Origin of the sequence: Pseudoalteromonas sp. EB27 (genome assembly GCF_001974875.1) — a bacterium.
Lineage (GTDB): Bacteria > Pseudomonadota > Gammaproteobacteria > Enterobacterales > Alteromonadaceae > Pseudoalteromonas.
On sequence record NZ_MTQD01000007.1, the window covers coordinates 173,014 to 219,032 of the forward strand.

At 38.1% G+C, this 46,019-nt stretch carries 49 protein-coding genes (1 of these 49 running past the window's edge); 14 read left to right on the top strand and 35 right to left on the bottom strand.

Translation table 11 applies throughout. The features are described 5' to 3' along the window. Positions 1–653, bottom strand: the 5' portion of a protein-coding gene (locus BW142_RS09820) for a flavohemoglobin expression-modulating QEGLA motif protein (RefSeq protein WP_008169642.1). It extends 628 nt beyond the left edge of the window; 653 of the gene's 1,281 nt are visible here — the first part of the coding sequence; it begins with the start codon at positions 651–653; its stop codon lies beyond the left edge, outside the window. Positions 654–798: 145 nt separating this feature from the next. Here BW142_RS09820 and BW142_RS09825 point away from each other — a divergent pair, with 145 nt between their 5' ends. The 7 genes from BW142_RS09825 to BW142_RS09855 all read left to right on the top strand — a co-directional run bounded on the left by BW142_RS09825 (position 799) and on the right by BW142_RS09855 (position 7,580). Further along, on the top strand, positions 799–1,056 hold the full coding sequence (locus BW142_RS09825; RefSeq protein ID WP_008169639.1) for a DUF3081 domain-containing protein: 258 nt from the start codon (positions 799–801) through the stop codon (positions 1,054–1,056). Next, complete coding sequence (locus BW142_RS09830; protein WP_076924760.1) at positions 1,056–1,361, top strand: hypothetical protein; 306 nt, start codon at positions 1,056–1,058, stop codon at positions 1,359–1,361. The genes BW142_RS09825 and BW142_RS09830 overlap by 1 nt, the downstream gene beginning before the upstream one ends. A 409-nt stretch (positions 1,362–1,770) precedes the next feature. Continuing rightward, entirely contained in the window at positions 1,771–2,346 is a 576-nt protein-coding gene (gene betI / locus BW142_RS09835) for a transcriptional regulator BetI (protein ID WP_024603276.1), read from the top strand. Position 2,347: 1 nt separating this feature from the next. Further along, a complete protein-coding gene (gene betB, locus BW142_RS09840; RefSeq protein WP_024604518.1) occupies positions 2,348–3,811 on the top strand; it encodes a betaine-aldehyde dehydrogenase in 1,464 nt (487 codons plus the stop codon). An 11-nt stretch (positions 3,812–3,822) separates the two neighbouring features. Then, entirely contained in the window at positions 3,823–5,490 is a 1,668-nt protein-coding gene (gene betA, locus BW142_RS09845) for a choline dehydrogenase (protein WP_076924761.1), read from the top strand. Between the two features lie 158 nt (positions 5,491–5,648). After that, positions 5,649–6,866, top strand: coding sequence for a BCCT family transporter (locus BW142_RS09850; protein ID WP_024599928.1), 1,218 nt, complete (start codon positions 5,649–5,651; stop codon positions 6,864–6,866). A gap of 9 nt (positions 6,867–6,875) precedes the next feature. Beyond that, positions 6,876–7,580: a TorF family putative porin gene (locus BW142_RS09855; protein ID WP_076924762.1), complete on the top strand. Its 705-nt coding sequence runs from the start codon at positions 6,876–6,878 to the stop codon at positions 7,578–7,580. Positions 7,581–7,642: 62 nt separating this feature from the next. On the opposite strand, the gene BW142_RS09860 is transcribed toward BW142_RS09855, so the two are convergent. The 3 genes from BW142_RS09860 to fdxA form a co-directional block, all read right to left on the bottom strand. Beyond that, positions 7,643–9,553: a bifunctional diguanylate cyclase/phosphodiesterase gene (locus tag BW142_RS09860; protein WP_076924763.1), complete on the bottom strand. Its 1,911-nt coding sequence runs from the start codon at positions 9,551–9,553 to the stop codon at positions 7,643–7,645. A gap of 420 nt (positions 9,554–9,973) precedes the next feature. After that, entirely contained in the window at positions 9,974–12,217 is a 2,244-nt protein-coding gene (locus tag BW142_RS09865) for a carbohydrate binding family 9 domain-containing protein (protein WP_076924764.1), read from the bottom strand. Between the two features lie 135 nt (positions 12,218–12,352). Further along, entirely contained in the window at positions 12,353–12,676 is a 324-nt protein-coding gene (fdxA, locus tag BW142_RS09870) for a ferredoxin FdxA (protein ID WP_024599924.1), read from the bottom strand. Positions 12,677–12,870: 194 nt separating this feature from the next. On the opposite strand from fdxA, the gene BW142_RS09875 reads away from it, so the two are divergent. Both BW142_RS09875 and BW142_RS09880 read left to right on the top strand, forming a co-directional pair. After that, complete coding sequence (locus tag BW142_RS09875) at positions 12,871–14,478, top strand: NAD(P)/FAD-dependent oxidoreductase (RefSeq protein ID WP_076924765.1); 1,608 nt, start codon at positions 12,871–12,873, stop codon at positions 14,476–14,478. A gap of 95 nt (positions 14,479–14,573) precedes the next feature. Continuing rightward, positions 14,574–16,073, top strand: a complete 1,500-nt coding sequence (locus BW142_RS09880) for an amidase family protein (RefSeq protein ID WP_083707571.1) — start codon at positions 14,574–14,576, stop codon at positions 16,071–16,073. A gap of 30 nt (positions 16,074–16,103) precedes the next feature. Here BW142_RS09880 and BW142_RS09885 read toward each other — a convergent pair whose 3' ends face one another. From BW142_RS09885 to dapA, 21 genes are all read right to left on the bottom strand, one after another. Beyond that, a complete protein-coding gene (locus tag BW142_RS09885; protein WP_002958629.1) occupies positions 16,104–17,408 on the bottom strand; it encodes a DEAD/DEAH box helicase in 1,305 nt (434 codons plus the stop codon). A gap of 90 nt (positions 17,409–17,498) precedes the next feature. Then, positions 17,499–18,728 (bottom strand): beta-ketoacyl-ACP synthase, encoded by a 1,230-nt coding sequence (locus BW142_RS09890; protein WP_076924789.1) that lies wholly within the window; start codon positions 18,726–18,728, stop codon positions 17,499–17,501. After that, entirely contained in the window at positions 18,728–19,453 is a 726-nt protein-coding gene (gene fabG / locus BW142_RS09895) for a 3-oxoacyl-ACP reductase FabG (protein ID WP_076924766.1), read from the bottom strand. The genes BW142_RS09890 and fabG overlap by 1 nt, the downstream gene beginning before the upstream one ends. Further along, positions 19,450–19,905, bottom strand: a complete 456-nt coding sequence (locus BW142_RS09900; RefSeq protein ID WP_024606155.1) for a hotdog family protein — start codon at positions 19,903–19,905, stop codon at positions 19,450–19,452. Before BW142_RS09900 ends, fabG begins: the two co-directional genes overlap by 4 nt. Next, positions 19,898–21,067 carry a beta-ketoacyl-ACP synthase gene (locus BW142_RS09905; RefSeq protein ID WP_076924767.1) on the bottom strand — a complete coding sequence of 390 codons (1,170 nt, stop codon included), beginning with the start codon at positions 21,065–21,067 and terminating at the stop codon, positions 19,898–19,900. The genes BW142_RS09900 and BW142_RS09905 overlap by 8 nt, the downstream gene beginning before the upstream one ends. Then, positions 21,064–21,624, bottom strand: coding sequence for a DUF3261 domain-containing protein (locus BW142_RS09910; RefSeq protein ID WP_076924768.1), 561 nt, complete (start codon positions 21,622–21,624; stop codon positions 21,064–21,066). Before BW142_RS09910 ends, BW142_RS09905 begins: the two co-directional genes overlap by 4 nt. After that, positions 21,612–22,850, bottom strand: a complete 1,239-nt coding sequence (locus tag BW142_RS09915) for an NAD(P)/FAD-dependent oxidoreductase (protein WP_076924769.1) — start codon at positions 22,848–22,850, stop codon at positions 21,612–21,614. The genes BW142_RS09910 and BW142_RS09915 overlap by 13 nt, the downstream gene beginning before the upstream one ends. 4 nt (positions 22,851–22,854) lie before the next feature. Beyond that, positions 22,855–25,092 carry a transporter gene (locus BW142_RS09920; RefSeq protein ID WP_076924770.1) on the bottom strand — a complete coding sequence of 746 codons (2,238 nt, stop codon included), beginning with the start codon at positions 25,090–25,092 and terminating at the stop codon, positions 22,855–22,857. Positions 25,093–25,138: 46 nt separating this feature from the next. Further along, complete coding sequence (locus BW142_RS09925) at positions 25,139–25,648, bottom strand: outer membrane lipoprotein carrier protein LolA (RefSeq protein WP_076924771.1); 510 nt, start codon at positions 25,646–25,648, stop codon at positions 25,139–25,141. 23 nt (positions 25,649–25,671) lie between these two features. Beyond that, positions 25,672–26,100 carry an acyl-CoA thioesterase gene (locus BW142_RS09930; RefSeq protein WP_007580812.1) on the bottom strand — a complete coding sequence of 143 codons (429 nt, stop codon included), beginning with the start codon at positions 26,098–26,100 and terminating at the stop codon, positions 25,672–25,674. After that, positions 26,093–27,637 (bottom strand): aromatic amino acid ammonia-lyase, encoded by a 1,545-nt coding sequence (locus BW142_RS09935; RefSeq protein ID WP_076924772.1) that lies wholly within the window; start codon positions 27,635–27,637, stop codon positions 26,093–26,095. Before BW142_RS09935 ends, BW142_RS09930 begins: the two co-directional genes overlap by 8 nt. Beyond that, the gene (locus tag BW142_RS09940) at positions 27,630–28,598 is read right to left on the bottom strand and encodes an acyltransferase (protein WP_076924773.1); all 969 of its coding nucleotides are present in this window, start codon (positions 28,596–28,598) and stop codon (positions 27,630–27,632) included. Before BW142_RS09940 ends, BW142_RS09935 begins: the two co-directional genes overlap by 8 nt. Continuing rightward, a complete protein-coding gene (locus BW142_RS09945) occupies positions 28,588–29,337 on the bottom strand; it encodes a glycosyltransferase family 2 protein (protein WP_076924774.1) in 750 nt (249 codons plus the stop codon). Before BW142_RS09945 ends, BW142_RS09940 begins: the two co-directional genes overlap by 11 nt. Beyond that, on the bottom strand, positions 29,330–29,695 hold the full coding sequence (locus BW142_RS09950; RefSeq protein ID WP_083707572.1) for a thioester dehydrase: 366 nt from the start codon (positions 29,693–29,695) through the stop codon (positions 29,330–29,332). Before BW142_RS09950 ends, BW142_RS09945 begins: the two co-directional genes overlap by 8 nt. After that, entirely contained in the window at positions 29,679–31,043 is a 1,365-nt protein-coding gene (locus BW142_RS09955; protein WP_076924776.1) for an AMP-binding protein, read from the bottom strand. The genes BW142_RS09950 and BW142_RS09955 overlap by 17 nt, the downstream gene beginning before the upstream one ends. Beyond that, entirely contained in the window at positions 31,036–31,602 is a 567-nt protein-coding gene (locus BW142_RS09960) for a hypothetical protein (protein ID WP_024606145.1), read from the bottom strand. Before BW142_RS09960 ends, BW142_RS09955 begins: the two co-directional genes overlap by 8 nt. Positions 31,603–31,606: 4 nt before the next feature. Beyond that, a complete protein-coding gene (locus BW142_RS09965) occupies positions 31,607–31,852 on the bottom strand; it encodes an acyl carrier protein (protein ID WP_002958648.1) in 246 nt (81 codons plus the stop codon). A 21-nt stretch (positions 31,853–31,873) separates the two neighbouring features. After that, positions 31,874–32,131 (bottom strand): phosphopantetheine-binding protein, encoded by a 258-nt coding sequence (locus tag BW142_RS09970; RefSeq protein ID WP_002958649.1) that lies wholly within the window; start codon positions 32,129–32,131, stop codon positions 31,874–31,876. Continuing rightward, positions 32,128–32,910: a lysophospholipid acyltransferase family protein gene (locus tag BW142_RS09975; protein WP_076924777.1), complete on the bottom strand. Its 783-nt coding sequence runs from the start codon at positions 32,908–32,910 to the stop codon at positions 32,128–32,130. Before BW142_RS09975 ends, BW142_RS09970 begins: the two co-directional genes overlap by 4 nt. Next, on the bottom strand, positions 32,903–33,616 hold the full coding sequence (locus BW142_RS09980) for a beta-ketoacyl synthase chain length factor (protein ID WP_171972323.1): 714 nt from the start codon (positions 33,614–33,616) through the stop codon (positions 32,903–32,905). The genes BW142_RS09975 and BW142_RS09980 overlap by 8 nt, the downstream gene beginning before the upstream one ends. Before the next feature lie 118 nt (positions 33,617–33,734). Further along, a complete protein-coding gene (gene dapA / locus BW142_RS09985; RefSeq protein WP_024599906.1) occupies positions 33,735–34,652 on the bottom strand; it encodes a 4-hydroxy-tetrahydrodipicolinate synthase in 918 nt (305 codons plus the stop codon). A gap of 171 nt (positions 34,653–34,823) precedes the next feature. Between dapA and BW142_RS09990 the strand changes: the two genes are divergently transcribed. Beyond that, the gene (locus BW142_RS09990) at positions 34,824–35,477 is read left to right on the top strand and encodes a DUF6058 family natural product biosynthesis protein (RefSeq protein WP_024599905.1); all 654 of its coding nucleotides are present in this window, start codon (positions 34,824–34,826) and stop codon (positions 35,475–35,477) included. 9 nt (positions 35,478–35,486) lie between these two features. Here BW142_RS09990 and BW142_RS09995 read toward each other — a convergent pair whose 3' ends face one another. The 6 genes from BW142_RS09995 to BW142_RS10020 form a co-directional block, all read right to left on the bottom strand. After that, positions 35,487–36,251 carry a 2-keto-4-pentenoate hydratase gene (locus BW142_RS09995; RefSeq protein WP_076924778.1) on the bottom strand — a complete coding sequence of 255 codons (765 nt, stop codon included), beginning with the start codon at positions 36,249–36,251 and terminating at the stop codon, positions 35,487–35,489. Positions 36,252–36,389: 138 nt separating this feature from the next. Further along, positions 36,390–36,794, bottom strand: coding sequence for a hypothetical protein (locus BW142_RS10000; protein ID WP_076924779.1), 405 nt, complete (start codon positions 36,792–36,794; stop codon positions 36,390–36,392). Between the two features lie 456 nt (positions 36,795–37,250). Next, positions 37,251–37,595, bottom strand: coding sequence for a hypothetical protein (locus tag BW142_RS10005; RefSeq protein WP_076924780.1), 345 nt, complete (start codon positions 37,593–37,595; stop codon positions 37,251–37,253). A gap of 440 nt (positions 37,596–38,035) precedes the next feature. After that, positions 38,036–38,323: a putative quinol monooxygenase gene (locus BW142_RS10010; RefSeq protein ID WP_002958660.1), complete on the bottom strand. Its 288-nt coding sequence runs from the start codon at positions 38,321–38,323 to the stop codon at positions 38,036–38,038. Positions 38,324–38,402: 79 nt separating this feature from the next. Beyond that, positions 38,403–39,218, bottom strand: a complete 816-nt coding sequence (gene dkgB, locus BW142_RS10015; protein ID WP_076924781.1) for a 2,5-didehydrogluconate reductase DkgB — start codon at positions 39,216–39,218, stop codon at positions 38,403–38,405. A 157-nt stretch (positions 39,219–39,375) separates the two neighbouring features. After that, positions 39,376–40,548: an MFS transporter gene (locus BW142_RS10020; protein WP_076924782.1), complete on the bottom strand. Its 1,173-nt coding sequence runs from the start codon at positions 40,546–40,548 to the stop codon at positions 39,376–39,378. Positions 40,549–40,664: 116 nt separating this feature from the next. Between BW142_RS10020 and BW142_RS10025 the strand changes: the two genes are divergently transcribed. After that, the gene (locus BW142_RS10025) at positions 40,665–41,552 is read left to right on the top strand and encodes a LysR substrate-binding domain-containing protein (RefSeq protein WP_076924783.1); all 888 of its coding nucleotides are present in this window, start codon (positions 40,665–40,667) and stop codon (positions 41,550–41,552) included. 107 nt (positions 41,553–41,659) lie between these two features. Continuing rightward, complete coding sequence (locus tag BW142_RS10030; protein ID WP_076924784.1) at positions 41,660–42,700, top strand: metal-dependent hydrolase; 1,041 nt, start codon at positions 41,660–41,662, stop codon at positions 42,698–42,700. Between the two features lie 74 nt (positions 42,701–42,774). Here the strand turns inward: BW142_RS10030 and BW142_RS10035 are convergent, their stop codons facing one another. Continuing rightward, positions 42,775–43,737, bottom strand: coding sequence for a sensor domain-containing diguanylate cyclase (locus BW142_RS10035; protein WP_076924785.1), 963 nt, complete (start codon positions 43,735–43,737; stop codon positions 42,775–42,777). A 327-nt stretch (positions 43,738–44,064) separates the two neighbouring features. Further along, a complete protein-coding gene (locus BW142_RS10040) occupies positions 44,065–44,334 on the bottom strand; it encodes a hypothetical protein (RefSeq protein ID WP_007580861.1) in 270 nt (89 codons plus the stop codon). Positions 44,335–44,575: 241 nt separating this feature from the next. On the opposite strand from BW142_RS10040, the gene BW142_RS10045 reads away from it, so the two are divergent. After that, positions 44,576–44,842 carry a type B 50S ribosomal protein L31 gene (locus BW142_RS10045; RefSeq protein WP_024591730.1) on the top strand — a complete coding sequence of 89 codons (267 nt, stop codon included), beginning with the start codon at positions 44,576–44,578 and terminating at the stop codon, positions 44,840–44,842. Beyond that, positions 44,839–44,973 (top strand): type B 50S ribosomal protein L36, encoded by a 135-nt coding sequence (gene ykgO / locus BW142_RS10050; protein WP_002958669.1) that lies wholly within the window; start codon positions 44,839–44,841, stop codon positions 44,971–44,973. The genes BW142_RS10045 and ykgO overlap by 4 nt, the downstream gene beginning before the upstream one ends. 62 nt (positions 44,974–45,035) lie before the next feature. Here ykgO and BW142_RS10055 read toward each other — a convergent pair whose 3' ends face one another. After that, complete coding sequence (locus tag BW142_RS10055; RefSeq protein ID WP_008170108.1) at positions 45,036–45,422, bottom strand: OsmC family protein; 387 nt, start codon at positions 45,420–45,422, stop codon at positions 45,036–45,038. 84 nt (positions 45,423–45,506) lie between these two features. After that, positions 45,507–45,896, bottom strand: coding sequence for a cytochrome b562 (locus BW142_RS10060; protein WP_024599892.1), 390 nt, complete (start codon positions 45,894–45,896; stop codon positions 45,507–45,509). Between the last annotated feature and the right edge of the window lie 123 nt (positions 45,897–46,019).

Genomic DNA, 46,019 nt, shown 5'->3' on the forward strand with positions numbered 1-46,019 from the left:
AGTTCCCGCTGAGAAAATTTAACATCTTGATTAAGCTTAATATTATTAGCACCGGCGGCTGCATCACTGACAATACCATCGCTAAGCATTACCTCTACGTTTATACCTGCCATACTAGCGTTTACTTGCTCAGACAAAATACGAACAGCATCAACAGCATCAATATTTTTAGGGTCGTCAGGCAGTATGTCGGCTATTAGTAAATTTTGCAGCGGTTTATCTAGCATATTAGCTAGCTCAGAGAGTGAGGGCTCACCGGCATGGAATAAGTCTTTAGGGTGACCAAATAACTCCACCGATAAGTCATGAAATTCTGGCGTACCTCGATATTCAAGCATACTTAATACCGTTTTATACTCAGTGCACATTTTTCCCATATATTGAGCAATCGGATTTAACTGCCCCAGTTGGTTAATAATGTTACGGTGCAAAGTAGAAAACGCTTGGCGTAACTCGCTAGGTACAAAACCAAGGTCGCGCTGTTGATAGTATGCACGATCGATAAGTGGGTTTTTTTGACATTTCTGTCTAAAAAACTCTTCTTTAGTTTGTTTATCCCAATTAATAGCATCAAGTATCCTAATAGGCGTTTGCAATGCAATTAATTGATCCGATAACTCACGAGTTTTTAGTAGTAACGCCTTGTCTATCATGGTGTAAGCTCAACAATAAATGAGTTTTGAGCATAATTTAAAAAAGCTAAATTACAAAGCAATATCACACTTTTTTAGCTATTGTTTTAAGATGATCGACCCTCATATCTGTATCGTATGAGTTATCAAATAAAAGGTATAAAACATGAAAAACGAACTCGACAATAAACAGATTTTAGCCGTGTATGAACGTATAATTCAAAAAGGTGAAATGACTGATGAAGGTAAGCATTATCAAGGCGTTACTGCTTATTCAGACGTAGATGGTTACACAGTATACCTACAAGGTAGCGGCGTAGAGCTGCGCTTTGGTTTTCATAATACTTACCACCTTGACTATGAACATGAAAAGCATAAAGACGACTTTTTGAAAAAATTATATAACATTGCAAACGAGAGCTAATGCACCCACGAAAACTCAGACACCGCCCTACAAGCAAGCTCAATACTACTTTTATAAACCAAGTAGTAGAAGAGCTTAGATCTGATCCAAGCAAAATCTCTATTATTCAAGACAATTTAGAACAGTACCGTGCTCAAACTCATTTAAAGCGTGGTTTTTTACTGGCTATAGAGCGCTTTGATTGGGTTTTTGAAGCAAGCAAAGATATTGATTTCATTTGCCAGCAAATTTTAGCTGATGACTATATTGGCAATAGACTAAGACGTTACCCTCTCCTTTTTAAAGGTGTTATTAATAATACCTAACCTTTCAAAACCAAGCGCTTTAAAACGATAAAACCATAAAGTTTACTCTCTATATAAATTTATTAGAGCACTAAGCAATTGCAGGTTTAGTGCGCTTTTGCATTAAAATAATACTATTAGTGCTCTAACTATTACTGCACTAACGATTTTCACATATTTTATTCATTTATTGCTGTAAACAAATCATTACTATTATTTGATCTCAAAAAACCCCTTGCAACACCATGTTTTATAAGAAATTAAATAAAATAAAATTTTATCTACTTTATCGCATTAGTTGCACTTTTATTAATGATTAATCTACATTTTGGCATCTAGATATTTACCTCAACCTTGAATTGTTAGAGCTATTACCTTAAGCTTATCTTTATTGAACGTTCAATTAATAAAAATTATGCCTAAAGTTGGAATGGAACCTGTCAGGCGTCAGCAGTTAATTGACGCAACTATAGAATCTGTTGCGACGAATGGATTACAAGGAACGACTATAAACAGCATTAGTAAAAATGCAGGTTTATCGTCGGGTATTATTAGTCATTATTTTGGTGGTAAGCAGGGGCTGATTGAAGCCACTGTTCGATACTTACTAACAAGCTTAAAACAAGACTTGATAGGCAAAGTAAATCATCAAACAAATGCGACTGAACGTTTAATGTTTATTATCGAAGCCAACTTTGCGCTTGTACAACAGCGTAATGATACAACCCGAACGTGGTTAAGTTTTTGGGCGCAATCGATGCATGATGAAGAATTACACCGACTACAAAATGTAAACAGTAAACGCTTGCAAAGTAATTTAGCATTTTCTTTTAAACAATTAATGCCTATTGAGCAAGCAAATCAAGCTGCAGAACTTAGCGCCGCAATGATCGATGGCCTATGGTTAAGAGCAGTACTGAGTAAATCAGACAATAATCAGTTTAAACACTGTGAAAAGTTAGCAAAAAGCTATGTACTTTCACTTATCAAGCAATATGGAGCCTAGCGTGACTACACCTGTCTATCAAAATTTTATTAACGGCCATTTTCTTGCAAACCAGAACGGCAAAACATTTGATGTAACAAACCCAGCAACGGGCGAGGTTATTTACGCAGTAGAAATTGCCGACGAATTTATTCAAAATGCAGCCATTGAGAGTGCAAAGCAAGGTTTTGCTCAGTGGTCAGCAATGACACCCATTGAACGTAGCCGCATTTTATTAAAAGCAGTGGCTATTTTACGCGAGCGCAACGATGAACTAGCACTTGTAGAAGTACTCGACACCGGTAAACCAATGCAAGAAGCAAATTGTGTTGATATTGAAACTGGCGCTGATGTAATTGAATACTTTGCAGGTCTTGCGCCAGCACAAGTAGGCCAACAACAAATGGTTGGTGATGACTTTTACTACACACGCAAAGAACCATTAGGTATTTGTGCGGGTATTGGCGCATGGAACTACCCACTACAAATTGCATGTTGGAAGTCGGGCCCTGCCCTTGCTGCTGGTAATGCATTTATATTCAAACCATCAGAAGAAACACCACTGGGCGCTCTTAAACTTGCAGAAGTATTTGTTGAAGCTGGCGTACCTGCAGGTGTGTTTAATGTGGTTCAAGGCGCGGGCGATGTAGGCCAGTGGCTAACGCAGCATAGCGAGATTGACAAAGTATCGTTCACGGGTGAAGTAGGCACAGGTAAAAAAGTAGTAGCAAGTGCTGCCGGTACTTTAAAAGATGTCACGATGGAGCTTGGTGGTAAATCTCCACTATTAGTATTCGATGACGCCAACATTGAGCAAGCGGTTAGCGCCGCTATGCTAGGTAATTTTTATACGCAAGGCGAAATTTGTACTAACTGTACACGTATTTACGTTCATAAAAATGTATATCAGCAATTTATTGATGAGCTTAAAGCGCGCACTGAGAAAAACATTATTGCTGGCGACCCACAAGATTTAAATACAAACTTTGGCGCACTTATTTCTAAAAAGCATCAAGAACTAGTAATGAGCTACGTTAATAAAGGCATAGAAGAAGGTGCAACGCTTTTAACTGGTGGTACAACGCTTTCACCAGAATCTGCACCTAATGGCTATTTTGTAGCACCGACTGTGTTTATTGATTGTAATGACGATATGACTATTGTTAAAGAAGAAATATTTGGCCCAGTAATGAGCGTGCTTGTTTTTGACGACGAAGACGATGTGATTGCACGCGCTAACGGTACACACCTAGGCTTAGCTGCTGGCGTATTTACGAGTGATATTAAACGTGCTCACCGCGTAATTCATAAGTTACAAGCCGGTATTTGTTGGATTAATGCATACGGTAACTCACCGGCTGAAATGCCAGTTGGCGGTTATAAGCAATCGGGTATTGGCCGTGAAAATGGTATACAAACGCTTGATCAATACACGCAAACTAAGTCTATTTATGTTGGTATGGCCGACATAGAAAGCCCATTTTAAGGCGCCCTACTATGAGTAATCATTACGACTATATTATTGTTGGCGCGGGTTCGGCGGGTTGTGTTTTAGCCAACCGTTTATCTGAAGATTCAAGTAACCGCGTGTTACTACTTGAAACTGGCGGTAGCGATAAAAGTATCTTTATAAAAATGCCAACCGCGTTATCTATTCCTATGAATAGTGACAAATACGCATGGCAGTTTCATACGCAGCCTGAGCCTCATTTAGATAACCGTGAAATGCATTGCCCACGAGGCAAAGTATTAGGCGGCTCGTCATCTATTAATGGCATGGTGTATGTACGTGGCCACGCAAAAGATTTTGACGAATGGCAGCAACACGGTGCAAACGGCTGGGATTACCAATCGTGTTTACCGTATTTTCAAAAGGCAGAAAGCTTTTACCTTGGTGAAAATACTTACCGTGGTGGCAAAGGCCCGCTTGGCGTTAATAACGGCAACGAAATGAAAAACCCGCTTTACCGCACCTTTATCAAAGCAGGTGTACAAGCCGGTTACGCTTCTACAGGTGATTATAACGCGTCGCAGCAAGAGGGTTTTGGCCCAATGCACATGACCGTAAAAGACGGCGTGCGCAGCTCTGCTTCGCGTGAGTATTTAGACCCTGTTAAATCGCGTAGTAATTTAACGATTATTACAGGTGCACTAGCACAACGCGTGATTTTAGATGGCAAGAAAGCTACTGGCATCGAATACAAAGTTAATGGCGACGTTAAAACTGCATATGCTGCAAAAGACGTTGTATTAAGTGCAGGCCCAATCGGCTCTCCACATATTTTACAACTCTCTGGTATTGGTGACACACAAGCGCTTGAAAAAGCAGGCGTTGAAGTACAGCATCATCTACCTGGTGTTGGTCAAAACTTACAAGATCATCTTGAGTTTTACTTTCAATACAAGTGTAAGCAACCTATCACGCTTAACGGCAAGCTAGGCATTGTTTCAAAAGGTTTGATTGGCGCGCGCTGGTTATTAACGCGTTCGGGTTTAGGTGCAACGAATCATTTTGAATCGTGTGCGTTTATTCGCTCAAAACCAGGTGTTGAATGGCCAGATATTCAGTATCACTTTTTACCAGCGGCTATGCGTTACGACGGTCGAAGCGCATTTGCAGGTCATGGTTTTCAAGTACATGTTGGTCATAACAAACCAAAAAGCCGTGGTAGTGTGACTATTGCTTCTGCAAATCCTGAGCAACCACCAACAATTTTATTTAATTACCTTGAGCATCAAGACGATATTGAAGGCTTTAGAGCATGCGTTCGCTTAACACGCGACATAATCGAGCAAAGTGCCTTTGATGAATACCGCGATGAAGAAATTCAACCAGGTAAACATATTCAAACAGATGAAGAAATAGATGCCTTTGTACGCCAAGCCGTAGAAAGTGCCTACCACCCTTCTTGCTCATGCAAAATGGGTGAAGATGATATGGCCGTTGTTAACTCAAATACGCAAGTACATGGTATTGAAGGATTACGTGTTGTTGACTCATCTATATTCCCAACGGTTCCTAACGGAAACTTGAATGCGCCTACTATTATGGTTGCCGAAAAAGCAGCTGACATAATTTTAGGTAAAGACCCATTACAGAAATCGGATGTGAATGTTGCCATAACAAAAAACTGGCAAGAAACACAACGTAGTACGGAGATCTAACTTTAGCCACATGCTCAGGTTTAGTCTCGTCGGGCTAAACCAATGCGTGCCTTGCAGTGGCACACGATGTAAATAGGTTACGTTGTGTTAATGCGAGAATAAAACAATAAAATACGGAGTGCTTATGAATTATTTTTATTCATTACTGGAGGGTAACAATGACTATTTGGCTTAATGCAGGGATCATTTTTACCTTACTTGCCATTATCACTATTTTAATTAAATGGGGTAATGTTCGCGTAGTAGGTGTAACACCAGTTCGAACCTTTACGTTTATAGCAATACTATTTACTTCTGGCCTTGATGTTGGCCTTATCATGTTTCCTTTAACTGAGTTTGCAGGTTATGCAGACATAAAAGCAAGCCCAGAATACGCGTTTGCAAATCCACTGGCTATTGAGTTTGGCTACTGGGGATTTTTGATCTGGGGGTTTTACTTTCTTACGTGCTTTTATTTCTGTGTAATAGAACCTAAAGTGAAATTTTTCGAAATTCCTTGGGTTAAATTTATCAATAACGTTGTAATTATTGGTACATGTGCATTTACCGCTTATTTATTGCTTACAAACCTACCATGGTATTTACCCGAATTAGGTGATGGAACAAGTATAGTTTCTGAGTTTTATTTAATTGTGTTTGCAGCTATCTGTTTTGCTGTGTACTCAAGTACTGATATTAAATATGTACGTATTTTAAGTATTTCTACTACGTGGTTATTTTTAGTATTAATCGCCTTTATGTGGGCTGGCGCATTTGTGATCGGTGATAGTCAAATGTCAGCATTTACAGATAACTTAGGCTCTATTGGTACTTACTTTGCTAATATTAATGAATTTGTTTTACCACTTAATGATTACCATGAATTTTACTTATTTTGGTGGTTCGCATGGAGCATAATGATTGGTCAATTTACATCACGCTTTGTTGGTGGACTTAAAACATACCAAGTATTGGCTGCAATGTTGATTTTCCCTTCTATTCCTATCGCAATTTGGTTTAGTGTACTTTATCACTACCACGAAGCGGGCATTCCAACTCAAGGTATTAAAAACTTTGCTATGGTATTTGTAGGTATTGTATTTGTAATTAACTCACTCGATTCGTTAGTGCGTTTATATACAGATAACCTAAACTTTACCGTAAAGCGTTTTGGAAAAATGAAATACATAGTCGGAAACATTGTTGCTTTATCACTACTTACACTATTGTTTAAATTGGAATTTTTACAAATTCAGTGGGTAGGTGCATTAGTTATTGGCTTGTTCTTTATCTGTGCTGCTTTTATTGGTTACAGTAAATTTAAAACAGTAACGAATATAGATAGCTCACCAAAAGCAAACGAAATTGATTACACAAAAATTGACACAGTACACTAGGGATAAATAATGAATAACAAACTAAAACAACTTGCAGTAGCACTACCATTTGCGCTTTTATCAACAACTGCAGCTGCTGATTGGTCAACAACAATCACTGCAGCGTCTGACTACACTTTTAATGGTGTAACACAAACAGATAGCGACCCAGCCATTCAAGGTAGCTTGGACTATGCCTTTGACAGCGGTGTTTACGCAGGTGTGTGGGCTTCAAATGTAGATTTTGGTGACGACACTGATTTTGAACTTGATGCCTATGTAGGTAAGTATGTGCAACTTGATGAGCAATTTAGCGTTGACTACGGTATTGCTTATTACACGTACCAAGGTAATAACAGCGATGGAAACTACGCTGAAGCTTACACAAAATTTGGTTACGTAAGTGAGTACGGACAAACTGAGCTTAACTTTTGGTACAGCTGGGATTACTTTGGAACAGGCGCCGGTCATGTAATTTCAATGGTTGCTCACACTTATGAACTAGCTCCAAACCACGCACTACGCGCAAGTTTTGATATTTCAAATTCACTTGATGGCGATAAGTTTCAGTGGGATGGCGCTAAGGGTGATAAATCATACCACCACTATCGCTTGGCATACCAAACAAGCTACGAAGGTTTTGGTATTGAAGTGGCTGCTGAAAACACAAGCTTAGATTACGATTATGCTGATGAGCGTATCGTACTTGCTGTTTCTCGCACATTTGATCTTTAATACAATTATTACTGATTAAACAAAAATGCCACTCTATTTAGAGTGGCATTTTTATTTATAAACTAACTAACAATATCCCAAGCACTTGTACCCGATGCTGAAAGGTTACTGGTGTTATTGCGTAATACTTTATTACCTACATTAGCTGATGACTCAGGTCGGCTTACTAAATAACCCTGAACAGAACTCACACCCATTTTTTTAACAAGTTCAAACTGCCCTATTTCTTCAACGCCTTCAGCCACAATTTTAAGACCTAACTTTTTCCCTAGATCACTAATTGTATTTAATATGTCGTTGTATTTTTGGCTCTTATTAGCTTGAGATATAAACGAGCGATCAATTTTAATAACATCTATTGGTAAATCAGCTAATGTACTTAACGAGCTAAAACCTGTACCGAAATCATCAATTGCAATGGTAATGCCCTCTTCTCTTAATCTACTTAAGTCTTTAATTATTTTAGGGCTGGCTTTAATAAATGTAGATTCAGTAATTTCAAGCATCAGAGACGTAGCTGGTAAGCCGGTTTTTTTGAGCTTCTTCATTACCCAATCATAAATATCACGATGCTTTAATTGAATGCCCGAAACATTAACTGATATTTTCACTTTGCGCATACCTGCATTGTGCCATGCGGCCATCTGTCTACACGATTCAAGCATAATCCAATCGCCAAGCTCTAATATTAAATTAGATTCCTCTGCTATTGGAATAAATTCTGAAGGGGGGATCATACCCTCAACTGGATGATCCCATCGGGTAAGCGCCTCAAAATAATCAATCATACAATCTTCAACATGTACAATCGGTTGAAAAGATAAGTAAAAATCTTTACACGCGACCGCTAAACGCAGCTCTTCAAGTAAATAATGGTAACGGCGCATTTTGTTACCCATTTCTGGTGAGTAAACTTTAAATATCCCCTTACCATCGCTTTTAGCCCTATACATAGCCACGTCAGCTAATTGCAAAAGAGCCTGCGGCGTTGATGCACTTTCTGGATAAGCCGCAATACCAATGCTGGCACTAATTTTTACTATTTTGTTACCTAGCACAAAGTCTTTTTCAAGCTCACTAAGCACGTGTTTAGCAATTTCAACAACTCTGTCGCTATCATCAAGTAACTCTATAAAAATGGAAAATTCATCTCCTCCCAACCTCGATAAGTTTTGTTCTAATTGGTTAGCACTATTTATATTACTTAATTTATGGTGGCGTAGAACATTGGCAAGGCGAGTAGCAACTTGAACTAATATTTCATCACCAAAACTATGACCAAATGAGTCGTTTACTTGTTTAAAGCCATCAAGGTCGATAAACAGGAGTGCGCATTTGAGATCTTCTTGGTTAGCATGATTAATTTGTCTGTCGATATGTTCAATATAAGCATGGCGGTCAATTAACAGCGTCAGTTTGTCTTGGCATATACTGGTTTGTGTTTGTTTTACATAATTAGCAACATGCGTATTTAAACTATTTATAGATTGACCTAAGCTGCTTACACCCAAAGGGTTCTCAGCTGGTTTTACTTGCAAGTTAAATGCAGTTAATAAGCTATTGGCTTGAAGGTTAAGCTCTGCTATCTGATTTTTATAGTGGCGCTTTCTGCGCTCCCTACGTAAATACAAACCAGAACCGAATACTAAAATACATAAGAGTAAAAAGTTAATAGGTGATGCAAGCGTCATTACAATTAGCTTATTTGAATCAGCTGCTACAAACTGGGTCTCAGTGGTTTTAATAAGTAAATAATCGGCAGTAGGCTGCTCAATAATATAATGGCCATTCAAAATGGGGTTATACCAAGGAGCCATTTCAAGAGTGGTATTAGTTATTTCGAAACTTCGTATATCAATACTGGTATTAAATAAATTTATACGGTTGATCTGATTCGTTAACTCTATGTTTATACAAAAACAAAATAGAATTATAATTAGAAAAATAAAACCGAGCGGTTTAAGTTTACTCATAAAAAAAATCCATCTATTTTGCTTCTCCCATTAAACCCACCACCAAAAAACGAATTATATCGCCTGCATTTAGTACTAAGCAAGCATTGATATAATCCTAAGCCATTAGAATAACAAAAAACTGTAACAATAACGTATTAACTCACTCAATTTAATATAGTATAGGTGGGATTAACAAAAATAAACAAAAAGGTTTCAATTGTTTAAAATTTAATACATACCGTCAATAAGCTCTATAATTTTTCTTCAGCGTCAATCTAGGCCACACCATTACAGCCTTTAGTATCTGTCTTTGATAATCCTTTCTGACATTCCCGATGCTTTAATACAACATTTCCTAAAATTATTCTTCAACATCATGCCTTGTTAAAAAACCTAGGAATGTAACAATTATCGCAGATACAATTATTATTTTAATATTTAAAGCTGCCATGCATAGCTAACTTTTGTAAAAAATGTACGTTGATCTCGCTCAATATTTTTAAGAGAATCGTCTTGGTAGCCTCTATCTGAGTAACCCAAATAAAACAACGTTTGTGCATTAATTTTATATGAGTAAACAAGCTGACTACCATAGTCTTTGTTAATTTGGCTAACTTGATAAAAATAGGCGTTTTCGTCTCTATCAATGTCTTCAAATTGTAAAATTAATTTAAGAATTGAACGCATACTAAATTTATAATGAAGTCTAAAATCGACTAGGTTAGCAGTAAATACACGATCCCCTTGCGGATTATCTAATTGGCTGTAGTTATGTTTTACATCGAGTTGCCAATGGTCGTTAATGTCCCACACAACTTGGGTTTGAGTGTCAAACGCATCGCCTAGTTGCTCATTTGCATAATCAATGCGGCTAGCGTATTCAATATATAACGAAAGCTTTAAATCTTTAGTGGGTTTAAAACCGGTGTAAATAAAACCAATATTTTGATTATAAAAATTGCCATTATAGTTTTCATAGCGATGTACTAAACCAATTTCAAAAATAGATTGTTTTTGACCTTTGAAGCTTAAAAAGCCCTCGTGTTCTTCTTCAAGTAAGTCGCCATTTTGCGCCCACGTTTTATCCCAGTCAGCTTCGTATGACCATGAGGTAAGTAAATCAGATTCATCTCTGTACCATGTTTGTCCACCACCAAAGCCTACTTTTTCATAATCTACTTTAGCTTGATAACCTAAATCAGTGCGATAGTCCTGCCCAATATTTTCATACGATGCAAACAATTTGTAATCACGTTTATCGCGCGTAAGTTCCAGGGCATATGCTTCATCTGACTGAGTTTCAGATAGGTTATAATTTTGAATTAAAAATTCAGAGTTACGTGTATCAGCAGATGATACTTGATACAAAAGAGTGTCCGATTGATTAAACCAGTAGCTACCGTCCACTGATAATACAGTGTTGTGATAGTCATCACTTTCTCTGTGCGTGCTTGAAATACCAATAGTACCTTGCTGACCTAAGTCATATTGATAACGCCCAGCAGCCGCATTCGTTTTTTTGTTTAGGCTTGCAAAGCCTGAGCCCTGATTCGTTGGCAGTAAAATATTACTATTATCATCATCAGCGAGCATTAAAGCATAACTATGGTCGCCCGTTTTACCGGTTAGCTTTGCACCTAAAGTAGGCTCTGCAATTGTACGTGTATATAAAAGTTCAAATAAGCTGCTTTTAAAGTAAGAAGCACCATCTAAAAAGAAAGGACGTTTTTCGGCGTAATAAATTGAGAAGGTTGTATTTACATCGAGCTCTAAAGAGTCTGTTTCTACTTGCGAAAAATCTGGATTGATCGTCGCATTTAAAACAGCGTCCTTGGTTAAACCCCAGCGCAAATCTAAGCCCACTTCGGTATCTATATCGCCATTATCCCAATTACCCGGTAATTCAGATTTATTATCGTTACGAAGTGCAGTCAATGTAGGTGTTAATTGAATATTTTTACTCGATTCAATATCGCTAAAACCCACTAACTTATCAAACTGACAAAGGCTACATTTTATATTTCTATCAAACCCCATATTTGATAGCTGATATAAAACATCACGTTGATAGTTTCTCATGACTGAAAAACCCCACGTTAGCTCTTTTTCATTTTCAGGAAAGCGCAGTGCCATAAAAGGAATACGCATTTCAACAACGTAACCTTGCTCGTTAATTTGTCCCGCGCTATCCCAAATAGCATTCCATGAGGTATCTGAGCTCCACCCATCGGTGTCGGTCATTCTTATATCGCCTTGTGCACCAAGGGGATTCACATGAAATTCATAACCACTGCGTTCATCATTAAATGTATCAATAACAAGAATAACTACGTCGTCTTCCCACAGCGTATCGCGGTCACGAAGTGATGCACGAATTTGCTCAGGGTTTGGATCCTCTGCAATAAAGGCAACATATAAGTTTGTGCCATCTTCGTAAATAAAAGCATCAGTTTTTACAGGAGGTGTGCCTTTTTCGTTAGGCTCATCTTGGTAGAGTAGAGGTATACGTGTCGCGTTTTTCCAGTGCGCTTCATCCATAACACCATCAATAGTGATATTTGAATCAATACGAGATAAGGGTACTTGCTGTTTACTAGCCGCTACATCAAGGCTTGAGAGTAATAAAACGAAACTTAAAAATAGGAAGGTAAACTTTTTTATTATAGTTATAAAGTACTGCATAAACATCCATTTAGACTGTAATTACTCATAGGGAGTAACTTAAGCTGGGGATTGTAATTTATCCAGGTACATTTGTTAATACTTTGAAATGAAAAATTAACTATTTAATGATAAAGGAGTAACTAATGTTACCCATCAAGTTTCGAGTAGTTTAAGCTTATTGTCTATGCCATTCCATACATCAGCGTCCTCTGGTGCAGGTTTAACCTCTGTAATGCGCGGCCATACCAATGCGAGTTCAGCATTTAATTCTGTGAACTCTTTTTGAGATTCTGGTAGCTCATCTTCTTGGTATATTGCATCAGCTGAACATTCAGGGACACATAAACCGCAATCGATACAATCAATCGGGCTAATAGCTAAAAAATTAGGGCCTTCAAAAAATGCATCTGCAGGGCACACTGATACGCAATCGGTGTACTTACATTTTATACAATTTTCGGTGACTACAAACGCCATACTATTTTAATACCTAAGATTTTAAACAACAGTTGTGGATCATACCCATCCACCCCAAAAATACAATAAATAAGTGCCATATCACCCTATTTTAACGTAAAATACGCGCCTTATGTTTGCACACCCATTGTGCCCTGCATTCCCTTATTGTGAGCGGTAATAATACCCCGCTATGACACCTAAAAGAGATATAAATGATACGTTTAACCGAAATAAAGCTGCCACTTGATCATGACGAAGATGCAATTGGTCAAGCAATTGTAAATAAACTAAAAATCCAACCAGAACAATTGCACAGTTTTAATGTGTTCAAACGTGGTTATGACGCACGTAAAAAATCAGCTATTTTACTTATTTATACACTCGATATAGAAGTTGATAACGAAGCCAAGCTACTCTCAGCATTTGAAAAAGACCAACATGTAAAAGTAGCGCCAGACACAAACTATAAATTTGTAGCCCAAGCCAGCGAAAATATAACAGAGCGCCCTGTCGTTATTGGTTTTGGCCCTTGTGGTTTATTTGCAGGCTTATTACTTGCTCAAATGGGTTTTAATCCCATTATATTAGAGCGCGGTAAAGAAGTACGTGAACGTACAAAAGACACGTTTGGTTTTTGGCGTAAACGCACACTTAACACAGAATCAAACGTACAATTTGGTGAAGGCGGCGCAGGTACGTTTTCAGACGGTAAGTTATACAGCCAAGTAAAAGATCCAAAACATTATGGTCGTAAAGTAATAACTGAGTTTGTAGAAGCTGGCGCACCAGATGAAATTTTATACGTAAGTAAGCCACATATTGGTACATTTAAACTTGTCACCATGATTGAAAAAATGCGTGCTCGTATAATCGAACTCGGTGGTGAAATTCGCTTTAGTACACGTGTTGACGACATTCATTTAGATGATGGGCAAGTAACAGGCTTAACGCTTTCAAATGGCGAGCAGTTAAATACTCGCCATGTTGTATTAGCTGTAGGTCATAGTGCTCGTGACACGTTTGATATGATCCACAAAAAAGGCATTTATGTTGAAGCAAAACCTTTCTCAGTCGGTTTTAGGATCGAGCATAAACAATCAATGATCGATGAATGTCGTTTTGGTACAAATGCTGGTAACCCTATTTTAGGCTCTGCCGATTATAAACTTGTTCACCATTGTGATAATGGTCGCACAGTTTACAGCTTTTGTATGTGCCCAGGCGGTACTGTTGTAGCGGCAACGTCTGAAGAAGGCCGCGTTGTTACCAACGGTATGAGCCAATATTCACGAAGTGAGCGCAACGCTAACAGTGCTATTGTTGTAGGTATTTCTCCAGAGCAGGATTTCCCGGGTAATCCTCTTGCTGGTATAGACTTACAGCGCAAACTTGAAGAACAAGCGTATGAGCTTGGTGGTAGCAACTACGATGCACCAGCACAGTTAATTGGCGACTTTTTAAAAGGTAAATCATCAGAAAACTTAGGTGAAGTACAACCTTCTTACACACCCGGTATTAAGTTAACTGATTTAAGTAAGGTACTACCGCAATTTGCTATTGATGCTCTTCGCGAAGCTATACCTGCGTTTAATAAACAAATTCGTGGTTTTTCTACTAACGACGGTTTATTAACCGGCGTTGAAACACGTACTTCGTCGCCAATCAGTATTAAACGCGATAAAACGTTCCAAAGCATTAATACTAAAGGGCTTTACCCTGCAGGTGAAGGTGCAGGCTACGCGGGCGGTATTTTATCAGCGGGCATTGATGGTATTAAAGCAGCTGAGGCGGTTGCGCTGTCTATGCTAGAAAACGCTTAAACCTCTTTTTTAAGCTGTTTATCGAAAAGCCTCACATTGTGAGGCTTTTTTGTGCTAAATGTATAGAAAATAATAACAACTTAAGCACCTCAACAATGATCAAAACATTTACCTTTTCGTTGCTTAGTGTATTGGCAATTTTTAACGCTAAAGCACAAGAACTAAAAACCATCGATGAAATTCACAGTGCATATAAAAATAATTCTATTAATGCACAGCAACTCACCCAAAATTATATAGACCGAATTAATAAACTTAATCCACAATATAATGCAGTTATTAGTCTAGAGCCTACAGCACTTGCTCAAGCTAAAACGCTAGATGAACTTGCCACTAAAGGAACTTGGGCTGGACCATTACATGGAATACCTGTACTTCTTAAAGATAATATTGAGACTAAAGGCACACTTCCCACAACGGCTGGCTCTTTAGCACTTAAAAATAACGTTACTAATAATGATGCTTTTGTTGTTAAACAACTACGTAATGCAGGCGCTATAATTTTAGGCAAAGCTAATTTAAGTGAATGGGCAAATTTTCGTTCATCCTATTCATCTTCAGGCTGGAGTGCCGTAGGCGGACAAACACATAATGCGCACGATGTAACACGTAACCCATGTGGTTCTAGCGCAGGTTCTGCTGTTGCAGTAGCACTTAACTTTGCGCCCATAGCATTAGGGACTGAAACAGACGGTTCAATTACGTGCCCTGCCTCAGTAAATGGAGTTTATGCAATAAAACCGAGTATGGGCCAAGTATCACGCTCAGGTGTTGTGCCTCTTTCAAGTAGCCAAGATTCAGTAGGGCCGATGGCGCATTCACTTAAAGATTCGCTACTGGTTTTATCTGTTTTGCAAGGTGAGGACTCTCTTGATACGACAACTACAGGGTTTGAATTAAAAACAGGTAATCTAAAATCAAAATCATCACTTATTATTGGTGCGCTACCTAGCGATAAATTTACAATTGAAACGCAGCGCCTTTATGCCAAGCAGTTACAAGCATTAAAACAGGCTGGGCACACTATTATTAATGTAGATATTACTGACAACTTAGATACGCTATTTGTTGATGAATACTATATTTTACTTTACGACTTCAAAGCCGAAATTAATCACTACCTCGCAAGCACTCCAACACAAGTGGCTGTTAAAAGCCTAAAAGCACTTATTAATTTTAATATTCAAAATAAAAATACAGAAATGCCCCACTTTGAGCAAGATATCCTAGTTCAATCGCAGGCTATTGATTTAACTAACAAACAAAAATACCAGGAGACTAAAGACCGCTATCGCACTTTAGCAACGACAGCCATTGTTAATGTGTATAAAAACAACAAGCTTGATATTGTTATAGCGCCTACAGTATCACCGGCCTGGAAAACAGACTTAGTTAATGGTGATAATTTTAATGGCAGTAGTAGTTCGTTATCTGCTATTGCAGGCACAACACACATAACCCTACCGGTCGGAAAAGTAAGTGGTTTGCCGGTTGGTTTATCCATAATAGCAAATAAAGGGGACGAGCAAGCGGCTTATGAATATGCAAATACTATTGATGAGGTGTTATCACCAGGCACAAAAAAACCTGAGTAAACTCAGGTTTTTTTAACTAAACGGCGTTAACTATGACTTTTTAAGTGACAGTTTTTCGCCTTTTAAGCTTTTGCGAACGCTTGAAATACGTGAGCGATTTACTGCTCTCGCTTCACCAGTTGCTTGTCCTGATAACTTGTTAGAGCGTGTACGGCGTAAATGCGCTGGTTTTTTACCAATTTTATCAATTAGTACTTCACGGTTACTTACTTCGTAACCTTCTAGATATACACGTTTGATTTTTTGACCGATTAACGTTTCAATTTCAAACAAGGTGTTTTCTTCTTCGCGGCTAACAAATGAGATTGCTTGACCTTGGCGACCAGCACGACCTGTACGGCCAATACGGTGAACGTAATCTTCTGCAAGCCATGGTAAATCAATATTAATTACACGAGGTAAACCATCAATATCAATACCACGAGCTGCCACTTCTGTAGCCACTAATACGCGCACTTTGCCTTCTTTAAATTCACGTAAAGCACGACGACGGTTACCTTGAGATTTATCACCGTGGCAAACGCCTGCCGGAATACCATCAAGATTAAGCTCTTTAACAAGCTCGTCAGCGGTTTCTTTCATGTTTACGAAGACAAGCACTTGTTGCCAGTTTTTCTTACCAATCAATTCAGAAAGTAGCTCTTGCTTACGACGTTCTTCAACTGGGTAAACAACATGCTCAACGGTGCTTGCTGTACTGTTAGTTTGATCAACACGCACTATTTCAGCTTGTTTCAATACTTTAGATGCAAACTGTTTAATTGCTGCAGGGAAAGTCGCTGAGAAAAGTAAAATCTGGCGCTCTTCTGCACAGCTTTTAATAACGTTTTGCATATCTTCAATAAAGCCCATATCAAGCATACGGTCAGCTTCATCAAGAACAAGGTGCTTAACACTTGCAAGGCTCAAGTTACCTAAACGAATATGATCAAATAAACGACCTGGCGTTGCAACAACAATATCTACACCTTCTTTTAAAGCATTTGCTTGGCCTGCAGTGCTAACACCACCAAATAAGCTAACGACTTTAAGTGATGTATGCTTTGCAAAATCTCTAAAGTTATTTGCAATTTGTTCTGCAAGTTCACGCGTTGGAGCAAGTACTAATGCATGAGGTGCATTAGTTGTGCTGAGTTCAGACTCAACCAATTTTTGGATGATAGGTAAAGCAAACGCGGCTGTTTTGCCGGTACCAGTTTGTGCACTGGCTAAAACGTCTTTACCTTTACGAACAGCAGGAATTGCTGCGCGCTGAATGGGCGTAAGGGTGTGATAGTTAAGTTCGTCCAACGCCTGGATGATTTCAGGAGCGAAACTAAAAGATTTAAAATTCATGCTGTATAACCTACGGCCACATTATCAAGGGTCGCAAATTATACAGTAAAAACGAGCTAACAGTTAGTCATAACTTATCTTTTAACGTGTTTAATCTACTTTATAGCGTTTAAATATTAAAGAGGTGTTAATACCACCAAACGCAAAGTTATTACTCATCACGTAATCGGTATTAATCTCACGCCCTTGATGCCTTATGTAATCAAGCTGAGCACATTCGTCATCAACGTTATCTAAATTAATTGTTGGTGCAAACCAGTTATCAGCCATCATATTAATACTTGCCCATGCTTCTATTGCACCACAAGCACCTAATGTATGCCCCAAATAACTTTTTAACGAGCTAATAGGTTTGCTGCCCAATGCTTTAAACGTTGCGTGAGACTCGGCAATATCACCTTTATCTGTTGATGTACCATGCGCATTAACGTAACCAATTTTTTCTGGTTCTAAATTGGCATCTTGCAGTGCCATTTCTATCGCTAGTTGCATTGTTTTTGATGTTGGTTGAGTAACGTGCTGTCCATCAGAATTACAACCAAAACCAACCACCTCAGCTAATATTGTTGCTCCGCGCGCTTTTGCATGTTCGTATTCTTCTAAAATAAGTGTACCCGCGCCTTCGCCTATCACTAAGCCATCGCGATTTTTATCAAAAGGTCTTGGTGTTTGTTTTGGTGTTTCATTTTTTGTAGATGTTGCATAAAGCGTATCAAATACTGCAGCCTCTGTGATGCATAATTCCTCTGCTCCACCAGCCACCATTATTTTTTGTCGGCCAAACTTAATCGCTTCATAGGCGTAGCCTATTCCTTGAGATCCCGATGTACAAGCAGAGCTTGTTGTTATAACACGCCCTTTTAAACCAAAAAACACACCCACATTTACAGGGGCAGTATGCGCCATCATTTTAATGTAACTCGTTGCTGTTACACCTGACATCGACCCCGTTTCCATCATATTTGCAAAGGCGAGTAATGGCGCAGTAGAGCCAGTAGATGAGCCATATGCTATGCCCGTAGAGCCATCTGTTAGACTGTCGTGCTCGAGTAGTTTGGCTTGTTCAAGTGCGCACTCAGTAGCACGAGTTGACATAAGTGACACTCGCCCCATTGAACGGATTTGTTTACGTTTATAATGACTTGGTCGCTCAAAGTGTTTAACTGGCGCGGCTAAACGAGTATTGAGATCGTCGGCTATATCCCACTCTGGCATAGTAACAACAGCATTTTCGCCTTTAATTAAGGCTTGTTTAAATTCAGACCAATCATCGCCCAATGCAGTGACCACAGACATGCCTGTTACAACAACGCGTTTAATCAAACCATGCCACCATTAACCGAAATCACTTGGCGTGTTATGTAAGCTGCATCATCAGACATTAAGAAAGCGACTGTGCCTGCGACTTCTTTAACGCTCCCCATGCGCTTTAGGGGTATCATTTTCATCATTTCATCAATAGGTAATTCATCAGTCATCGCGGTTTCTATTAAACCAGGTGCCACACAATTAACTGTAATTTTGCGTTTTGCCAATTCTAATGCAAGTGCTTTAGTGGCCCCAATAATACCGGCTTTTGCTGCACTATAATTTACTTGCCCTCGGTTACCTGCAATACCCGATACAGACGACATTGTAATTATGCGCCCACCTTTACGGCTTTGTACCATAGGCATTACAGTTGGGTGTACTACATTATAAAACCCATCAAGGCCTGTACGTATTACACAATCCCAGTCTTCCCCTTGCATAGCAGGAAATGCCATATCGTTAGTAATACCTGCATTACACACCACGCCGTAATAAGCGCCATGCTGAGCTATATCTTCTATTATTTGTGTTTTGGCCTGCTCTCTGTCACATACATCAAATTGTAATAAACTGGTGGCTCTACCTAATGCATTAATTTCATCGCATGTTGCTTGAGCTTGCTCAACACCTGCTCTGCAATGTACTGTAATATCAAACCCTTGCTCAGCAAGTTTTAACGCAATAGCTTTACCAATGCCACGGCTTGAACCCGTAACTAAAATTCTTTTTGTCATTGATTTTCTCTTATAAATTCCAACGGGTTTTCAGGCTGAAATACATTAATTTTTGCTTGGCAAAGTAGAGTTTCACACGCGAGTATTTGGCATTCAAATACACTTAAACCTGACTCTTCTTGATATAGTTTTTTCACTTCAATAGTCAACTTACTGCCGTTTTTAAAACCCGGTTGATAAGTTTGATATTTTCGAGTGCCAATTAAAAAACCAATTTTTACAGGTTTATTTTCATCATTCGCCAACGCACCAGCATAAGCGGCAATAGACTGCGCCATGTACTCAACACCAATATAGCTAGGTACGCCATTAATCGCAGGACTAAAAAAAGGGCTTTGCTCAGTTATAGTAACTCCGCACTGAGCTTCATCTTCGCTGTATGTCAAAAGGCTATCTATTAAAATCATTGGCGCATCATGCGGGACTACTTGCTCTATAAGGTAATTAGTCAACGTTAACTCCCAATATTAAGCTGGCATTATTACCGCCAAACGCAAATGAATTAGATAAACAGTATTTAAGAGCGGGCTTAAACGCTTGTTTTATTATTTTTATATCAGCCAAATCACTGCCTTCTTTAATCACGTTATATGGCAGCATATGTTGGCCGCTGTCTTTTAATAATAACCAACATATACCGGCTTCAATAGCGCCTGCAGCACCAAGGGTATGCCCTGTTAAATGCTTACTAGAGCTAAGCGGGGTATTGTTGCCAAACACGCGATTAATTGCAAGTGCTTCCATTTCGTCATTTTTTACAGTAGCCGTACCGTGAGCGTTAATATAATCAATATCACCACAGGATAACTTTGCACTTTTTAGTGCTTTTTCCATTGAGGCTTGGGCGCCCACCCCATTAGGATCGGGGGCTGACATATGATGCGCATCTGAACTTTCGCCACTGCCTAGTAACATAACGCCGTTATTTGTTATTGGCATATTTTTAGTCATTACAAATAAAGCGGCCCCTTCACCAATATTAATGCCGTCTCTGGTGCTAGAAAAAGGCTGGCATAAACCCAAGCTTAATGAAGCGAGCGAATCAAAGCCATTAATTGTTAATTGGCACAAACTATCCGCACCACCACAAATTACCACATCGGCTAAATCAGCATTTAGCAAAGCTCGGGCGCTAATTAACGCTTTGCTACTCGACGTGCACGCAGTAGAAATACTGTAACAAGGCCCTAGAGCCCCTATTTTATGTGCAATGTAATGAGCGGGTGTAGCTAACTCTTGATCACTGTAACTAAAGTCATCAGGCCAGAGTTTTGTACTTTCATAGCTTTTACGCGCTCTTTCACCATCATGAATACCTGATGTACTAGTACCCATTACAATTGCGATACGCGACTTATCAATATGCGAAAGTTTATCTAAGGTTGGCTTAATCTGCTCTAAAGCTAGATCAATAAATGTATTGATACGTTTATTATTTGATAAAGCAATAGACTGAACTTGCCCAACATAAAGCGGAGTTTGCTCAGCACTTAAACTTTTATTTAAAGTTAATAAAGGAGTTGCAGGGTTATATTTATTTAAGCTTGTTGTGGTTGCATCTTGGCCTATGCCCATCGCGCTCACAATGCCTAAATCATTCAGCCAATATGTCACTGTTCTACCTTTTTAAATGTTATTTGATACTGATGTAAAATATTGTTCAACGTTGTCGACTCACCACTATAGTCAATGGTGATAAATGTACCCTCATCGTTAAATACTTCCCGATTAGAGCCAACCTGCTCTATTAAAGCACCCTCTAACTGCTTTTGTAAAAATGCTACTGGCCAATGTACTAATGCAATATCCGCCAAGATATAATGAGGGTCTATCCCTTCTACCGCCAGCATATTTCGTGTTTTTACCGGGCCATTTAAAGGTTTTTCAAGCTCCATAATTGGAAAGCCTTGTACTGTCATTAACAATAACTTAATTGCACCTTTGTCATTTATAGCTAATTGGGCAAATACAGTATGTGTTTTTTGCTGATTTGTAATATACAAAACATGCTGCCAAGACTTATCAAACATTTGTGCTGGCACGCTATTAATATTTAATTGAATATTAGGTGATAGATACACTCTATTTTTAGATGCTGTAAAACTCGTACAGGCGCTCAACACAGCAAATATGAATACACTACACACCGCATACTTAATTAATTTTGACATAACTGAGCCAAGACATTTAAACGGCGTTCACTTTGTGCAACAAATGGGTTATTTGTATCCCATGAGTAGCCCGCTAAAATAGCACTAATCATTTCTCGTACCTGAGTATTTTGCTCAGAGTAAAATATCACATCCTGAAAACGCGTATCGTACCATCCTGTTACAAATGTTCTAAAACAATCAACTCCAGCTTGTAATGGCTGTGCGTAGTGAGTGTCAAAATCGACGACTTCATTTTTTAAATAGCAATCAACAAGTGGAGCAATTAAATTTGCAGATTTAAGTGCAATTGTTACACCTGATGAAAATACCGGATCTAAAAATTCCCCCGCATTACCTAATAAAGCAAAGTGCTTACCATATAACTTACTCACATTTGCCGAGTAGCCTTTAATATTTTTTGCTGGAGTTAATAACTCTCGTTGTGCTAACAGTGTTTTTAAATAAGGATCTTGCTCTATAAATTGATTTAGTAAATCGCTAGATTCGTCGTTATTAAAACGCTCTGACTGCGCCACCACCCCAATACTCGCAGTACCATCACTAAAGGGAATAAGCCAATACCACACATCAGAATATTGAGGGTGCACGGTAATCAAAATTTTATTACGATCGAAGCTTGAATCACTAATATTGTCTTTAAAATGACTAAAATAAGCGCTGCGAACAGGAAAGCTAGAGGGAAGTTCTAAATCTAACAATTTTGGTAATACACGCCCAAAGCCACTTGCGTCCAATACAAATCGGGCATTAACGCGGTAAGCTTGTTGCTGCTCATTGTGTACCACTAATGATGCACCATTTGGCTCATCACAGTAGTCAACCACGGTGTGCTTATATCTGATCTCTACGCCTTGTCCTTGTGCTTTGTCTGCTAATAATTTGTCAAAGTCAGCTCTTTTCACTTGATACGTAGTGCCTGGGCCTTTAGTAAATTTTTCGGTAAAGTTTATAGTCGTATTTTGCCCTGCCCGATGAAAAGCAGCGCCATCTTTAAACTGAAAACCTAAAGTCGCTGCATTGTCATGCAGTATATCGATTAAGCCCGCCTCTTCTAAGAACGCCATACATTGCGGCAGTAAGCTTTCACCAATTGAAAAACGTGGAAACGCCTGCTGTTCAAGTACCAGTACCCGCCATCCTTTTTGAACTAAAAGACTACTAGCCAATGCACCAGAAGGCCCAGCGCCAATAACAACAACATCGTACTGCTCAAGGTTATTCAAATTATTATTCCTTTTGAGGCTTTAAAACACTCAGCGGTGATAAAAAGTAAATAGCTAAAATCCCTACCATTACACTCAGCCCAAAGCTAAAAATAGCGGGTGTATCAGATGCACTCAACATGCCAAATACCCACATTGATGACGCAGCCGATAAGCTAATCGCTAACACATTTTTGGGCTCTAACTTATTTATTTGATAAAAAACGAGGTAATCAATTGCTAAGGCAATAACAAGTAACGCACCGAGTAAATTAAATAACGACAAGCTACCTTGAATCGCATTACATACCCAAAGCATGCTCAACACCACAACAGATAAAATGGTCACCTGCAGCAGCGCTATCCTAATCGTAAATCGCCAACTAAAAAGCAGCCAACTAATAAAACCCGCAAGCACTAGGCTTAATAGTAAATATTCACGGTAATCACTTAATAAAGCACTAATTTGTTTAGGTTTATTATAAAGGTAAATTCCATTGTTTTTTTCAACCTCATTAATTAGTTGATCAGATGAAATACCCGAAATAGACACCCACGTTATCGATTGTTCTGACTCAACAACCATTTGGGAAAGTAATAATGGTTTAAATGCACTCGTGGCGAGTGTTTCATAAGTGAGTAACGGTGATTTTGTGCTTTCTAGTGCTTGCCCTGTAATGCGCTCTGCAATATCCAAAATCCCTTTGTTTTTAGCCTGTTTAAACAAGGCTTGGTTATCGCTCTGCTTTTGTAAACTAGGCAACCAATGGCTAATGCTATTATGTTTAAAATTAGGGTTTAGTTGCGTTAAGCGTTTTAAAAATTGTTCTTGCTTTTGTAAAAGCACTTCGTCGCTATCTGCAAACATAAAAACAATTTGGCTATTCCATTGCCCAAGTAATAACAAATGCTTTTTTTCGTTTAGCATTAAATGTTCGGAGCTTGCATTTAATAGCTTTACATCATCATTAAAGCTAATAGGTTTTATTAAAAATAACGCACTTATAAGGACTAATAACGTAATGAGTATTGGTTTTTTTAAACTATTGCAGTATAAAAAAACCTTAATGAGCTTTTGACTCATCAATAAACTCGAAGGCGATAATGTGAGTGTAGATTGCCACAATGGCAAAACTAAAACTGTAAATAGCCAAGCACTCACTAAACCCGCAATAACAAACACGCCAACTTGAGATAATAACGTTAGTGGCGCACCTAGTAAGCAGCAATAACCCAACGTAGTCGTAATAAGAGACAGTAAAAGCGCAGATTGAGTCCCTTTGCTGTAGCCTTTTTCATGCTCTTTTTTGGCTAAGTCAGTCATACCATGAAATGCATAATCAATGGCAATACCAATCAAGGTAACTGCAAAAACAAGCGTTAATAAATGAATAGTCTTAAACAGCAACACCATAGCGATAGCGCCGCCAATAAGTGCACTCAGTACGGTAAAGCTTGCTAATAAAATACTGTTTAAACGCCTAAACACCCAAAATACCATAGCAATAAGGGCTAATAAGCTAATGCCACCAAACAGGCTCATCTCGTATTTAGCTTGTTTAGCATTTTCAGCCGTATGAAATAGCACACCAGAGTAAGTAATGCTTAAATCAGGGTAGGTTTTATTAAGTATATTGATCTGTTTAATTATCGAGCCAGCTAAATCAATTGATTTATTAACCCCTAAATTTTCAGGCGCTAAGTTTGCCAAAATGACACGGTATTCAACGCCTTTTAAACGTCGAGTTAAACGACCTTGTTCAAGCGTAAACAATTGGCTTTGTTTTAAGTTATCTTCTATAAATGCCGCTAAGCTCAAACTTGTATCTTTGCTTAAGGTAGCACTTACAAATGGGTTGCCTAACTGATTTAATTGCTCAAGGTAATAATGTTCAAACGTTGTTTTTTTGCTTAATGTTTGCTTGTAAGTATCACTTAATAACGCATGTTTGAAAGGTGAGAATGTTTGCGCTAAATCGTTAACGGACGGAAAGTTAAATGTGCTTTTAATTGCATTATCGTCGAGCCATTTTTGGAAATCATCAAATGCTTTATTTTTATTATTTCCTGCAAACGAGAACATAATACGGTTAGCATTTTGCTGAAAAAAAACATCTTCCGCATGTGCAATTTGGGAGTGCGACTTTGGCAATAAGCTAAACATATCGGCGCTAAACGTTGGTTTAGACAGCCAAAAAGCTGCAGCAAAAAGTAAAATTAAACTGCTAAACCACCCTACAATAACGGTAATTCGTTTTGTCACTGCACTATTCCCTTAATTAACCACTGCATTATTTAAAAACATAATTTTATTTGGAATAAGTAAACTCAATTTTTGTGTTATTTCCTGAGTGCTCATTTAGTGTAATACTGCTCACTTGCTTAGCAGTTTCACATAAAATAAAATCACTAAATAATTGCTTTAGCATAGCTTCTTTTGGTATTAACTGTGTGCAACTGTCTTGCATTTTAGCAATGTCAAAACGTGTTTCCAGAGCACTCATATTTACGCTAAGTAAGTCACTCAGTAATCCTACAAATTGCTCGCTACCGGGTTGTGGTATTAACTCACCATTGGCATTTTGTGCAAGCACTTTGCCGTTTTCTATTATGAGCATACTCTCAACAGGCATTTTCACTTGCCAAATGAGCTTTTCATCAATTAACGAAAAAACACCCGACGAAATAAAAGGCTTAGCAAATCCATTAAATTGCTTATATTGCTTAAACTCACCTTTAATAGCTGCTGCATTTACTACTGTGCAAAACAGTAAAAAGCTAATGGCTATGCTTAATGTAAAACATTTTAAAAAATTCATTTAATCGCCTATAAAATAAAAATTTAATTCAAAACCGCTTTTAACTTATTAAATAAAATAGCGGGTGATTCAAATTGCATTTCTTTGGAGCTAACCTCAACCGCAACTTGCGTGGTTGAGGCTTTAGTAAGGCGCTTATTAGTTAGCGAGTCAGTGATTACGTAATCAATCCGTAGTCTATTCTCGTATTCTTTTAAGTAAGCCGCTACTTTAATTTTTTGAGTAAATACTGCTGAGGCAACATACTTTATTTGCATATCAACAATTGGCCACGCGTAGCCCGATTCATGCATTTGCGGGTAATCATAATCAAATAAACGCAGTAACTCGCAGCGCGCTACTTCTAAATAACGTGGGTAATTTCCATGCCATACAACATTCATTGGGTCGCAGTCATGAAATGGAATTTCAATTTCTACCACATGCGTTAATAATGCACCTTTACTATTCATACAACGCCCAACGTTTAGTTTGAATATACCCTATTGTTTGCCTTAGCACGGCTTCCATTGGTCTATCCTCAGTGAGGTTTTCAAAGTAATCAGTTATATCGGTATACATGTTTTGCATATCTTGCGTTAAAGTCGAAAACTCAAGATCGCCTTGTTTTATACGCAATCTAACACCTTGAATACTTGCTAATAACGTACTTGCTAACACTTGTTCTGTTAGCTGTAAAATACGTAAACAATCGCGAGACGCAATAGTTCCCATACTCACTTTATCTTGATTATGACACTCCGTAGAGCGAGAAAAAACGCTGGCCGGCATGGTTAGCTTTAATGCTTCAGCAGTGTAAGCACTACAGCCAATTTGAACAGCCTTAAAGCCATGATTAATATAACGGCGCTCTGGTGCACTATCAGACAAGTTTGAAGGTAGCCCATTGTTGTACTTAGTATCAACCAAAGACGCGATTTGTCTGTCGGCTAAATCAGCAAGATTTGCAACGGCTGTTTTCATGCTATCCATTGCCATTGCAATGTGGCCTCCGTAAAAATGCCCGCCGTGCAATACATGCTCACCTTGGCCGTCAATTATTGGGTTATCGTTTACTGAGTTAAGCTCGTTTTCTATCATGTGCCTAAAAAACGGCAGACTATCTTGCAGCACACCAATAACATGGGGTGCACAACGGATTGAATACCTATCTTGAAGTCTGTCTGCATTACGAGGGTGATCGTGATGGTTTAAATCTTCTCTTATCCAACGAGCAATTTGTTGCTGCCCAGGATGTGGCTTAACTGAAAATAATATCTCATCAAAATGATGGCTATTTCCTTTAAGCGCTAAGCTTGATAATGCAGTAATACGGCTTGCCAGTTTAGCTAAGTAATTAGCCCTATCAAACGCTAAACACGCTAATGCAGTCATTACCGCTGTGCCATTCATAACCGCAAGACCTTCTTTTGGCCTTAGTGTTAGTGGCTCTAAGCCAACTTCTTTCATAACTTCAGCACTGTTACGTACTTGGTCTTTGTAAAACACGTCACGCTCGCCTACCATCGCACCTGCAACGTAAGATAACGGTGTTAAATCGCCACTGGCACCTACTGACCCTTCTTGTGGGATCACAGGCACTATATCGTTATTTAAGTAATCTTTAAGTAGGTGCAGCATTTCCCAGCTAATACCAGAGTAGCCCTGTGAAAGTGATGTTAAACGGGTCGCTAAAATTGCACGCCCTTGCACTTTATTAAATACATCCCCGAGTCCACAGCCATGAAAACGAGTTAAATGCAGAGGTAATTCATCAACTAAATCAAGGGGTACAGCCACCGTTACAGAATCACCGTAACCAGTAGTAACGCCGTAAATCACGCCATCTTCTTTTAAAAGTGTGTCTAAAAAACGCAAAGCGCTATTAATTTTAACGCTAAAAGTTTCACAGCTATTTAATTGCACTTGTGTTTCATTAAAGGCAACTCGAACAATATCTTCAATTGATAATCGCTGATTGCCAAAAAGCTGTATATTTTGTTCAGTCACACTTGTTCTCCATTGATTGATCGCGCACTACCTGCTGATCACTTTTCCAAAAATCGTAAAAATTAAACCACTGATAAGGATATAAAGCTGCGTAATAACTCAAACGCTGTGCATAGTCAGTAATAATAAGTGTTAGCGCCTGCTGTCGCTCTCGTCGAGGCATTTTTAATGACTGGCTGTAATGTTCAAATATCACTTGATACTTTTTGCTTTTTTTATCTTTTAAACAAAACAAAAAGTAAACAGGGCAATCAAGCAGCGCGGCTAATATAAAAGGCCCCTGTGAAAATGGGGCATTTTTGCCTAAAAACGGTACCTGTACCGACCGAGAAGCCGTTGTTGTGCTTGTTCTGTCACCAACAATAACGATTATTTCTCCCTGCTCTACTTTTTCTTTTAGTAAAATAGCTAAGTCAGGCCCCATATCAGTCACTTGTATTAAATTAACCGACACATCTGGGTTAATCTTTTTAAGCATTTTATTAAATTCAACAGCGTGATGGGTAAACACCAGTACATTTATTTTTTTACTGCTGCGGTGCTGGCTAAGTGCCCTGCACACCTCTAAATTACCCAAGTGAGAACCTATAAAAATAGCCCCTTGGTTTTGCTCATCTAACTCAGCAAATAAATGCTCATTAGTGTATTTAATATCACGTTGGGTTATTCGCCCAAGCCAAGCATCAATTTTATCTAATGCGCTATCTGCAAAACTACAAAAGTGCGTTAATTGCATTTTAAACGTAACAGGTTGCTTCCTGCCTTGGTAAACATTAACTTGCTTTAAAAACGCTTTAGAAGCTACACGCGCTACTTTTCCTGTTAAAAAAAGATAAAAAACGACAGGAAACAAAACAATCCACAGCCCTTTTCTACTCAGTAATTTATGAGCAAGTAACAGTATTTGAATACCTAAAAAATTACCACGTTCTTGCATTTTAGACCAGTGCTTAGCTGCCATAACGCCTCTTTAATTTATGCCAAATTAACACCGGAGAGCGAATCAACATTCCAAAAAATAAGCGAGTGTGCAACCACGAAATACGCACGTTATCGTGTAATGGCTGAAAATGAGAAAGCCCATTTTCGGGGTAAATTACTTGGCTAGGTAAAAATACAAAAGGCACATTGCGCCAATATAAACGCACTAAAATTTCGGGGTCAAAATCCATGCGTTTTCCAAGCGATACCTCATCAATTAGCTTTGTACTTTGCTCAAGCGGATACACTCTAAAGCCACACATTGAATCTACAATTGTAAAACTTAACGTTTCAATCCATACCCAAATATGCGTTAAATAACGTGCTAAATAACGGTGTTTAGGCACTGAATCGTCATATATTGGGCAACAGCTTATAAGCGCTTTAGGCTGAGCGTTTGAAAGCGCTATTAGTTTTTTAATATCAGATAAGTCATGCTGCCCATCTGCATCAATCTGTATCGCATGCGAAAAACCTAGCTTATGTGCCTGCTTTAAGCCTGTTTGTACCGCGCCGCCTTTGCCTTGATTATCGTCGTGGGCAACTACACTCAACTGCGCGTGTTTTGCATCGAGCTTACTGAACACATTTTTAGCTTCGGCGTTGCTTGCGTCATCAACCATAATAATAGGAAGATTAAATGACGATAATTGGCTCAGTACATCATCAATAACCGTAACGTGATTATAATTTGGGATAACAATACAAAAGTTATTCATTTATCAGGCTATCAAAAACAACACGGCCAGATGCATGCTGTCCTTTGTTTGAATTATACGAAAAGGTATATTTATTCTCTGCTTTTTGCTCAAGTAATAATTCGATTGTTATACCTGGGGTAATCACTACCTGGAACTTTAACACTTCAACATTTTTAACAGGTTGCTGAACACTATAATATTTACAAATTGCAGCCACAGCCCAGTCTAATTGCACAACACCTGCGAGTATTGGGCCATCCGTAAAATGTCCTTTGAAATAATCTAAATCATGAGGAACTAGTAAGCTTAATTTATACTTTTGCTCTGCATTTTCACAAGACAGTAAATCAGGCTGTGTTTTAGTCAACTTTTGCAAAAAGACTCTCCAATGCTTTTAAATTTAACTTTGCCTGTGAGTTGTATGGTAATTGATCTACAAAACGCCACTTTTTAGGGATACAAATTCGCTCAAAGCGCGCTAATGCATGCGCTTTTAATAAATTATTTGTAGCTAACTTACCGTCACCATTAAAAAACATCTGCCCTTTATGCGTAAGTACAACTATGGCGCCTACAATTAATCGCTCACCAGGCAAGGCGATTACTTTAGCTTCACTTACCCACTCACTAGTACACAAATGTTGTTCTAGCTCATCTAAACTTAATCGTTTTTCTTCTAACTTTATAATTCGATCGAATCGGCCTAGTAATCTAAATTGACCATTTTTAAGCACTTCGCCTCTATCATCTAAAGGGTAATTTTTATCGCGAACAAGCGGCGAGTTTAAAATTAAACGCTGATCGTCTAAAGCCCGTACTTTAATACCCGAGAATGGCTGCCAAAGGCTAACCTTTTCAAGTGAAGTAACTTGTCGATATGCAATACCACCAGTTTCGGTACTACCAAAAACTTGTGTGACTGGTTTATTTAATTGCGTAAACAACGATACAGCATCTTCGTTTAATAACGGACCACCTGATGAAAAAATCCATTGTAAATGAGACTTATCATCCACTAAAACATTATCAATACATAACCGCTTTAACTGTGCAGGGCTTGAAACAAAGACTACTTTTTTAAATAACTTGAGCTTTTTAGCTACATGTTCTGGGTAGTGCAGTAGTTCTGTATTAACAACCTTTCCTGCGCGCAATGGCCACAATAATCTAAACAATAAGCCGTATATGTGCTGATGCGAAACACTCGCTATAAAAATAGGATTATCAATCAGTGCATAGCTATTAATTAATGTACTTAATTCTTTATTTATTACCTGCCACGTTTTTACAATTGGCTTGGCTTTACCCGACGAGCCTGACGTGTAAAAAACAATTGTGCCTTCTTGAGGCCATTTAATTGTTTCAATAGATACAAAGTGAGGTTGATTGACTAGGGTGCCAATATCTAAAAAATCAGCCTCTAAATCGGCTACTAATTCAGACTCACCAATAAAAAAAGGTGTTTGTTTAAGCAAGGAGTTTAACGTTGCAGGTTGCCCATTAGGCGGCAAAATCACTGTGTTTCCGTGTAGTGCCAAAGCAAATAAGTACACGGCAAATTTGTAAGTGTCTGTGGTGTATAAAACAACTGATGATTTAGCGTTTAACGTTGATAGTTTAGCTAAAACTTCGTTTATATCACTAACAAACTGACGCTCCGAAATATCATTATCAGTATGATTAAAGCACGTTCTTATCGCATTACTTTGAAAAGCATTAAACACCGGCGTTCCTTTTTACTTTTTGTCTGACTAGCCATTCTATGGCAAACAATGTGCCCATAGCTAAGTAAGCAATAAAACCATTATAAAAAGCCCATGTTTCTAGGCTACTAAAAATACTGGTGTATAGGGCAATACCACCGTTAAATACAAAAAAAACACACCACACTAGCGTTACTTTTTTTGTATAAATTACACCGTTTTCATCAAGTGAGGGCTCAGTGATACGCGCAAAGGTTTCAATAATAGAAGGCCCTTTATACAAAGAATACGCAAACACAATTAACATAACTAAATTAATGATTACGGGGTACAAGCGCAGCCCTAAGTCGCTATCCATTACCTTGGAAATCACAATAGTAATGGCTGCTAAAAATGTAGCTGGCTTTAACCACGGCATTTTATCAAACAAGGCTCTGCTTAACCAAAGTCTAACCCCGAGTATAAATAGCAGTAATACTGTAATAAACTGACTATTAAAACGCGTAAGGCCTACGTACACAATAAGAGGGTAGCAAGCCAAACAAATCATAATTAACGTTGTTAAAACTGCTTTTAACATAGTATTAGTTAACTAACTTTTCTATTTCGGTAACTATGTCTTGCACTGTGCGCACCAGCTTAAAGGCATCTGGCTCAATTTTTTTACCTGTGATTTCTCTTAATTTCACAACTAAGTCAACTGCATCAATGCTGTCTAAATCAAGATCTTGGTACAGGTTAGCCTCTAAGCTAATATCTTCTGGGTCTATTTCAAATTCGTTCTCTAAAATGCCGTGTAATACATCATAAATTTCAGCAGCGGTTTTCATCTTTCTTCCTACTTTTATATATTAAGAACGTGCTTGTTCAATAAATTTTGCTAAAGAATTAACTGAGGCAAAGTGCGCTTTAGTTTGCTCTGAGTTTGCATCTATTTTCACATCAAATTGTTTTTTTATCGCAAGGCCAAGCTCTAATGCATCTATGCTGTCTAGCCCTAGGCCATCTACAAATAAAGCGTCATCATCTTGAATGTCAGCAGTGGTCATGTCTTCAAGATCAAGGCTTGAGATAATCAGTTGTTTTATTTGTTCTTTTAATTCGCTCATATATTTTTTAGCTCTTGTGTAAAGTAATGTTGTAAATCTTTAGTCAATTGGCGTGATTGCATCGCTGGCATATCGTGGTCGTAAGTTGCACAATTAAACTGCTGGCTTGCGAGCCTCATTGTAAAATGCGCCTGATATGGCGCGACCTTATACCAAGGTGTACCTTTGGTTAAAGTGTTTGGTTTCATTTTAATTAAAAAAGTAGTAATGGGCGCATGACATCTAATTGCAATATTTGCAGCGCCCCGCTTAAACTTTAATGTTTTGTGAGGCTCTGTCCGTGTACCTTCAGGAAATACAATTAAGTTATTACCCTTTTGCAAACTGCGCTCACACTCTCGTAATAGCTCATGTGGATCGTCATTACTTATGTAGCCGGTGCTTTTAATAACGCCGCGCATAAAAGGATTTTTAAATAAATGCGCCTTTACAACGCAATCAGCATTTTTTACTACCGAAATTAAAACAACAACATCAATCAAAGAAGGATGGTTTGCCAATAGTAGCTGCCCTTTTAAGCCTTCAATTTTTGCTTTATCTTCAACATGAAATCGAATAACGCCCGTTAAATGCATTAAACCAACAAATAACTTAAAGCTGTAATGTACTGTTTTTCGAGCCTTGATTTTTTGCTTAACTGAGTCACTTTGAAATAGGCGCTGAGCAGGAAAAATAACAAAAGCTAATACTAAACCACCCATTCCAAAAACTGAAAAGCAAAATGCAGTAGCAATAATCCGCCAAATCAACCCACATAACCTTTGTACATTTTTAAGCATGGTATGTAAGCTGCCAATCGTGCTCAAGCGTGTTATGAACAAGTAATGTATTGCTGCGCTCATGCAAAGCTTTAGCGCATTGAATACTCATTGGTAAGTCGCTTTCGCCCACGCCCGAGTTAAATACTTTGTTTAAACTAAAATGCGGTTCGCCTTTTTGCGGCGCTCTAATTATTAAGCCAATTGAGTGTGCTATTTGCTGTTCATCGGCATACTGAGCGTAAATATCGGGGAGAGTCTCATCCGTATGAACTATTAACATGTGTTGCTGATCGTTATCAGCAAGTCTTACAAAGCCATCTACTAGTGCATAAATAAAACTTTCGGCTCCTGCAGCAATAGCATTTGTAGCACTTGTATTACCCTGTATTATCCCAAAAAGTCCCGATGCGGCATTATGCACACTTAACCCAAAACCAGTGGGCGACAGTGGCTGATCATTAACTACATCAACAAGTAAGTTGGACGTTTTGTGAAAATCGCCGTGGCGAGAAGAAAAAACACTCGGTAAATTAACGTAGTTACCTTGAGTACTTACTTGATGAGCACTAAAGAGTGCCATTTTGATAAAGGAAGTCATTCGGCGTCGCTGCATAGCAGGTACCCAACTAAGATTTAATACAGAGGAATCAAACCAATTACTCTCTTTTATTTGTCGCTGTTCGGGCTTTATCCATATAGCGAGTTCTTCAACAACAAATTTCACAGCTCTGCATATTTTATAAGATATAAGGGATGGAATTTTACCGATTTTAGCAATAGAAGTAAATAATCATTAACAAAAGGCACTGAACTAACGAGTTGTTCAGTGCCTGCTCATATTATTATGAAAGTAGAGCTATATCATTCTGCTTTAAACACTTAGCTGTACCGCCAACAACATCGTTATTATTTAACTCATTAATTAACACTTCGCCTTGAGCTTGCTGCTCATCACTAAGCGGTAAGTACGGTAATCTAAATACGGGGTTTACTGCACCTGTCATCATCATGGCGGTATTAATAGCAATCGGATTTGGCTCGCAGAACAACCAGTTCATTAATGGTTGTAATGAGGTATTTAACTCATCATTTTTAGTATCCATTAACTGACGGAACAAACCAGGAATAAGGTTAGATGTAACCGAAATAACACCGTGCGCTTTATGTGTGTGGCGCGCATCATGGCTTTCGTCATCGTTACCCGACCAACATGCAATACCTTGCTGCTCATAATGGGCTATGCGTTCATTGCCGCCACACTCTTTAACACCAATAAAATGCTCGTGCTGTGCCAGTGGCTCAATAATATCAGGTGTTAGGTCTTGACCTGTGCGCCCTGCTACGTTGTAAATAAAGGCAGGTCCAATATCTAACACACGCTTAAAGTGCTCTTTAACACCCGCAATTGACGTACGCCCGTAGTACGGGTTAATTTGCAGTGCTGCATCCATACCGCTGGCAAAGCCATACTTAGTTGCTTTAATAGCTTCACGGGTGTTGTTACTACCGGTATTACCAACAATAACCAGTTTGTCGCCATACTTGTTTGCACTGTGCGCTATAAGCATTAAATGCTCTTCCCAGTTCATTAACTGGCCTTCGCCTGTTGTGCCACCGACTACAATGCCATCAACGCCCGCTGCAATTTGTATTTCTACGAGTTCATCGTACTTTGCGAGATCTATTTCACCGTTTGCTAAGTATGGCGTTTTAATAGCTGTAATAAGGCTTGCTTGTTTAATTTTCTCTAGGGTGCGCATAAAAAATCATTATTTATAAAACTTGCGCTATTTGTAACATAATTGCGGGTACTTTTGGAGGTGTAAGCCTACATTTAATTATAAAATCTCTTGTATTATTAGGTTTGGTAATACAAAATGAATAACTGTATATATAAACAGTATTTTATTTTTAACGATACCAGAGGCTTTATGCGTTTATCTGACTACTTAGCAACTCATTTTTATAACACCGATGAACTGTGCCAAGCATTAAATATAGATGCAGATACACTTTTAGCTTGGCAAGAGCGAAGTGTTTTCCCAAAACCAAGTTACTGTATTAAAAGCCAACTTAGCTGCAGCTCATATTCAGGCTTGTATGAATGCGAAGAGTATGACGACTATTACCCGCGCGGCTGTGTTAATTGGGGGCAGGGTCTTTTAAAACAAAAAATAGAATCATCAAGCCACGCTTTTAATTATTTTGCACAGCAATATACTGCAAGCCTAACTAAGCTCGCTCAGCAAGGATTTACGTTTAGCGAAGAGCTATTTGGCTGTGAAATAGACGAGCACTTACAGCAAGTTTGGCAACAGTTTTTATGCAGTAAGTACGGTGTACTTACTCAGAATGGTTTAATAGACGAAATAGTCTCGGTAGATATTGGCAGACTATTAGTTGACGACATTACAGAACTGCGCAGTAAAGCGAGCTTAAACCAAGAAGAAAGAGCACAACTACACCCCGCCATGAAGCTTTTAAACAAAGCGTTAGGGCATGGCGCCGATCATGAAAAACAACACACTTTGCGCACCCGATACATAGATGCGCTTATTTTAAAATACGATTTATCTATTAAATAGCGTTTAAATTTACTTTGATAAAAACGTAGTGCTAACAGACCCTAAGTCTTCGTAACTAACCGTGGTTAACTGATCTGTATTAAGCTCAACAACACCACAATATGAGCCTGTTATAAACACTTGCCCAGTTTTTAAATTAATTCCCTTTGCTGATAAGTAATTAACTGCCCAATAAAGTGGAAGCTGCGCAAGTTCTGCAGGATGCACACCTGCCAAGTTTAACTCCAGCTCAGTTTGCTTAACGTTAATATTTACAGTATTTGCGTTATACGCTTTGGCTTTATCTATTTGTGGGCCTAAATACACACCTTGGTTAGATAAACCATCGGCCAGCTTTTCAATGTGAGTACTTGGAGTGCCTTCATCAAACCTTTTTTGAATAAGCTCAAGTGCTAAATGGGCGCTGGCAAATGCAGTATCTACGTCTTCATTTGTATAGGTTTTATTACTTGGTAAATCGCTTTGTAAAATAAATGCAATTTCTGGTTCTATCAGCGCTTTGTTATTTGTTGTATACAGTGGGCAATTTTCAGCTTGTTTTATAGGTGCATGTAAAAGAGGCGCTAATATAATTGAGCCATCATCTAAAGGCAGCATACACTTCCAGCCATATACAGTTTGATCATTTAAATAAATCATCAACTTTTGTACTTCTATCGCATCGTCAGTCGTGTCTAGTACTAACTCTTTAGGAAAGTTTGAACGCGCTGGGTTTTCTTCTCTTTGTGCTAATAAGTGAGTAGCAATTAGTTTTAGCTGTATTGAGTTGTTCACATAAATCTCTTTAAAATACGTTACTGGTTAAGCAGTAAATAGGAAGGATTACATTATTAATGTATTAGATTAAGCATTAGAACATCATGTTAAATGCCTATAATTAAAATTGTATTTAAAACAAAGCGTGGTAATTATTTAAGTATCAATAGATTTGAGCGATCGTAAAAACAGCCCTAAGCCGCCAAACGCTAAAATTATAATAACAATCAAATCAAACGACGTCATAGTTCGCATACTAAATCGAACACTCGATATAACGCCAAATATGAGTGCGGTTAACGAGCCAAGAGATAGCACCCAGCCTAAAATATTTTTAGAATTATAAAAAATCAGACCCACACCAAAAATAAATGGGATCATAACCATGCCGCCTGTAACGCCAAAGCCACCTAAAGCATTAACACTATAAATGCTTGAACTTAGTCCAAAATTAGAGGTTACCGAAATTGCGTTTAGCAGCATATAAAAGCCACCGCACATCATAATTAAACCAATAAAAAAATGCCCAATACCACCAGAGCTTCCACCAGCGCCTTTCATTATTAATTATTCCTTTTGTATTTTTAGCTTAATTGTTTTAAATGGTAATTGCTCGACTATTAACATTGACCGCAGCCTACATAATCAATCTGTGCACCCGCGAAAACACTTATCGCGTAATTACATGCCAAATAACATAAAACCAAGATAAAAAACCGTGCAAAATAGCCCATAACACAGACTCATTAGCACTCCATGAAATAGCAATTGCTAGGGCCGTACCGAAGGATACTCCATATTTTACTATCTCATTTCTTGAGTTTCTCATTAATTACATTCCTAATTTTTAACTTATACCAATCTGCTTATATATGGGGTCTATTTAACGTTAAGAAAATTACGCTAGAACTAGGCAAAATTTTTTATATCTAGTTGTTCTAAATAAAAAATTTTTAACGACGTTATAGTGCAATTTAATTCGTTAAATTGATCAAAGATTTATGCAGGTTGGTATTATTAGCTACTTGATTTGCTTACTAAAACCGAAAGCCCTTTACCATCAATGTTGATACTTGCTTCTTTGCCTAGCTCAACAACTAAAGAGGGAGCCATGTGTTTTCCACCTAGCTTCAGGTCAGTTGCTAAACTAACAGTAGAATCATCAATTGGCGTTACTATAAGAGCAAAACTATACGAACTATCAACTGAAACTGATGCCTCTTCATTTGAGTTTACAACTAAAGTAGGTGAGCCAATTAGGTTTTTATTATCATAAAATTTGGCGTTCACTACAAAACTATCATTTGCTTGTGCAAATGAAACAAAGCCTAACAACGCTATAATTGCGATTAATTTTTTCATTATTATTTCCATATAAATTGCTACAGCTTAAAGCTATTAAGGTTTTTTGGCTGTGAGTTTCAGCTAGTGATTGATGTTATATCGATCACTATACTTTTCATGACTAAGGCATTTAACAGTGCCCATGAGTGTTTCTATATTTACACCAGAGTACTTTAATGTAAACAACAAATTAAATGTGTTCTTTATTTGGGTGGGTTGTTATACCAAAACGACTTTTAATAAAGATTTAAACCTCTTTTGATTTCGTCGCCTACACATTAACAAAAAAGAGTCCTGGTAGGTTTCATTGATATTGGGGAAGTTGAGTATTTAAGTAGGTTGGAGTGTAAGAATAAAAGGTGATGTAAGTTGACAGCACCTGTTTGGGTATTTACTTTACAATATGTAATTTAGCTAAGTATTTTAATACATACAATAATAGGCACTATAAAAAGAATTTAACCAATTGATTTATATACATCAATACTACTATTGGTCAAAAGCCCAGTAACTTGCGTACCAAACGCTTTAAAGTGTGGCTCGTTTTTATGCGCTTCAAAGTGCTCATCAGACGCCCATTGTTCGCTAACTACATAGTCTGTATGTTCATCATCACTTTTTACCGATAATTCATAACGTAAGCACCCTACTTCTTGGCGCGATGACTTTTGTAAGTTTTCAAGTGCTGTAAGCATGACATCTGCATCAATATTCTTGCACGACAGTGCAGCTATAACCGTTAACATGTGTATTCCTTTTTAAAAGCTAAGGTGTAGATGATCTACACCTTAGAATATTTAGTTTAACTTTGCGTTTGAGGTAAGTTTACTGATCCCACTGCGGCGCAAATTCTGGTGTTGCTTGGCGGTCGCCGCAATCAAGACCATCAATACGGGCTATGTCTTCATCATCTAATTTAACGTGATCGTTAAAGTTATCTTCTAAGTTTTTACGCTTAGTTGATGATGGAATTGTCGTCATGCCATTAGCGTTTACCCATGCTAGAACAACTTGTGCTGGACTAGCATCGTGCTTTTTAGCAATGTCGATAATGGTTTGATCTTTAAGTACTTTACCTACTACAAATGGCATGTATGCTGTTACATGAATGTCGTGCTGAGCACAGAATGCACGCAATTTAGTATTAGTTAAGTACGGGTGAACCTCAACCTGATTGGTAAATATTTCACGCGAGTCGAGCGTTTGCTGAGCCAAGTTTAAATTTGCAATGGTGAAGTTTGATACACCAATGTGTTTAGTTAAACCAAGCTGCTTAGCTTTTAGTAATTCAGTAAGGTATTCACTCATTGGCTCGTCGTTAGCAGGCGATGGCCAATGAATTAGCAGTAAGTCGACCGAATCAACTTGTAGCTTTTCAAGTGACTTTTTAACGCTTGGGATAAAGTCACTTTTATTTAATTTGTTATTCCACACTTTGGTAGTTAAGAATATTTCACTGCGCGGAATATTACTATCTTTTATGGCTTGGCCTACTTGCTCTTCGTTGCCATAAATTTGTGCGGTATCAATATGGCGAAACCCAACTTCGAGCGCCATTTTTACTGAGTTATAGGCAGTGTCGCCCTCTAAACGGAATGTTCCCATACCTAAATCTGGCATTTCAATTACACGTTGTGTCATGGCTCTATCCTTATAAAATAATCGGTTAAAAACAAGCTCTTCTAAAGCTTTACGAAATACACCTTTTACTTCTTATTACAACTGTCACTTAAAAATTAATGACCTCATAACAGGTATGAGGTCATTAATTTTAGTTTCAACCTTAACAGAAGATAGTTTACGCTTGCTGAATTTCACGTTTATCAAGCATACCGCTGTAACGTGTAACACCAAGTGCTAAAACAGAGATAACGGCGCCTATCCATGCTGTATCTTGTAGGGTCATGTTTTCTACTACGCTACCACCAATAATTGATCCAAGTGCAATACCAATATTAAATGCGGCTATGTTTAAGCCTGATGCAACATCTACCGCATTGGGCGTGTGCTTTTGTGCTTGCTTTACTACATAAAGTTGCAAGCCTGGCACATTACCAAAAGCAAATGCGCCCCAGACTAAAATAGTAAGTACAGCGGCAATTTTTGATTCCATCGTAAAGGTAAATATCAGTAAAATAACACTCAAAGCGCTGAATATAATACTCAGTGCGCTAATTGGGCCGCGTTTGTCGGCCAACTTTCCACCCCAAATATTACCTATTGCTACCGATACACCGTAAACAAGCATTATCAAGGCAATAGCCGAAGGCGCAAAACCTGTTTGTTGCTCTAAAATAGGTGCTAAATAAGTAAACGCTGTAAACGTGCCGCCATAGCCCAATATCGTCATTAAATATACGAGTAATAAACGCGGTTTTACGATTACTTGTAGTTGCTCTTTAAACGTTGCAGGTATTGATTGTTTTAAGTTTTTTGGCACTAAAATAGAGCTGCCGATTAATGCAATTAAACCTAATACCGACACAACTAAAAACGTTGCACGCCAACCAAAGTGTTGGCCAATCCATGTACCTAATGGCACACCAGTTACTAGTGCTACAGTAAGCCCAGTAAACATAATGGCTATTGCACTGGCTTCTTTATCTTTGCTTACTAAGCTTGTGGCAATCATCGATCCGATTGAGAAAAACACACCATGGGCAAGCCCCGTTAAAATGCGCGCAAGTATTAATGTTTCGTAGCTTGGCGCTTGCCAAGCAAGTAAGTTACCCAAAACAAACAAGCCCATTAAGCTTATTAATACCACTTTACGATTCCAACGACCCGTTAAAGCTGTTAGCACCGGTGCACCAATAGCAACGCCAACCGCATATAAACTTACAAGCAAACCCGCTGAAGGTAGGCTTACGCCTAAGTCGTTTGCAATGGTGGGTACTAATCCCACTATTACAAACTCAGTTGTTCCTATTGCAAATGCGCTTAAGGTAAGCGCCCACAAAGCCAATGGCATAGTTATATCCTCATTAATATTTGAAGAATGTAGTTTGGCTAAAATATCGTTTGCAAAAAATAGCATTAGTGACAAAATACTTTTGTTAATAATGCAAAGATGGTGTTGGTATACTTATGGCTGTTCATTCAAAAACTGAAGATTTAGAAACGTTTATAACGATAGTAGATTGCGGAAGCTTTTCGGGAGCGGCTAATTTGCTCGATCAACAAGTGGCTAAAGTGTCGCGAGCGGTATCACGCCTAGAAAATACACTGCAATGTACTTTGCTAAACAGAACAACACGCCGATTAGAGCTTACCGAAGAAGGCCATACCTTTATAAAATATGCGCGCGAAGGGTTAAATACGCTTTATACCGGTGAAGAAGCCATAAAGCTCTTAAAACAAGCGCCAAGTGGCAAGCTGAGAATAGATGCGGCAAGCCCTTTTGTATTGCACCAACTTACGCCTTTAATCGGCGAATTTGCTAAGCAATACCCACACATAACGCTTGATATAACCTCGCACGACAGCATTATTGATTTACTTGAACATAAAACCGATTTAGCCATACGCATTGGTGATTTAAAAGACTCAAACTTACATGCTCGTAGACTTGGCAGCAGCCAGTTGCGTATTGTAGCCAGCCCAGAATATATAAATAATAACAGAGCAATTGCGCAAATTGATGACTTACAAAATCATAAATTAATTGGTTTTAGTGACTCCCCTAAACTAAACACCTGGCCGCTAGTAAAACCCGCTTTATTTACGTTTTCGCTTAGCGCAAGCAGCGGTGAAACAGTGCGTCAGCTGTGCATTGCAAACCAAGGCATTGCGCTACTTTCTCACTTTATGATTGGCAATGACCTAAAAACAGGTAAATTAGTTGAAGTGTTACCCGCTGCAATTAACTCACCTAATAACCGAGAAATTATACAAGCCGTGTATTATAAAAACAGTGCGATATCGTCTCGCATTACAGCGTTTTTAGATTTTATAAAGCCTAGGCTTAGTTTATAAATTCTGGGTATTAATATGCTTATTAAATATTTCAAATGATTTTTTGACGCTTTTTAATAATAAAAAAGTATAAATAACAAAAGCAGTAATTAAAGGTATTAATTAAAATGGATTCTTTAACGCAGGTAGCATTAGGCAGTGCTGTAGGTTATGCGGTATTAGGCAATAAAGTAGGTCGAAAAGCCGTTTTATGGGGAGCAATTTTAGGCACTCTCCCTGATTTAGATGTATTTTTGCCTTATGGCGGCTCTGTAGAAGCATTTACTTACCACCGTGGCTTTAGCCATTCGTTATTAATACATTTATTAATTAGCCCGCTCATTGTATGGCTAATATTAAAAGTACACGCGGGAATGCAAACTTATAAAGTGCGGTGGTTTTGGCTAGTATTTTTAAGCTTATCTACACATGCTCTATTAGACAGCCTAACTGTATACGGTACACAACTACTATGGCCTTTTACTGAGTACCCCTTTGCGGTTTCTAGTGTGTTTATTATTGACCCCGCTTACACGCTTCCTTTATTAATTGGCGTAATATGTACACTAATACCCAAAATAAAAGCAACAACGGCTTATCGTATAAATGCAGCCGCCTTAGTTTTAAGTAGCCTGTATTTATTCTGTGCTTTAATTTTAAAAGTAAATATTGATAACAAGGTAAATACTGCACTCAACAACAGGCAAATATCAGTAAATGCCTATGTTAGTACGCCCGCGCCGCTAACCACTTTGCTGTGGCGTATTGTTGTAATGTCTGACGGACAATACTACGAAGGTTATGCATCAGTATTTGACGCGCCCAGCGATGTTACATTAACGGCTTATCAAACAGCGCCTTCACTGTTAAATAATATTAGCGATGAATGGGCTATAAAACGCTTGCAGTGGTTTACTAAAGGGTTTTATTCGGTGCGCCAACAGCAAAGCAATATTGTTCTTTCTGATTTACGTATGGGTATGGAGTGCAACTATGTGTTTAATTTTGTAGTGGGTCAAAAAAATGATTCAGAAGTGAGCATTGGTAACTTTGAAAAAATAAGTCAAAGACCAAACTTAAACAATCTTCATAAAATATGGAACAGAATTTGGCAACCAAATGTGTCTTTAGCATTACCCGCTGCAAAAAATGACTGCAATAGTGAATAACGGCATATTATAAGATTTGTACTAGCATGAGGAAGTTAAGTGAAGTTCAAGCAGCAATTAAACTAAATAGTTCACTAAAGTGATTGCTGCTTTTTTTGCTGATACATTACAACATCAGCATCTTGAATCATATCCTCAACTGATTTACCTGTATCGTGTTTAAAGTGTGTTACTCCTACACTGTAATCAATTTTGTATGGCTTGTTTAAGGTATTATTAGCATGCGCAATTGCTTGCGCAAACCTTTGTAAAACAAACTCTGCTTTTGTCTCGTCTGAGTCGCTTAACATCGCTACAAATTCATCTCCGCCAAGTCGACCTATTACTTCACAATCACGAAATGAACTAAGCATGATTTGTGCAAATTTATTTAATACAAAATCACCTTCGTGGTGTCCATAAATATCATTAATTTGTTTAAACTTATTGAGATCAAACAATATAAACGACATTGATACTTTGTTTCGCCTACATACATTTAGCGTATGTTCGGCAAGGTTTAAAAAGCCACGTCGATTAGAGATTCTTGTTAACTCATCAATTGTGGCTAGTTGAATTGATTGAATTTCTCGCTCGACTAACGTGCCTAAATCTCTTAGCAATTGTTTTTCTTCATCATTGAGTTGTCTAGGTTTACTATCAGCAAGGCACAAAGTGCCTATAATGACTCCTTCCCTTAATTTTAAAGGAAAACCTGCATAAAAGCGTACCTTAGGATCGCCTGTAACAAAGGGGTTATCAAAAAACCTTTCGTCTTGGGCTGTATCTGGGATTATTAACAACTCGTCTTGATTTATGGTGTGGCCACAAAATGAGGTTTCGCGAGGAAGCTCAGGCGCATCAAGCCCCTGCTTTGATTTAAACCACTGGCGGTCTTCGTCAATCAAAGTAACCAATGAAATAGAAACATTAAACATACGCTTGGCAATACGAGTAACACGATCAAATCGCTCTTCATGCGACGTATCTAGAATTTTTAGTGCTCTAAGCGCGTGTAATCGCTCAGCTTCGTTATTTGGAATCTCAGGTTTAATCATTAAAGCTCTATTAATTTTAAATGTTTTATAAATTACGAAACTGGAGCGAATATTTTCGACTATATAATCCAATAAACTTATTTAAACTATAAACAGTCTGTCTATTCAAATTAGAACATTACCTAAAAATAGCAATAAATAAATATTTATAAATATCAGTAAGTCGTGCCTAAATAAAGATAAGATTCAATCCGCAAAAATTATGATTTAAACAGGTGGGATTAGTAGTTGATACAACATAGCTACTCTTTAATAAAAAAGTAGTAGTGGCTATTTAGTTTTATTTAAATAACCACTGGATTTGGCATACATACAAAAATTAACACTTTAATTTTGGTGCTCATATTGTCCGCGGTAAACTTCAAATACCTTTAAAACAGTATGTTGCTCTTTAGTTAGGTTATCAAACCAATCATCAAACAGCTCATCATCTTCTTGCTCGCTTAGTGCCATATATCTTGCTAGTAACTCTACAATATCATTGTGGTTGCAGGTTAAAGGATTTACTTGTTGCGCCAAGGTACTGTGGTCGCGCTCTCTTAGGGTTTCCATCACCCCTTGATCAATTTGTTCTTGTTGTTGTGTTGCGTCACTCATACATAACCTCTGTAATAACTTTATAACCGTATTTGTTAACGTTTTAACTCTTAAATATAGTTATAACAGCCTAAACGCCAATAGCCAGCATTTTTGATTCAAGTGCTTATTTTTTGATTTGTTTGCGCAAATAGCCAGCAATTACGGCCTTTTTGAGGAACATTTAAATAATTTGCATTGGGAAAATAAATACGTTAAATTCGAATGATACATTATCACATATCATTTATTGAGGCGTATTATGAAACCAAATATTCATCCTGATTACCACGTGGTTGCTTTTCACGATACCGCTGCCGATTCTTACTTTATTATTGGCTCAACCATAAAAACGAGCCGCACAATAGAAATAGACGGTAATACATATCCATACGTACCTATTGATGTATCAAGTGACTCGCACCCATTTTATACAGGCAAGCAAAAAACAACCGCTACAGATGGCCGCGTTGCGCAGTTTAATCGTCGTTTTAAAAGTTTATCGACTGTTAAAAAGGAAAAGGTATGAAAGTATTAAGCTCTCTTAAAAGTGCTAAGCAACGTCCGGGGTGTCAAATTGTAAAACGCAAAGGTCGCGTATTCGTAATTTGTAAAAACAACCCACGCTTTAAAGCAGTACAAGGAATGAAAAAGAAATAAGTTAAACGGGGATGCTCAACTTATAATTAGGTAGCTTGCTTAAGCTACCTAATTTAGGGGGACTATTTTACCACTACTGAAAACTCCGGCACTGCCTGAATTACTTTTTTTACCGTACAGGTATTAACGGCTGCAATAAGCGCCTTTTTATATTTATCAGGGAAGCCTTCTGGTAAGTTAATCTCAATTGAAAATAGCTTTTTACCGTTGTCATCTACATTTTCGTTATTTTGAGTAAGCGTCATACCTTGCGTTGAAATATCACGCTGCTCGCAAAACTTACGCGCATAAAAACCTGCGCATAAAACCATACTTACTAAAAAATAATCAAACGGTTCTGGATGCTCTGCATTGCCACCTGCGTTTACACTTTGATCGCTTATTACTTCTAGGTCGCCAAATTTAGCGCTTTGCTTTTGGCCTTCTAACATTGAAACTGAAATTTCCATTGTGTTTCCTTATATTTATTGCTGCAGATACCTTCTAACGCAATTGGCTTGAAAGTAGCTACTAAAGATACATATAGTTTAGGTTTATGAACCGAACAGTAATTCAAAGAACCCTGGAGGCTCGTGTAACTCATGATATTTTTTACGTAAATTATCTATATTTTTCAGTGGTTCTTTTGCCGCACTTAGCCCCTGCTCGTTTGCTGCTTTTTTTGCAAGTTCAGCTTGAGCAATCACTTTATCAAGGCCCTGCAATGACTGTTCTGGTTTTTTGTAAAACTTACCTGTTTTACTCACTTTAACCAGCTTTATAAATTCATCAATCGCAGTATTAAATTCACTAAGTTGAGTTGCCTGCACCGCTTGTTTATATGCAAGGCCTGTATTTTTCATATTTACTTCAAGATCGACAGATTCCTCAGCTATAACCAATGAGCTAAATAGTAACGCCATAATTAAAAAGAAACTCTTCATACAAGACCCTATAAATAAAAGAGTGATAATTGTATCAATTAAAATAGAAAAAGTAACTTGCTACTCAAAGTCTTGCGAACTAAGTGTAAAGCCCCTTTACACTATTCAATAGTAGTAAAATAA

Bases quoted from the DNA above. Each gene is read 5' to 3' on its own strand.
- BW142_RS09825 (WP_008169639.1), top strand. From the start codon at position 799: ATGAAAAACGAACTCGACAATAAACAGATTTTAGCCGTGTATGAACGT.
- BW142_RS09830 (WP_076924760.1), top strand. From the start codon at position 1,056: ATGCACCCACGAAAACTCAGACACCGCCCTACAAGCAAGCTCAATACT.
- betI (WP_024603276.1), top strand. From the start codon at position 1,771: ATGGAACCTGTCAGGCGTCAGCAGTTAATTGACGCAACTATAGAATCT.
- betA (WP_076924761.1), top strand. From the start codon at position 3,823: ATGAGTAATCATTACGACTATATTATTGTTGGCGCGGGTTCGGCGGGT.
- BW142_RS09850 (WP_024599928.1), top strand. From the start codon at position 5,649: ATGACTATTTGGCTTAATGCAGGGATCATTTTTACCTTACTTGCCATT.
- BW142_RS09855 (WP_076924762.1), top strand. From the start codon at position 6,876: ATGAATAACAAACTAAAACAACTTGCAGTAGCACTACCATTTGCGCTT.
- BW142_RS09860 (WP_076924763.1), bottom strand. From the start codon at position 9,553: ATGAGTAAACTTAAACCGCTCGGTTTTATTTTTCTAATTATAATTCTA.
- BW142_RS09865 (WP_076924764.1), bottom strand. From the start codon at position 12,217: ATGCAGTACTTTATAACTATAATAAAAAAGTTTACCTTCCTATTTTTA.
- fdxA (WP_024599924.1), bottom strand. From the start codon at position 12,676: ATGGCGTTTGTAGTCACCGAAAATTGTATAAAATGTAAGTACACCGAT.
- BW142_RS09875 (WP_076924765.1), top strand. From the start codon at position 12,871: ATGATACGTTTAACCGAAATAAAGCTGCCACTTGATCATGACGAAGAT.
- BW142_RS09880 (WP_083707571.1), top strand. From the start codon at position 14,574: ATGATCAAAACATTTACCTTTTCGTTGCTTAGTGTATTGGCAATTTTT.
- BW142_RS09885 (WP_002958629.1), bottom strand. From the start codon at position 17,408: ATGAATTTTAAATCTTTTAGTTTCGCTCCTGAAATCATCCAGGCGTTG.
- fabG (WP_076924766.1), bottom strand. From the start codon at position 19,453: ATGACAAAAAGAATTTTAGTTACGGGTTCAAGCCGTGGCATTGGTAAA.
- BW142_RS09910 (WP_076924768.1), bottom strand. From the start codon at position 21,624: ATGTCAAAATTAATTAAGTATGCGGTGTGTAGTGTATTCATATTTGCT.
- BW142_RS09925 (WP_076924771.1), bottom strand. From the start codon at position 25,648: ATGAATTTTTTAAAATGTTTTACATTAAGCATAGCCATTAGCTTTTTA.
- BW142_RS09930 (WP_007580812.1), bottom strand. From the start codon at position 26,100: ATGAATAGTAAAGGTGCATTATTAACGCATGTGGTAGAAATTGAAATT.
- BW142_RS09940 (WP_076924773.1), bottom strand. From the start codon at position 28,598: ATGGCAGCTAAGCACTGGTCTAAAATGCAAGAACGTGGTAATTTTTTA.
- BW142_RS09945 (WP_076924774.1), bottom strand. From the start codon at position 29,337: ATGAATAACTTTTGTATTGTTATCCCAAATTATAATCACGTTACGGTT.
- BW142_RS09960 (WP_024606145.1), bottom strand. From the start codon at position 31,602: ATGTTAAAAGCAGTTTTAACAACGTTAATTATGATTTGTTTGGCTTGC.
- BW142_RS09965 (WP_002958648.1), bottom strand. From the start codon at position 31,852: ATGAAAACCGCTGCTGAAATTTATGATGTATTACACGGCATTTTAGAG.
- BW142_RS09970 (WP_002958649.1), bottom strand. From the start codon at position 32,131: ATGAGCGAATTAAAAGAACAAATAAAACAACTGATTATCTCAAGCCTT.
- BW142_RS09975 (WP_076924777.1), bottom strand. From the start codon at position 32,910: ATGCTTAAAAATGTACAAAGGTTATGTGGGTTGATTTGGCGGATTATT.
- dapA (WP_024599906.1), bottom strand. From the start codon at position 34,652: ATGCGCACCCTAGAGAAAATTAAACAAGCAAGCCTTATTACAGCTATT.
- BW142_RS09990 (WP_024599905.1), top strand. From the start codon at position 34,824: ATGCGTTTATCTGACTACTTAGCAACTCATTTTTATAACACCGATGAA.
- BW142_RS10000 (WP_076924779.1), bottom strand. From the start codon at position 36,794: ATGAAAGGCGCTGGTGGAAGCTCTGGTGGTATTGGGCATTTTTTTATT.
- BW142_RS10005 (WP_076924780.1), bottom strand. From the start codon at position 37,595: ATGAAAAAATTAATCGCAATTATAGCGTTGTTAGGCTTTGTTTCATTT.
- BW142_RS10010 (WP_002958660.1), bottom strand. From the start codon at position 38,323: ATGTTAACGGTTATAGCTGCACTGTCGTGCAAGAATATTGATGCAGAT.
- dkgB (WP_076924781.1), bottom strand. From the start codon at position 39,218: ATGACACAACGTGTAATTGAAATGCCAGATTTAGGTATGGGAACATTC.
- BW142_RS10020 (WP_076924782.1), bottom strand. From the start codon at position 40,548: ATGCCATTGGCTTTGTGGGCGCTTACCTTAAGCGCATTTGCAATAGGA.
- BW142_RS10025 (WP_076924783.1), top strand. From the start codon at position 40,665: ATGGCTGTTCATTCAAAAACTGAAGATTTAGAAACGTTTATAACGATA.
- BW142_RS10030 (WP_076924784.1), top strand. From the start codon at position 41,660: ATGGATTCTTTAACGCAGGTAGCATTAGGCAGTGCTGTAGGTTATGCG.
- BW142_RS10035 (WP_076924785.1), bottom strand. From the start codon at position 43,737: ATGATTAAACCTGAGATTCCAAATAACGAAGCTGAGCGATTACACGCG.
- BW142_RS10040 (WP_007580861.1), bottom strand. From the start codon at position 44,334: ATGAGTGACGCAACACAACAACAAGAACAAATTGATCAAGGGGTGATG.
- BW142_RS10045 (WP_024591730.1), top strand. From the start codon at position 44,576: ATGAAACCAAATATTCATCCTGATTACCACGTGGTTGCTTTTCACGAT.
- ykgO (WP_002958669.1), top strand. From the start codon at position 44,839: ATGAAAGTATTAAGCTCTCTTAAAAGTGCTAAGCAACGTCCGGGGTGT.
- BW142_RS10055 (WP_008170108.1), bottom strand. From the start codon at position 45,422: ATGGAAATTTCAGTTTCAATGTTAGAAGGCCAAAAGCAAAGCGCTAAA.
- BW142_RS10060 (WP_024599892.1), bottom strand. From the start codon at position 45,896: ATGAAGAGTTTCTTTTTAATTATGGCGTTACTATTTAGCTCATTGGTT.